The following is a 57,377-nucleotide window of genomic DNA, read 5'->3' as shown; positions in this document are numbered from 1 at the left end:
GAAGGAGTCGAGGATGGGTGATGTGTTCACGAGCAGTTCCTTTCGGGTCTGCTCGAGCCTCGCCGCTTCGCCTCGGTCCAGGATTGGACCAACCTGCTAGGTCGGCAGGATCTCCCAGCGGATCGTGCTGAACGCGGTGGGAGGGCCGCCGAAGGTTCGGCGACACGTCCTCGTGAGATGGGAGCTGTCGGTGAACCCCGCCAGGTGAGCCGCATCGGTGAGCGTCCGGCCCTGTGCGACCGCTGCGGTCGCCCGGAGCAGCCGGAGCCATCTCACGTAGGCCCGGAAGGTGATTCCGAGGTCCTGGGCGAAGAGATGGGACAGCCGGCTCTCCGACAGATGCACGGTCGCGGCGAGGTCGCGAAGCCGGATGGGTCGTGAGTCCAGCTCGGTCTGAAGGTGGCTGCGCGCGGCGGCGACTCCCGGATGAAGCGGGTGCGAGGTGTTTCCGGGAGAGCGCACGCGCCCCTCGACGTACGCGCTGTGCCCCTTGATCAGGATCTGTCCCGCGTGATCCCAGGCACGAGCGTGGGACGGATCGTCGACCAGCTCGATCAGCTCGGCACCCAGAGATGAATCGGGCTCGACGTGCGCCACGACGCCCCAGGCGCCGGCAGCGCTGAACGCGTGCGACTGATCGGCGGAAACGATCGCCGCGTTCGTCCGTCGCTGACGGCCCTGGAGATCCTCGATGACGAACGTCCCCCGGTGGGCGACGGCCACCTGCACGGAGTGGTGAGAATGTCCCGGCAAACTTCCCAGCGGACCCTCGATCTCGAGTACACCGGGACGCAAGCGCCCTGTGCCGGACCACCGTGAGATCAATGGCTGTCGCTCGTCGGACGCGTGCATCGGCTGAAATATACGTGGCACGGGAGCGCTCCGACACGGCCGCGAAACGGCGGCCCTGAATCGTCACCATGGATGGCCATCTGGCGGGTGCGAGGCGGACTGATTCTGGCCGTCAGCGATCGGGTCGATCTGCGGACCATCCCTGCGGGTCCGCCGCCACGCCGGGGCCTTGATCCCGGCGCAAAGCCTGTCCGGAACCGGTCACGCGCCAGGATCGATAAGGATCTTGCCTTCCACCTGCCCGGCGGCGAGCCGATCCAGTGATGCGCCCAGATGTGCGAGTCCTACCGGGGTTTCGGCGAATTCGGTGCCGAGCAGCGGGTCTGCCGCGAGGATGTGCAGTGCGGCGGGGAGGTCGGTGTCGCAGACGTGGGCCAGCGTCGTGTCGAGGGTGATCTCGCGGAAGATCATCGAGTGCATGTCGAGGGCGGGCTTGTCCTTGGGAATGCCGACGGCTTGGACACGGCCGCCGTCGATGACCATCTCGAGTGCCGCCGCCAGCTGGCCGGGCGCCCCGCTTGCCTCGATCACGACGTCGGGTTTGCGGCCGTCGAGTGCGTCAGTGACATCGGCAGCGACGGACTCCGACGGAGTGAGGGTGCGATCGGCGCCCAGACGTTGCGCGCGGTCGAGGCGGCTGCCGGGGAAATCGATGACGGTGATGTCGAACTCGCCGAGGTGCCGCAGACCGGCGAGGACGAACGAGCCGATCGCGCCGGCACCGATGATCACGACGTTGTCGCCCTCGCGCGCACCGGACCGACGAGCCGCATGGATGCCGACAGACAGGGGTTGGGCGAGTCCGGCGTGGTCCAGGGACAACCCGGTGGGCAACGGACGCAGTGTCTTCGTCGGGACCGCGACGAATTCGGCCATCCCGCCGTGGACGTTCAGCCCGAGGGTTCGGTACCTCGTGCACTGGTTGGTTCGGCCTTCGCCACATCGTCGGCACTTACCGCACCAGACACCGGCGCCACTGGCGACCAGGCTGCCCTCGGTGAGGCCGGAACCCGGGTCGGCTTCGACGATCTCGCCGACGAATTCGTGGCCGGGGATGATCGGGCCGAGGTGCCCGCTGTGAGGGTGGCGGCGTTGCACGGGAAAGGTTTTCGGTCCGGCGGTCCACTCGGAGGCGTCGGTCCCGCAGATTCCCGAGCGCAGGACCCGCAGGAGTGTTTCCCCGGTGCCCGGAGCGGGGATGTCGACTTCTTCGAGTCGGATATCGCGGGGGCCGTAGTAGACGGCGGCTTGCATCGTCGATGGCACAGCAGTGTCTTCCTCGTCGAGATGGTGGACAGGGTTCGGATGACGACCGATGGTCTGGGTCGCCATGGGCGACCCAGACCATCGGTGTCACACCTTGACGGGTTCTCCGTCGCGTGGGTCGGTAACCGGTTGGGCGACAACGTCATCGGTGACAGTGCTGCCGCGGGGCAGGAACAACGCCACCACCGCGGCGAGGCCGAAGAAGCCCGCGCACACGATGAGACCACCCTGGAATCCGATGCTCGCCGCCAGTCCGGCCAGAGCGAACGGCGCCAGCGCCGACACACCACGGCCGACGTTGAAGCAGAAGCCGGCACCGGTCGCGCGGGCCCTGGTCGGGAACAGTTCCCCGAGGTAGGAGCCGAACAGGCCGAAGAACGCGGTGAACGCGCCGAACAGCGGTCCCATCCACAGCAGGGCGGTTTCCTGGGTGGTGAGTGCGTAGATCGGCAGTGTCAGCGTGACACCGAGCAAGGTGATGATGATCGTCCGGTGACGGCCGATGTGATCGGCGAGGTAGCCGAACCCGTTGTAGCCGAAGAACATTCCCAGATTCAACATCGTGATGAACAGCGCGACCGAGGTCGTAGCCAGACCACGCTCAGTGGTGAGGTAGGTGGGCAGCCAGGTCATCGAGCCCCAGTAGCCGAACAGCGCGAGAGCCGCCATGAGGGTGCCCAGCAGTGTCCTGCGGCGCAGGGAGGAACCCAGGACATCGCGCACAGAGACGACATCGTTGGCGTTGTCGGCCTTTTGAGCTGCCCAGGTGGCGGATTCGGAGAAGAAGATCGCGACGATCGCGATCGGCAGCACAACCGCGCAGCCCGACACCAGGAACATCAGTCGCCAATCCGGCAGGAACCAGCCCGAGATCGTGGCTGCCATCGCACCACCGGCGGGGAAGGCGCTGATCACGAATGCGGCTGCGCGACCACGGTGCTTTTCGGGCCACGTCTCGACCACGTAGGCCGAGACCACGCTCCAGACAGCGCCGAGCCCGATACCGGCGAGGAACCGCAGCAGCAGGAAGACCTCATAGCTCGGAACCACGTAGATCGCCGCGGTGAAGATGCCGAAGATGCTCAGCGCGGCGAGCAGTGCCTTCTTGCGCCCGAAGTTGTCGGCCACATAGCCGCCGAGGACGCTGCTGACACCGATGCCGACCAGGGTGGCGGTCGCCAGCAGGCCGCCCTGGGTGATCGTGATGCCCAGATCCTTACGGATGGACGGTAGCGCCATGGAAAGTAGGACGATTTCCAAAGCGTCGAACAGGTAGGCGAGGAAACACCCGCCGAGCACGATCCAACGTGTACGTCGCATCGTTGTACCTCCAGTGTGAGCTGCTGGGGGTCGTGCCCGGGCAGCAGTGATCTTCGAATTGCAGGGAACGGGTGTTCGCTGCACGGGTGGAACCGGCACCGAGTCATCGCCTGCCGGTGTGTAATCCGGCGTAAGGCATGGCGGTGCCGTTCGATCCGGACCTCGACGGGTCCGGTCGTGTGTGTGACGGGGCGCTAGCTGCCGTCGTGGGTGGCCAGCACCAGGTCGAACGTGATGCTCGTCCAGCCGTCCGACGGATGCGTCCCGTCAGGAGCGGTGGTGTCGGCGTGGTGGACGGCCTCGACGACGAGGTTCTCCTTCACGCCGAACACCGCGTCGCAGTCGAGGTAGGGGTCGCCCGCGACGAAGATATGGGTGATCAGGGGCCGGAAATCCGGTGCGGTGACCATGTAGTGCAGATGCGCGGGGCGCATCGGGCCGCGGGCGGTGGCGGTCAGCAGGTCGCCGACCGGGCCGTCGTGGGGAATCGGATACGGCGCGGGCAGTACCGACCAGAATCGGTATTCGCCGTTCGCACCCGAGCGCAGCCAGCCGCGACCGGCCGAGCGGTCGTCGGTGTACTGGACGTCGTAGAAGCCGTCGGAGTCGGCTTCCCACACTTCGATGCGCGCCCCCTCGATCGGTTCGCCACCGGTGGTGCGCACCTGGCCCGAGACGTAGCAGGGTAGGCCCTTCGCGCCGCGGGCGATATCGCCCCCGAGCGGAATCTCCGGTGCGGAATCGACGAAGAACGGACCGAACACCGTCGACTCGGTAGCGCCGGGCTCGGCGGGTTCGTTGATGGCGACCGTGAGCATCGACAGGCCGAGCACATCGGAGAGCAGAATGAATTCCTGACGCCGACTGTCGGTGATATGTCCTGCGCGAGTAAGGAATTCGATAGCCGACTCCCACTCGTGTTCGGTGAGCCGAACGTCGCGGGCGAAGGCGTGCAGGTGGCGCACGAGACTGTGCATCACTTCGCGCAGCCGAGGATCGGGGGTGGCGTCGAAGCTGGCCAGCACCTCCTCGGTGACGGCTTGTTCCTTGTCGACGGCGGTAGCCGGGTCGCCGCTCATGCCGTCGGCCCGGTGGGTTCGGATCCCGCCCACGCGCCGTGCAGGATCGCACGGAGTCCGTCCGGAGTGACGGGTGTGGGGTTGTCTGCGGGAGCGATAGCCAGGATGTCGTCGATCACGTCGTCGATGCCGGACTCGTCCATGCCGAGCTCACGTAGCCCCGCCGGTACACCGACCTCACCACCCAGTTCACGCAGTCCGGCGACGATGTCGACTCGCCCGAGCGCACGGCCGATCCGGTCGGTGGCCTCGCTCGCGTTGGGAGCGTTGTAAGCCAGTACGTAGGGCAGCACGATGGCGTGGGTGTGGGCGTGGGGCAGGTCGAACGCCCCGCCGAGGACGTGGCAGATCTTGTGGTGCAGCCCGGATCCGGCGACGGCGAACGCCGATCCGGCCAGGTAGGCGCCGAGCAGTAGTTCACCGCGACTGGCCAGGCCGGTCGGGGTGGACGCGATGGTGGTCAGCCCGTTCACCAAGTGACGGATGCCGTCTTCGGCGACCGCGCTGGACACCGGGCTTCGCCGTGGCGCCCAGAAGGCCTCGACACAGTGCGCCACCGCGTTGAGTCCGCTGGCGACCGAAAGTTCCACCGGCAGAGTAAGAGTCAGCTCCGGGTCGTAGACGACGGTCTTGGGCAACACCCGCCGATCGGTCCCGGTGGTCTTGCGCCCACGCTCGGTCAGACCCCACACCGGGGTGACTTCGGAGCCGGCATAAGTCGTCGGCACAGCGAGCACCGGCAGACCGGTGGTCAGGGCGACGATCTTGGCCGTTCCCGTCGTCGAGCCGCCGCCCACCGACAGCACCACGTCGGCGTCGGCCTCGAGTGCGACCTTACGGGCGAGCTCGGCGACGTCGGCGGGCACATGGGGACGAACCTCGGAGAAGGTCGCGACCACCCGATCGGCGAACGGTGCGCACAGCTGTGTCGCGGTGCCGTTCTCGGCATCGGTGGCGATGAGCAGCACGCGGCGCGCGCCTAGCAGGTCAAGCTCGGTGAGCAACTTGGTGCGCGCGGCACCGGCGCCGAAGACGACCCGGCCCGGCAGACCGTCATAGGTGAACTGGGTCATCAGATCGCTCCCGGGATGACCGTGGGTCCGTAGCCCAGCAGCAGCCACCGATCGCCGTCGCGCACCCAGACCGCGAGCGCGCTGTTGGCGAGTTGTTTGCGCACCCCACCGGCGGTGATGTCGGCGCGCATCTCACCGGAGACCAGTACGGTGTCGCCGACGACGACGATCTTGTGCACCGGGTGCTCGATCCGGTGGTAGACGTAGAAGCCGGTGCGCAGCTTCTCCAGGTAGCTGTCGAGGGTGTCGACCACGGCGTTGGAGTGCGTGTAGAGCAACTCGGGGTGCGCGAACGCGGCGAAGCCTTCGATGTCGCCTGCCACCACCGCGGCGTAGCGAGCGTCTTCGAGCGAGCGGATGGTCGATTCGATCTCAGCCGTGGCGAGAGTATCGGTCATGAGAGGGCTCCGGTCTGTGGTGCGGTGGACAGGGTTTCACGCAACATCACGCCGTTGCGGCGGCGCAGGACGGTGAGGACCTCGGCCATGTCGGCCTGACCCAGCCCGGTGGCCACGGCATCGTCGAGTACGGCGAACGCGGCTTCGGACCCGGGCAGAATCAGCCGGTGACTGTGGGCCAGCGCGAGAGCCAGGCCGAGGTCCTTGCGGATCAGCGATACCGGCGCCGCGACCGGCGTCGACTCCGGCGCGAGGTAGGCCTGCTGCTTGTAGCCGACATACGGGGCGCCCGCCGCGCTGTTGCGCAGGATGTCGTAGAACGTGGCAGGGTCGAGGGCACCGGCTTCGGCGAGCAGAAGTCCTTCTGCGACAGCCTGACTCAGCCCGGCCAGGACCGCGTTGACCGCGAGTTTGGCCGTGGACCCCGAGCCGACCGGTCCGGCGTGGAACTGGGCGGTGGTCATCGCGGCCAGGACCGGTCGTGCCCGCTCGAACTGTTCGGGCGTGGCGCCGACCATCGTGGTGATGGCGGCGGTTTCGGCCATCGACACACTGCCCGACACCGGCGCATCGATCACCGCTAGGTGCGGCAGGTCGGCGAGTTCGCGCACGACCTCAGGGCCGACGGTACCCATCACGATGTGCAGGTGGCCGGGCGCGACAGTGCGCAGACCCTCGATCACCAGGCCCCGCGTGGATTCACCATCGGGCAGCATGCTGATCGTCAACGCGGCGGCGGCCAGCGCGTCGGGGAAGTCGGCGAGACCGACCCCCTCGGGCGCTTGCTCGACATGGGGGTCATAGGCGAGAACGGTGTGCCCTGCCGCGGCCAGGTGGGCGGCCATCGGCCTGCCCATTCGGCCCAGGCCCGCGAATCCGATCAGCACGTCCCCTCCCCCGCTACGCAGACGGTCGCCGCGAATCGGTGAGCGGTGGTGAGAGGCGGAGAAAAGCAGGTCGACCGAAGTCGCGCAATCGGGAAAGACACGAGTCTCCTTCGTCGTCGATGACGGGGAACGGGGCTGAAGCCACCGTGAATGTGTTCAGTATCATTAAACATATAGAGAGTGATGTCAACCACGGAACAACGGTCGCCACATCAAGGAGACTCGCCGCCGATGTTCTAACCACCGAGAACATGCACCTCGGGAGGCAAGTTTCCCGCGAAACAGCACGTCGAGACGGGACTGTCCGAATCCACCACGCGCCGCAGGTAGTGTTCATCCATAGTGAACCCGTAGTGTTCACTGATAGTTGATTTCGTTTCGGCGAGTGGACAGAGGTGCGCTGATGCAGGACAGGATCGGGCCGGCATTGAAGCAGGCGCGTCTGGATCGGGGTTCAAGCCTGCGCGGGTTGGCGGCCGCGGCGGGCATCTCCGCCAGCCAGCTCTCCCAGATCGAGAACAACAAGTCCCAGCCGTCGGTGAGCACCCTCTACGCCCTCGTCAACCATCTCGAGGTCTCCCTCGATGATCTCCTGGGCCTGCGGTACGGCCGCGCCGAGCCCACCGCCGAACCGGCCGGACACTCGGGCACGAGCCGATCCACCGGAGTGGTTCAACGCGCCGCGGACAACCCGGTGCTCGAGATGGCCAACGGGGTCCGGTGGGAAAAGCTCGCGCTCGACCCGGACGCGGGCGTCGACGCCCTGCTGGTCACCTACGAGCCGGGTGCCGCGAGCTCGGTGGACCGAATGCCGATGCGCCACTCCGGAACCGAGTACGCCTACCTGTTCACCGGGGAGCTGACGCTGCTGCTCGATTTCGACAGGTACACCATCGGCGCGGGCGACTCGCTGTGCTTCGATTCCACCCGGCCGCACATGTACGTCAACCAGTCGAGCGAACCCGCGCGCGGCGTGTGGTTCGTCGCGGGCCGCCACGAATCCGGCCCCACCCGGGCATGGGTCGCCGCACAGCTCGGTGAGACCGACACCGAATCGCCCCTGCGCGTGACGAATGCGGTCGACGCACTGGATCTACTCGGTGCCAACATCGTGCGACCACCCGCGGTAAAACCCGGCCGCGAGAGCTAGTCGCGACCGGGTCCCGAGTGGATCAGAGGCGTTCGAATACGGCCGCCAGCCCCTGTCCGCCGCCGATGCACATCGTTTCGAGGCCGTAGCGGCCTTCGCGGCGGGCCAGTTCGTGCAGCAGGGTGGCCAGGATTCTGGCGCCGGTAGCGCCGACCGGGTGACCGAGGGAGATTCCCGAGCCGTTGGGGTTGACGCGCGGGTCGTCGGGTTCGATCTTCCAGGTCCGCAGGACGGCCAGTGTCTGTGCGGCGAAGGCCTCGTTGAGTTCGATCACGTCCAGGTCGTCGAGTGTGAGATCTATTCGTGCGAGCGCTTTTTCGGTCGCGGGTACCGGTCCGATACCCATGGTGGACGGCGGTACGCCCGCGACCGCCCACGACGCCAGTCGAGCGATGGGGCGCAGCCCGAGTGCCTGCGCACGCTGCGGTGTCGTCACGATACAGACGGCCGCGCCGTCGTTCTGGCCGCTGGAATTTCCGGCGGTCACCGTGGACTCGGGATCGATACCGAGACGGATCGGGCGCAGCTTGCCCAGCGTATCGAGGTCGGTATCGGCTCGTGGATGCTCATCGGTGCGCACCTGCAGTGGCTCCCGCTTACGTTGCGGCACAGCGACACTCACCAGCTCCGCCTCGAAGCGACCATCACGCTGCGCGGCGACGGCGCGCTGGTGCGACTGCACGGCGAGCGCGTCCTGGTCCGCGCGGCTGATGGCGAACTGCGCGCGCAGGTTCTCCGCAGTTTCGATCATGCCGCCGGCGACCGGAAAGTTCCTGCCGCCAGCGGTGATTCGCGCACGCGCGAGGCGGTCGTGCAACACCGGCCCGTCGCCACGGATGCCCCAGCGGATGTCGGTGGCGTAGAACTCGGTGCGGCTCATGGATTCCACGCCGCCCGCCAGGACGAGATCGCTGCCGCCCGATTGCACCTGCATGCAGGCTTGCAGCACTGCCTGCAGACCCGACCCGCAGCGCCGGTCCACCTGGATGCCGGGTACGCCGATCCCCAGGCCCGCGTCCAGCGCGGCGATGCGGCCGATCGCGGGCGCCTCGCCGTTGGGCGAGGACTGCCCGAGGATGACGTCGTCGACGGTCGCGGCGTCGAGTCCGGTGCGGGCGATCAGTTCGGTGATCACGGCCGCGGCGAGGTCTTGCGGGGCGATGTCTTTGAACACCCCGCCGAATCGTCCGACCGGGGTTCGCAGTGGTTCGCAGATAACAGCTTCGGGCATAGCTCTTCCTCGTAGGTGTCAGGTGGTGGATCGGATCCGGGTGAGGTCGCGCTCGATCGCGGCACCGGTCTCGAGCAGGGCGGGAACCAGGGAGTCGCGCACCTCGCCGAGCGTGTATCGGGCGGCCTGGGTGGAGATGTTCACCGCGGCGACGACCACACCGTGCTGGTCGCGCACGGGCGCCGCCATCGACCGCAGACCGTGCTCGAGTTCCTGGTCGACGACGCAGTAGCCATCTGCGCGGACTTGGGCCAGCTCGGCGCGCAGTTGTCGTTTCGTGGTGACCGTCATGTCGGTGAGGGGCGTCAAGTCGACCTTCGCCAGGTAGTTCTCCAGCGCGTCGGTGTCGAGGTCGGCGAGCAGGACCCGGCCCATCGAGGTGGCGTAGGCGGGGAAACGGGTCCCGATGTTGATCGACACGGTCATGATCCGGCTGACGGGGACACGGGCCACGTAGACGATGTCGGTGCCGTCCAAAATCGACACCGAGGTCGACTCACGAACCTTCTCGGCCAGCGCCTCGAGGTGCGGGCCCGCCAGATCGGGCAGGCTCAGGCTGGACAAGAAGCTGTACCCGAGCTCGAGCACGCGCGGCGTGAGCCAGAACTGGTTTCCGTCCGAGCGCACATAGCCGAGCTCGACCAGGGTGAGCAGGAAACGCCGGGCGGTGGCCCGGGTCAGATCGGTGGCCTGGGCGACCTCGCTGAGGGTGCGCCGTGGATGCTCCGCATCGAAGGCCCGAATGACGGCGAGGCCGCGCGCGAGGGACTGCACGTAATCCGGCGACGGTTCTGTCATGGCTGCCGTAACTCCTTCTCCCACTGGGCCCGATGGCGTCCACCCCGCGGCGAACGTCGGTGCACCGAGCCGGGCCCGAGGCTACGTCGCGACGGCCCGGCACGAGGCTCGGCATGCACGAAGAACACTTGTTCATGATGCGAACACAAGTCCGTATTGCGAACACGCTACGTCCACAACTCCGGCCTACGCAAGTGTTCGCTATGCGAACGTGAGTGCGTATTGCGAACATCTCGGCTAGCATCGCTGGCGTGATGGACAAAGTCATTGCGACGGCCGCCGAGGCCGTCGCCGATATTCAGGACGGCGCGTCGTTCGCGGTCGGCGGATTCGGCCTGGTCGGCGTGCCGCAGGTACTCATCGACGCCGTACTCGCCCACGGCGCCACCGATCTCGAGGTCGTCAGCAACAACTGCGGCACCGCTGGCGTCGGATTGGGCGTGCTCCTCGAAGCGCGCCGGATCCGCCGCACGACCAGCTCCTACGTCGGATCGAACGCGGAGTTCGCACGTCAGTTCCTCGCCGGCGAGCTCGAAGTGGAACTGACGCCGCAGGGCACCCTGGCCGAGCGGATGCGGGCGGGCGGTGCGGGCATTCCGGCGTTCTATACCCCTGCGGGTGTCGGTACACAGGTCGCCGACGGCGGACTGCCGCTGCGCTACGACGGCGACGGCGGGATCGCGCTGGCCAGTCCCCCGAAGGAGACGCGGGTGTTCGGCGGGGTGCACTATGTGCTCGAACACGCGATCGTCACCGATTTCGCGCTGGTCCACGCCTGGAAGGGCGACCGTCACGGCAACCTCGTCTACCGGCGCAGCGCGCGCAACTTCAATCCGCCCGCTGCCACGGCGGGCCGGATCACCATCGCCCAGGTCGAGCAGTTGGTGGAGCCGGGCGAACTGGATCCGGACGAAGTACACACCCCCGGCATCCATGTGCAGCGCGTGGTGCACGTGGGCGCAGTCGAGGTCGGAATCGAGAACAGGACGGTGCGCGCATGACGTGGACACGCCAGGAGTTGGCGGCCCGGGTGGCCGCCGAGCTCAGTGACGGCCAGTACGTCAACCTCGGTATCGGGATGCCGACGTTGGTGCCGAACTACCTGCCCGAGGATGTCACGGTCGTACTGCATTCGGAGAACGGCGTCCTGGGCGTCGGGCCCTACCCGACCGAGGACGAAGTCGATCCCGAGCTGATCAACGCGGGCAAAGAGACGATCACCGTCCTGCCCGGTGCCTCCTACTTCGACTCGTCGCAGTCCTTCGGGATGATCCGCGGCGGCTGCGTCGACGTCGCCGTGCTGGGCGCGATGCAGGTCAGCGCCCACGGTGACCTGGCGAACTGGATGATTCCGGGCAAGATGGTCAAAGGCATGGGTGGCGCGATGGACCTGGTCCACGGCGCGAAACGGGTGATCGTGATGATGGAACACCGTTCCCGCAGTGGCGAACCCAAGATCGTCGAGCAGTGCACCCTGCCACTGACCGGGTTGGGTTGCGTGCACCGGATCATCACCGAGATGGCCGTGCTCGACATCGGCCCCGACGGGCTGACACTTGTCGAAATGGCGCCGGGCGTCAGCGAATCCGACGTTCGAGCCGCCACCGGAGCAGATCTCACGGTCGCGCTCGCCACCGCCCCTGCCCGATGAGATTCGGTGTGAAGCCCACACGGAAGGGGGGTGCGGGCTTCACACCGACTTGATCCGTTCGCGAAGCGTGACTGTCCTCAGGTCCGTTCGCCATGGAGAGCGAGGGTGTCGTCGATGCAGCGTGCGATGAACACGTCGTCGATCGCCTGTTCTCCGACCAAGAGCCTGAAATACAGTGGTGCGGAAAGGGTTTCGAGCACAGCGCGCGGATTCACCGATGCCGGGAGTTCACCGCGCGCCACCGCGTTCGTGATCACCTGGGAGCTGCGCTCGAAGCGATCGTTCCAGAATTTGCGGCGCGCGGCGTCGACCTCCGGATCGGAGGACAGAGCCACGGTGGTGCCCACCAGCCGCGCCATCCCCGGACGCGAGATCAGGTCGGAAACCTGTCCGGCCAGCACCGCCAGATCCGATCGCAAGTTGCCGGTGTCCGGCGCGGGATTACCGACGGCGGCGAGCTCGGTGACCGCCTCGGCGATCAACGCCGTCCGGGTGCCCCAGCGGCGATAGATCGTCGTCTCGGCGACACCGGCGCGGGCCGCGACGTCACCGATGGTCAACCCCTCGATGCCGTGCTCGGTCACCTGCTCCAGGGTCGCGGTCAGAACAGCGTCGCGCACCCGCGCCGAGCGTCCCCCGGTCCGCTTACGCGGAGCCGGGGGTGTCACCGACTGTTCGTCGGCATCGAGTCCACTCTGATCCATGGTCCAGTTCTACTCGACGGCCGTGCCGTATGCCCAATGCCGATCGATGGGCCCGGTGCGTCCGGCCCCATCCGGATCAGCGCAGGTATGCCTCGATCCAGTTGCCGAATTCGGTCGCGAGATGCCACTGGTGCTCGCTGATGTACAAACCGGGCACCGCCGCGGGAAACGCGACTTTCAGCTGACTGCGGAACCCACCGCCGGGTTCGTCACGGAACTGATGGCAGACCCCGCCGATGAGTTCACCGTCGGCGAGCCTGGCCGCGCCGGCGACCGCGAACGGGTAGGCCGGATCCGCGGCGACCACCACCTTCGCCGGGTCGGTGTACTCGACGAGGAACCGGCTGGCGAGCATGGCTCCACCGGTCACCTCGACGACCTCCTGCCGCCCGTCGGGCATGGTGGCGATGATGTAGTGGTCCGGGCAGGCGTCGGTCCAGAACGCCTGATCGTTGCTCACCCGCGCCCGGTCGAACGTGTCGATGAAGCCCTGCGCGGTGCCACGATCACTGGCGATCTCGACAGTCGACACGGCCCAGCGCCCACCCGAGGCCGCGAGCGTGGCACGGGTGGCGGCCTCGGAGGCGACGAGCTCACCGGCGAGCAGCTCACGCAGTCCGCTGGAGCCGATCAGCACGCGAGCCTGTGCCAGCACCGCTCGGGCGGCGGGGATGTCGTCGACGTCGATCGCGAAGCGGGCGAGCAGTGAGTCGAGTTCACCGGTCAGCAGGCCGACGTAGTCCTTGCGCAGCCGCGCAGCGGCGACCGAGAGCCGCCGCCGTTCCCACTCGACGACCCTGCCCTGCTCGACCAATCGGCCGTCGATGTATGTCCGCAGTCCGGCTGCCGACGGACCAGGGTCGGCGAAAGTGGTTCCCGCACCGGCATAGGCGACCGCCGCGGTGGCGGCCGTCACCCCGGCGGCACGGACGATGAAGCTTCTTCTGGTCAGCATTGACCAATTCCCTTCGATTTAAAGCCAGTTCAACTTGCGATAACACAGCTTCCGTTACCGCCGTCACGTTGTCAACGGTCTGCGCATAATTAACGCCACACGAACTTGCGTTTCCAGGCGCAGGACGGCAGTCTTAATGCAAGTTTCATTAGCTTTAATGAGAGGTAGTCGACATGGACGATCCCATCGAAATCCGAACATTCCTCGGCGCGGAGAACGTCACACGCCAGCAGGTGCGCGCCTGGGAAGCGCGGCGCGCCGAAGCGGTGCTCAAGAGGTTCGCCGCGCGCCTGGGGCACCGCGGAGTAGCCGAACTCCTGCCCGATTTCACGATCGGCAGGGCGCTGGACGCGCCCCTCGACGTCCAGCGCGAGGCCCTCACCGCCATGAAAACCGAGCTGGGTCACGCGGGGATCTACGCCATGCTCAAGCGCGATCTGGCGATCTCGGACCGGATGGCACGAATCGGGGTCGCCACCAGCCGGGGCCGAGCCAAGTACTCGGTCACCCGCCTCGAAGTCCCCCACTACTCCGCGCAGCGATTCGCCGACTGGTTCAACGACCTGACCATCACCGACGCCGAGGTCGACATGGTGGCCGCCACCCCGGACCACTACCTGTTGCGCGGCCTGCCCGACGGCCGTCAGGAAGTCGTCGAAACAACCGGCGGCTCGCCCACGGCTTCGCGGTTCCTCGTCGACTACACCAGAACCGAAGCGCTGACCATCCCCGTCGATCCCGACTACCCCATCCAGGTGGCGGGCCAGGCCCTGCTCGACGACGGCCTGGTCATCGGCGGCGTCCGCCACCAGTTCCGCGACCGCGACGGCACTCTCGAAGCCCTACTGACGGTGCAGTTCCCGGGCAATCTGCCCGACCGGCTCATCCACCAGCACCAGTGGCACCTGGCCGACGAGTTCAGCAACTGGATGATCGCCGCGGCCCCGGTCGCGGCGACCGCCTGACACCGAGGACCGCACAGACCGATGCCCGGCCCACCGATATCGGCGGGCCGGGCATCGAATCAGGTGACCGGGTCGGCCGCCCTCAGCCGGGCTGCACTGCGTGCTGGTCGATGAGATACACGCCAGCCGTAGCGATGTCGAAGTACATCCCGGCCAGACGCAGCAGCCCCGCACGCTCGGCAGCGACAACGGTGGGGTAGGTCCGCAAGTGCTCGAGTTGTTGGGCCACATTGTGTTTGGCCAGCTCATCGACCGTGCTGCCGACCTGCTCGACCGGTCCGGGACCCAACGCGGGAGCGGGAAGGCCCGCGATCATGCGCGCCACACTGGGTTGCGTCTGCTCGATCCAGTGGTTCAGCCCGGGCAGGTGCCCCGGAGCCCCGGTGAGCGCCGCGGTCATCGCGCCGCACGAGGAGTGCCCGCACACGACGATGTCCTCCACGCCGAGGACTTCGACCGCGAATTCGACGGCCGCGGCCACCGAGCTGTCGGCCACCGAGCCGGGACCTGTCACCGCGTCGCTGACCGGGACGAGGTTGCCGATATTGCGCACCACGAACAGGTCGCCCGGCCCACTGGCGGTGATCATGTTCGGCACGATGCGCGAGTCGGCGCAGGTGATGAGCAGCGTCTTGGGTGCCTGCCCGGTGGAGAGCCGGTTCATCAGCGGGCGCACCGAGGCCGCGGTGTGCGTGCGGTAGGTATCGACACCACGTTGCAGTGACGGGTTGACCGTTGTCGGCGCACCCAGGTCCGACCGGAGTTCGGCGAGCTCGGGCGACTGCCAGTCCGGCCAACCCGCCATCCACGGTGCGGGCGATGCCGCGGCGGTCTTGCGGTGCACGGTCGGCGTGCCGTCCCGTCCGGCGCTCAGCCAGGGGTGGCCGATCTCCTGGACTATCACCAGTCCACCGCCTGCCTCGTAGCTCTCCTGCCAGTCGTTGATCGTCTCGAAGACGCAATGGTCGAGATAGTCCGCGACCAGATCCACGTGCACGACAGCTGCCGGCGGAATCGAGTTCAGCACTGCCGACAGCTTCGGCGTGGACAGGAAGCTGAGCGAGCCCTCGATCACGAGGTGCCACCCGTCTTCTCGTTCCTCGGCGTGGATACCCGACCACATGGTGCGGTACAGCATCATCACCGCGGCGACAGCCAGACCGAGGAACACGCCCATCATCAGATCGAGCAACACCACCCCGCCGATCGTCGCCAGGTAGACGGGCAGGTCGCCGTGCCTGTGCGCGGTGCGGACGTGCCCGATGTCGACGAGCTTGATACCAACGTAGACCAGCAGACCCGCCAGCGCTGCCATGGGAATGTTCTGGATCAGACCACCCAGCGCCACGGTGAAGACGAGCACCCAGACCCCGTGCAGCACAGCGGACCAACGGGTGCGCGCGCCGGCCATCACATTGGTCGAGCTACGCACGATTACGCCGGTGACGGGCAGTCCGCCGACCGCGCCGCAGGCGATATTGGAGATGCCCTGCCCGATGAGTTCCCGGTTCAGATCGGCCCGCGGGCCCCGGTGCAGCTTGTCGACAGCGACAGCGGAGAGCAGGTTCTCCACGCTGGCGATGAGCGCCACCGACAGCACCCCGATCAGGAACGCACCGAGCTCGGATCCGGGCAGACGCGGCGCGAACGACAGTGCGGCAAGCGGGTTTCCGGGAATATCGACCCGCCCGACCGGCAGATCGGCCAGGGTCGAGACCAGCGTGACGAGCACGATCGCGACCAGCGGTCCCGGGACCCGGCGCACCGTCGCGGGCAGCTTCGGCCACAGCAGCAGGATGGCGAACGTGAACAACCCGACGACAACTTCCCACAGCGGGGCGGCGACGAGGTCGCCGGGCATCGAGGCCAGGTTCTCGATCGGCGAGCTCTTCGCCTTCGACCCGAGGATCACGTGCACCTGACCGAGGACGATGGTGACGCCGATACCGGCCAGCATGGCGTGCACCACCGCCGGTGAGATCGCCAGCGCGACACGGGCGACACGACTGAGCCCCAGCAGGATCTGCAAGCCACCCGCGATGACAGTGATGGCGCACATCGCCGCCCAGCCCAGATCGGTGATCAATCCCGCCACGACGACGACCATTCCCGCGGCCGGACCACTGACCATCAGCGGTGATCCGCCGAGAAGCCCGCCGAGGACTCCGGCGATCACCGAGGAGATCAGCCCGCTGTAGACCGGGGCACCCGAGGCCAGCGCGATGCCCAGGCACAGCGGCACCGCGACCAGGAAGACGACGATCGACGACGGGAGGTCGAACTTCACCACCTCGCGCCAGCCGGATCTCACAGCATCCGGACTCGAGCGCGTTTCTGTTGCTTGCATGAATAACTTCCTCTCGGTCGACGGCCGACCGCTCGCACCGTCATCCCTATTTGCGCTGAATCCCCTCCACCAAGAAGATCGGAGAAAACCGAACATCTGGATAACGGAACAATAACCCCAACCAGCTTCATTCGGTACGTCAGATATGTAAACAATAGTGTCAGGCTGATTCTTGGGAAATTACTTCATCACAATCCAAAACAAAGGTGCCGACAGTCACAGGGCCCAGCTTCAGCACATTGAATAATGTACTTATGCAGATTCTTCACACGAACAATTACCAGCTCACATGGCTTTTTGGAGTGCCGTTCAGGCGAAGTCAAACAACTAAAGCCCGTTTCCGGGGCTTCTGGAAACGGGCATCGCGTCCGATATCTACGCACACCGAACGCCTGTTTTAGATTTTGCGTCGAGCAGAATCTTTCGATCGCCGCGAGATTATTTCTCGGGCGCGCGCCGGGCGGCGATGACGGTAGTAACCAAGGCCAGAACCGCCACTACAACAATGGCTCCGTCCAGGGTCGTACCCGCAGTCCGCAATCCCCAATGATTCGCGGCGAGCCCTTGTCCGATTACCGGAATCGACGTAGCGAGATAAGCGACGACAAAATAGGCCGAGACCACTTCCGCGCGTCGAGTCTCCGAGACCGCGTCGAGCAGGGCGACGACGCCCTTACTGAACGACAAGCCCTGACCGATGCCGCAGAACGCCGCACCCATGACCATGAGCGCGAACGCCTGAGCGGCCAGCGCGGCGATGAGAACCAGTCCACCCACCGCGAGCAGCGCGCAGCCGATAACGATCGCGACCGGCGTCGACATCCCACGACCGATGATCTGCGCCGAGGCCGAACACAGGAACAGGGTGGCGATCACGAGCGCGGTGATCGCGTGGTTGTCGATGCCGATGACATGGACCAGGAACGACGGGGCGATGGCGCTGAACGATCCCATGACCGCGAAGCCCGCCCCGGCCGCCAGCGCCGCACGGGCGAAGGTGGCGCGCGCTTCGGCGGGCACCACCGGCTTCTGCATTCTCGGTCGGGCCCGGCTGGTCACCTCGACCGGTTCGGCGATGAACCACACGCCCACCGCCGCCGCTGTCAGCAGGATCAAGTCGATGACGAAGGGGCTGCGCAGCGGCGTCGAACCGCACTCCGCGATCAGACCACCGGCCAGGACTCCGAGCCCGAGCCCACCGATGTTCGCCGCAGTGGCCACCGCGGCGGCGCGGTGACGCCACGAAACCGGAGCCGTGTCGATGACGGCAGCGGTGGCAGCACCCGCGTAGATGCCCGCCGAAATACCCGATAGCAGTCGCGCACCCATCAGCTGCCAGACCGGTCCCGCGGTCAGGAACACCACCGCACCGACAGCAGAGAAAGCGATGCCCGCGAGAAGTAGTGGGCGGCGGCCGAATTGATCGGACCAGCGGCCGAACAAGATCAGCGCCGCGACGACCCCCAGTGCGTAGGCCGCGAAGATGGTGGTGGTGGTGAGCACGTCGAACCCCATGTGCTCGGCATAGAGCGCGTACAGCGGGGTTGGCAGCGTGGTGCCCATCATGACGACCATGAAGGCGAAGACCGTGATGACGAAAGCGAGTGGGCCCGCCCGTCGCGTCGTCGCGGTGTCCGCCGCGGATGCAACCATGACCAGCCCTGCCTCTCTGTGCGATCGATCGTTAACGCCATAACCAATTGCGTTAAGACTGCCCTCTGTTCCGAGCAAGCACAAGGGCTCGCATCTCGCGCACCGCTGGCGGGGACAGGGCGAGCCAGAGGCAGTATTGTGAATACGCGAGTATCCATAATATGCGTGAGCAGGGGCGCAGCACCGCACGGAACACATGGCACAGGGACCGACAGCATGGCGACCGAATGGAGAAGTGGTGGCGAGAATCACGCCGGCAGCCCGCAGCTACGCGGGCCTGACGGCCGACGAGCGGCGGACCGAGCGGCGGCACCGCCTTCGGCACACAGCCGTCGAAGCCTTCGCCACCGGACCCGGCTATCGCGACGTCCGACTGGCCGAACTCTGCCGAACCGCGGGGTTGTCGACCCGGCAGTTCTACCAGGAGTACAACACCCTCGAAGACCTGCTGAGTGAACTGTTCCTACACGTGAACGACACCGCTGAACAGCGCGTCCTCGACGCGTCCCGACAGACAGTGGGTCGACCGCTGCGCGAGCGGGCGGCGGCGATAATCGTTGCCTACCTCTCGTACTTCACCGCCGATCGCCGCTGGGCCCGGGTCGCGTTCGTCGAAATAGTGGGAGTCAGCGAGCCGATGGATCTGCAACGCCTGCAGGTCCGTTCGCGCTGGCTGGACCAGCTGTGCGACACGTTCGACAGTTTCGCCTCCGACGGTGAGATCGCCCCGGACGACTTCCGGCTCAGCGCCACCACGTTCGCGGGCGCGGTCAACGGATTGATGCACGACTGGGCGATCGGCTGGATCGATGCCACCCCGGAGCAGCTCGCCGACAGCCTGCAGCGCATCCTCTTCGGAATTCTGGGCGCACCGGGCCCGAAGCAATCGCAGGTGGACCCGCCCAGCGCCGAGCAGACATCGGTTCGCCGCAGACCACGCAACCGCAGGGAGATCATTCTGCGCACGGCCGCGACCGCGTTCGCCGAGCGCGGCTTCCACCGCACCTCGATGACCGACATCGCCTCGGCCACCGGCGTCACCCACGCCGCGGTCTATCGACACTTCCGCACGAAGCAGGAGCTCCTCGGTTCCTGCCTGCGTGAAAGTCTCGACCTGATCATCTCCCGGATCGATACCGCTCGCGAGAATCCGGGCGATGCCGGTGCGGCACTGCACGAGCTGGTCCGGGTCACGCTGGAGATCCGCGGTGTCGCCCGGCTGTGGCAACTCGAGTTCCGGAGCCTGAGGCCGGTCGACCGCAGCGGCATCCTGTCGCGCGCGGTTCGCCTGACCCAGCGCATCAGAGAGACCGTCGGTCAGCGTCGGCCAGGCCTGGCCCCGAGCGATCTGGAAGCGCTGAGCTGGATCGTTCTGTCCGTGGTGACCAGCCCGTCCAACCATCGCATCCAGCTGCCGACGGATCGATTCGTCGCGACACTCGACGCGGTCCTCGGTGCCGCGGTCGACGTCGATCTTCCCGCCGGCGACGCGCGGACACGGATCATCGAGTCCGGCGACACCGGACCGGACACGCGATCCGAGCCCGACTCCCGGCCGGAGCGAATGATCATCGCCGCGGCACAGCTGTTCGAGGAACGTGGTTTCGGCGCGGTGAGCATCGAGGACATCGGTGCCGCGGTCGGGGTCAGCGGGGCCGCGCTCTATCACCATTTCGCCGGCAAGACCCAACTGCTCAACGAGATCATCGACCGCAACAACGAATGGGTCGAGATCTACGCCCAGCGTGCGCTCGCCGAGGGTACGACGCCGCGGGCATCGCTGCGGCTCCTGCTGCGGTACTACGTGGAATTCGCCATGGATCGCACCGATCTCGTCGGTACGGCGGTCAGCGAGATCGGGCACCTCCCCGACGACGCCGCGGCCAGGTACCGCCGCATCCACCGTGAAGGCAATATCGGCTGGGCACGACTGCTGCAGTCGATTCGCCCTGAACTGGCGATGCCGACCGCCCGGGTGTTGATCCACACGATCACGACCGTGGTCACCGACTCGGTGCGCAATCCCCGGCTCACGCGGCGTGCCGACCTCGCTGACCTGCTGTGCGCTATCGGTGAGCGAATCGCCATGGCCGATGTGCCCTCCTCGCCGATACCGCAGCCGGTCTGATAGTGACTTACCGGCACTGAAAGTGTGAACTCCCAGACCAGTTGGTGATACATAATGTCCAGCAACCTTATCGCAGAGTTACATAGGTTGCGTGGATCGGATTGCTGCGCGATCATGGCTCCGGCAGCGCGCCGCGCGCCGCGTTTCAGCACCCGCTCGAACGAGGCGGGTCCCGTCGAGAGGGATGACCCGGTGGGCCACTACAAGAGCAACGTTCGTGACCTGGAATTCAATCTGTTCGAGGTGTACGGGCTCGCTACCGCCCTCGACGCGGGCGCCTTCGGCGACCTGGACAGCGACACCGTCCAGATGATGCTGTCCGAGGCGGCCAGGCTGGCGGAGGGGCCGCTCGCGGACCCGTTTGCCGAAACCGACCGCAATCCACCGGTTTTCACGCCTGCCACCAACTCGGTTCGACTACCGGAACCGTTCAAGAAGGCAGTGCGCGCCTGGCACGAGGCAGGCTGGTGGCGGGTGGCCAAGAGCGAGGCGATCGGGGGCGTGCCCGCACCTTCCATGCTCGCTTGGGCGATCAGCGAGCTGATCCTGGGCGCCCAGCCCGCGGCCTACATGTACCTCGCGGGGCCGACGATGGCGCAGATCCTCACTGGGATCGGGACGCAACAGCAGCAGCGCTGGGCAAGGCACATCGTCGAACGCAACTGGGGCGCGACGATGGTGCTGACCGAACCGGATGCGGGCTCCGACGTCGGCGCGGGCCGCACCACGGCAAGCGAGCAGGAAGACGGATCGTGGCACATCCGGGGCGTGAAGCGATTCATCACTTCCGCCGACTCCGACGACCTGTTCGAAAACATCGTCCATCTGGTCCTGGCGCGCCCGGAAGGAGCCGGGCCGGGAACCAAGGAGCTGAGCCTGTTCATCGTCCCGAAGTTCCACTTCGATGACGACAGCGGCGAGCCCGGCGAGCGCAACGGCGTTTTCGTCACCAACGTCGAACACAAGATGGGCTTGAAGGCCTCGGCCACCTGCGAGCTGACCTTCGGCGGGCACGAGGTACCCGCGGTGGGCTACCTCGTCGGCGACATCCACGACGGCATCGCTCAGATGTTCAAGGTGATCGAGGAAGCCCGAATGATGGTCGGCACCAAGGCTATCGCCACCCTCTCCACCGGCTATCTCAACGCACTCGACTACGCGAAAACCCGGGTCCAAGGCTCGGATCTGGCCCGATCCTTGGACAGGAACGCCCCGAAAGTCACCATCATCAATCACGCCGATGTCCGCCGGTCGCTGATGATGCAGAAGGCCTACACCGAAGGCCTGCGCTCCATCTACCTCTACACAGCGGGCCATCAGGACCAGGTCCTCGCCCGCCAGATCTCCGGCGCCGACGAGAACCTCGCCGAACGCGTCAACGATCTGCTCCTGCCGGTCGTCAAAGGCGTCGGCTCCGAACGTGCCTACCAGTACCTGACCGAGTCCCTGCAAACCTTCGGCGGATCCGGGTTCCTCCAGGACTACCCGATCGAGCAGTACATCCGCGACGCCAAGATCGACTCGCTCTACGAGGGCACCACCGCGATCCAGGCGCAGGACTTCTTCTTCCGCAAGATCGCGCGCGATCGCGGGGTGGCGCTGGCGCACCTGCTCGACCAGGTCCGATCCACCGCCGGGTCCGATGCCGATGGCGGGCGCCTCAAGACCGAGAAGATTCTGCTCGCCCACGCGCTCGAGGACATTCAAGAAGTCGCGGGCGACCTGACCAAACACCTGTTCGCCGGGCGCGCGGAGCCGACCGAGCTCTACCGGATCGGTCTGAATGCCGTCCGCTTTCTGCTGGCCGTCGGCGATCTGCTCGTGGCATGGCGGCTGATCGTCGCCGCCGATATCGCGCTCGCGGCGCTGGGCACCGAGGACGGCCTCGACGAGGCCGAGTTCTACCAGGGCAAGGTCGCCGTCGCCTCGTTCTTCGCCACCACGGTCCTGCCCCACCTGACCGCCGAACGCGCGGTCGTCTCCAGCACCGACCTCGCCGTGATGCGTCTCGACGAATCGGGGTTCTGAATACCAACGCTGTCGGCCGAGTGCACCCGTTCTTCTCGGCCGACAGGCGACGATGAGTGCGAACACGCAGCGGCACAACAAGGTCATGACGCGCAGGATCGCGCGCAGAAACCAGCTTCTCGACATCGCACGAGAGGCGTTCGTGGCCAAGGGATACCACGGTGTCACCATGGCCCTGCTCGCTCGCCGGGCCGACGTGACCAAACCTGTGCTCTACGACTACTTCTCCAGCAAACTCGACCTCTACCTGACAGTCGTCCAGTGCATGCTCGACGACTTGGTCGCCACGGTGGACCGAGCACTCGGCTCTGCCGAGACCGATCGGAAGGTCGTCGACAGCACGGTCGCGGTCTTCTTCGACCTGATCGATCACGAGGGCATTTCTAGCCTCACGCTCGTTTTCGGTGGCGGCGTGCCCAGTGAGCCGTCGGTCGAACTGCGAGTCCGCGCAGCACTGTCGAGCTGTGCGGGCGCCATCGCAGAACGACTGTGCCCGCACGACAGCGAGCAGGCACGGGCGCGAATGCTGGCCTTCGGCTTGGTCGGCGCCAGTCTGACCGCTGCCTCGGATTGGCATCGGGCCGGAATGCTCGTACCCAAGCACCACGCGGTGGAAGCGATCAGCACCTTGTGCTGGCACGGACTACACGGCCTCGACATCCGTTCATCATGAAACTAGTTGGTGCACAACATCTTTCGTATGTTTCATATCACCACATTGCCGAGCGGGACACCCTTGCGCCGGGTCCGCCCGGCTTCCAATGTTGATCACAGGGGGGCCAGTGGTGGAGGTGCAATAGTGGATGAGGAGAAACGTCGGCGGCCCGGCGGACGATCCGCGCGAGTACGGGAATCCGTCATCGACGCGACACTGAAAGTTCTGGCCGACAAGGGGTTGACCGCTTTCGCGGTCGCGGAGGTCGTCGCCCTGTCCCAGGTCCATGAGACAACCATCTACCGACGCTGGGGCTCACGCGAGGACCTCATCGTCGATGCCTTGTCGAGCGCGGCAGGCTTGTCTGTCCAGATCCCCGACACCGGCTCGATTCGCTCCGACCTCGACGAGCTGCTGAACATCGTCAGCGAATGTCTCGGCACACCGACGGGACGGTTACTGAACCAAGCCTTGTCCTTCGGCGGCGACGACCCGCGATGGACAAGGCTGCGAGACGCCCTGTGGGATGCCACGCTGCGACCGATCTACCCGATCACCGAACGCGCGGTCCGCAGGGGCGAGCTGCCGGTCGGCATCGAACCACGAATGTTGCTCGAAACCTTGCTCGCCCCTTTACAGTTGCGGGCCTTGGTACTGAGTGATCCCCTCGATCCGCAGCTGCGAATTCGCTTCATCGACATGATCCTCCACGGCGCCGCGAGTGCGGTCGCCGCGGAGGACGATCCGGACGGATGACCGCAACGATGATCGAAGCGGCAGTCGCGGTGGATCAGTTCGTGAGCGCGATGTATTTGGAGTCGAGGTATTCGTCGATGCCTTCGATGCCGCCTTCGTGTCCGAGGCCGGAGGCTTTGACGCCGCCGAACGGAGCCGCGACATCGGACAGGACTCCCCGATTGACCGCGACCATGCCGGTCTCCAACGCATCGGTGACGCGTAGGGCGCGGCCGAGGTCACGGGTGTAAAGGTAGGCGGCCAAGCCGTACTCGCTGGCATTGGCTCGGTCGATCGCTTCGGCTTCGTCGCCGAAACCGGTGACGACCGCGACCGGACCGAAGATCTCCTGGTCGAGAATGTGCGCGCGGACGGGGATCTGGTCAAGGACCGTGGGCGGGTAGAAGAAACCTGGACCAGGCAGCGGTTTGCCGCCGGTTCGTATCCGGGCACCGGCCGCGACCGCTTCGTCGACGAGCCCTGCGACCCTGTCGAGCTGGGCGGCACTGACCAGCGGCCCGACTGCGACGCCCGCCCGATGCCCGGCACCGACGGTCAACGCGGCCATGCGGTCGGTCAGCCGGGCGGTGAATTCCTCGAGCACAGCGTCGGCGACCAGGAAACGGTTGGCGGCCGTGCAGGCTTGTCCGCCGTTGCGCATCTTGGCGGCCATCGCACCGTCGACCGCGGCGTCGAGGTCGGCATCGTCGAAGACCAGGAAGGGAGCATTGCCGCCCAGTTCCATCGAGGTGCGCAACACCCCGGAAGCCGCACGGGCGAGCAGAATTCGCCCGACCCGCGTGGAACCGGTGAAGGTCAGCTTCCGCAGGCGGCGGTCGGCGAACAGCGGCGTCGATATCGATGCGGCATCGGAGGTCGGCAGCACCGAGAGGACACCGGCGGGCAGGCCTGCTTCGGCGAAGATCCGTGCCAGCGCCAGCATGGTCAACGGTGTCTCGGCCGCAGGCTTCACGATCACAGTGCAGCCCGCGGCCAGTGCCGGACCGATCTTGCGGGTTCCCATGGCCAATGGGAAGTTCCACGGGGTAATCGCCAGCACCGGCCCTACCGGGGCTTTGGTGACCAGGATCCGGCCGTTGCCTGCCGGTGCGTGCGTGTATCGGCCCTGAACGCGCACCGCTTCCTCACTGAACCAGCGCAAGAACTCCGCGCCGTAGGCGACCTCCGCGCGACTGTCCGGCAGGGCACGTCCCATCTCGGCGGTCATGAGCAACGCGAGATCTTCGGCGCGCTCGGTGACAAACTCCCATGCCCTGCGCAGGATCTGGGAGCGTTCGCGGGGTGCGGTGGCGGCCCAGGGGCGCTGGACTCGATCGGCCGACTCGATGGCCAGCATCGCGTCGATGGCGCGGGCGTCGGCGACGGTGGTCAGGGTGTCGCCGGTGGCCGGGTCGAGGACCGGGTACCGGTAGCCGTCGGTGGCATCGACCGCTGCTCCGTCGAGCCACAGGCCCTGCGGGGTGTCGGCGATCACTGCTGTTGCGTCGATCATCGTTGTGCTCCTTCGGGTTCACCGGTCGGGGCGAACCCTCGGTCGACCTCCTCATGGGCGATGGCAGCCAGGAAAACGCAGGCTTGATCCAGCACGGCCCGACCGGTTGCGACCACCCCCGCCGACGTGAACAGGCCGTGCGCGTGCCGGGGCAGATGGATGTGGGTGATCGGCGCTCCGCACGCGGCCAAGGTCGCGGCGTAGTCGATGCCTTCATCGCAGAGCGGATCGTTGCCGACCGTGGACAAGAAGGTGGGGATCGGGTGTGGGTGCAGGCCGGGGTTGAGGTCCGGTGCGTCCCGTGGTGTCGCGATGCCGCCGAGATAGAGGTCGGTGAACCAGTGCATGGTCGCCGCGGTGAGCGGAAACCCGTGCTGGACGCGGTGATAGGAGGCGGTGTCCATGGCGAGGCTGAGTACCGGGTACAGCAACATCTGGGCGCGAACACGGGGACACTCCGCGGCGATCGCCGCGGCGAGCTGACCACCGGCACTGTCACCGCCGACGATCACCCGTTCGACATCGAGACCGTGCTCGATTCCGTGTTCCATCAGCCACCGGGTCGCGGTGCGCATGTCCTCGACGGCGGCGGGATACGGGTGTTCGGGGGCCAAACGGTAGTCGACCGAAACCACCGCCACGTCGGCATGGGCGGCGAGATAACGGCACAGGGTGTCGTGGGTGTCCGGGCTGCCCATCACCCAGCCGCCACCGTGGGCGAACAGCAGGACCGGGCGCGCGGAGCCGACCGGGTAGTTGCTGTACAACCTGATCGGAAGGTCTTGCTCCGCACCGATGTTCATGTCCTCGACGCGAGCCAGCTCGACCCGGAGCAGCCCGTTGCTCGCGCAGCCCGCGGTATAGGATGCGCGCGCGGCATCGACACCGAGGGTGTCGAACGATGCGCTGCCGTTGTCGCGGAAAGCGCGAATGAGAGCTCGTTGGTCGGCGGCCACGTCGTCGAGGCCGCGATCGGGTGATTCAGTGCTCACGAACGCACCGCTTCGGGTCGCGTCCGCGCCGTCACCAATCGCCGGTAGTCCTCGACGGTGCCGCACCAGTTGTTGATGACCTTGCCGTCGCTGTTCTTGTACCACGACGAGCATTCGGAGGTGAACGCCGAATCCTCGAGCTGCACCTGCAGCCACGCGTTGTACCCGCGGATCGCGTACTCCTCGACATCGATGTTCAGTTCGCTGTAGGCACACAGCCGTTCGACGGATTCGGCGATGAATTCGTGCTGCACTTCGAGCATCGCCACGACCGAGTTGTGATTGAGGTTGGTGTTGGGCCCGGAGACGAGGAACATGTTCGGGAAGCCGTCGACGAGCATGCCCAGATACGCCTCAGGGGTACTGCCCCATCGCTCGTGCAGCGATCGGCCGCCGCGGCCGATGATCGCGGTGTCGCCTTGGAAAGACTGGCTGGCGAATCCGGTGCCGAAGACGACCACATCCAGTGGGTAGAACTCGCCGTTGCCGACGAGCACGCCGTCCGGGGTGAAGCGCAAGATGTTCGCGGTCTCCACGGTGACATTCGGCTGGGTCAGGGCCGGGTAGTAGTCGTCGCTGCGCAGGATGCGCTTGCATCCGAAGTCGTAGCCGGGAGTCAGTACGGCACGCAGATCGGGGTCGGCGACCTGACTTTCCAGATGGCGGCGGGCATCGTCGGCACCGTCGCGTTGGTCGTCTGTTCCGCGCCTGGTTCGATCGAAGCCCGCCTCACGTTCGTTGTGAATGCGCTCGCGCAGCGCGTGAAAGGTTTCCGGGTCGTTCTGGTGCGTATCGCGTTCGGCGCTGGTGAACACCTGCTGGTTGCGGGGCAGGATGTAGTTCGCCGAACGCTGGAAGACCACGAGCTGCCGTGCCGACGCGGCGATCTCGGGAACGTACTGGACCGCGCTCGCCGCCGCCCCGATGCTCGCGACTCGCTTGCCCGTCAGGTCGGCGGTGTGGTCCCAGCGCGCGGAGTGGAACATGGTGCCGCGGAACGAATCCTGGCCCGTGAAGGTGGGGATGTGCGGTGTGCCGAGCTGCCCCCACGCGGGAATCAGTGCGCGCGTGTGGAACTCGTTGCCGTTCTGGTCGGTCACCACCCAGTGCGACCTCGACTCGTCCCACTGCGCCCGCACGACTCTGGTGCCGAGACGGATGTGGTCGGTGAGTGCGAAGTGCTGCGCGAGATGGTGCAGATAGCTCAGCAACTCGTCGCGGCCCGCGTACATCCGCGACACCGTGAGGTGCGGGAGGTAGCTGTAGCAGTAGATGACCGACTGGGTGTCGCACGCGGCGCCGGGATAGGTGTTGTCGCGCCAGACACCGCCGATCTCGTCGCCTGCTTCCAGCAGGCAGAAGTTCCGGATGCCGCGGCGTGTCAGTCGGGCGGCGGCGCCGAGGCCACCGAAACCGGCGCCGATGATGAGCGCGTCGTAGAGGTGTTCGGTCATATGTCGTCTCCGAAGGTGATGATCTGGCGGATCTCGTTGCCGCCTGCCAGGCGGTCCATGGCGGTGTTGATGTCGTCGAGGGCGATGCGCGAGGAGATCAGCCTGTCGACGGGCAGGCGACCTTCTCGCCACAGCCGCTCGTAGCGAGGGATGTCGCGGGCGGGATCGGCGGAACCGAGGTAGCTGCCGACCAGGGATTGCGCACGGCTGGTGAGACGCAACGGCGAGAGGGTGATCTGCGCCTGCGGATCGGGCAGTCCGACCGTGACCGTGGTCCCGCCGACCGCGGTGCACGCGATCGCTGTCTCGAGTGCGCGTGGATGGCCTGCCGCCTCGACGACGATGTCGGCCTCGACTCCGTTGTCGATGGCCTGGGCAGGCGTGAACACGTCGTCCGCGCCGAGCGCTCGGGCGGAGTCGAGTTTGTCGTCGAGGGTGTCGATGCCGATGACACGGCAATCCCGTTGCGCGAGCGCGACCAGCAGCGCGGCCATTCCCACTCCACCCAGACCGACGACGGCGATCGTGTTCCCCGGTACCGGCGCACGCACATTGAGCACGGCACCGCCACCTGTCAGCACCGCGCATCCCAGCACGGCCGCGACCTCGGCGGGAACGTCGTCGCCCACCGGCACCACCGAGCGCCGGTCGACGACGACGTGGGTGGCGAACGCCGACACCCCGAGGTGATGGTGCACAGTCGAGCCGTCGCGGGTCAGGCGGCGACCACCGTCGAGCATGATGCCTTCCGCGTTCGCCGCGGAGCCCGCCGGGCACGGCACACGCCCCGCCGTGTCACAGGCCGCACAGTCGCGGCACCGCGGCAGAAACGTCATCACGACCCGGGTTCCCGGCTCGATGTCCTCGACTCGGGCGCCGACCCGGAGTACCGATCCCGCGGCTTCGTGACCGAGCAGCATCGGCAGCGGCCGTGGCCTGCTTCCGGTGAGCACCGACAGATCCGAGTGACAGACCCCGGCGGCCTCCACCCGGACCAGGACTTCGTTGTCCCGCGGGTCGGCCAGGTCGAGCTCGCACACTCGCAGCGGTCTGGACTGGCTGAACGGAGTGTCGGCTCCCGCTTGTTCGAGGACCGCACCACGGATTTTCACAGCTTCACTCCGTCGTCTTCGGCCGAGAACGTGCCGTGGGGCAGAGCAGTCGCCGGGCTGTAGCGCTCGGGCAGCGCGATGACGGCGACGGCCGCGAGCAGGAACAGCCCACCGCAGAGCGCGAAGCCGATGGCGAAACCGGTGGTGCCCGCCAGGTAGCCGAGCAGCAGCGGGGCCAGCGCCGAGATACCGCGGCCGACGTTGAAGCAGAAGCCCGCACCGGTCGCGCGGAGCTCGGTGGGATACAGCTCGCCGAGATAGCTGCCGAGAATGCCGGTGAACACGGCGAAGAAGGCGTAGGCGGGCCCGAGCACCAGCAGTGTCGTCTCGTTGGCGACCACCACGTAGAGAGGAAGCACCAGGCCGGTCCCGAGCAGCGAGGCGATGAGCGCGCGCTTTCGGCCGACCTTGTCGGCGATGAACCCGAAGACGTTGTACCCCAAGAACATTCCCAGGTTCAGCACACTGATGAACACCGCGACTGTGGTGGCGGGGACCTGACGGTCTTCAGCCAGGAAGGTGGGCAGCCAGGCGCTGGCTCCCCAGAAGCCCAGCAATGCCAGCGAACACACGGTGGTGCCCAGGACCGTGGAGCGAATCAGCGTGCGGCCGAAGATCTCCCGGGTGTTCGCTGTCGGCGCTTCGCCCGCCGCGCGGCGAGCGCTGACGTTGTCGAGCCATTCGCGCGATTCGGGGAAGAACCGCCAGATCAGCACAATCGGCACGATCACGCCGACCCCGGAGACGAAGAACATCGCCCGCCAGTTCGAGGCATAGGTGCCCGCGATCAGCGCCGCGAGCATGCCACCCACCGGGAACGCGCTCATCACGAACGCGACGGCGCGGCCCCGTTCCCGCTCGGGCCACGACTCGACCACATAGGTCGACACGATCGCCCACACACCGCCCAACCCGAAACCGGCGACCAACCGCGACACCATGATCCAGCCGAAGCTCGGCATCACCGCCACCGATGCCGTGCACAGACCGAACAGCACCAGGCTGCCCAACAGGGCCGCCTTCCGGCCGTGCTTATCGGCGATCCGGCCGACCGTGACCGAACTGGCGCCGATGCCGAGCAAGGTCGACGTGGCCAAGAGGCCACCCTGCACGACACTGATACCGAGGTCTGCGCGCATCGACGGCAGAGCCAGCGACAGAATGACGATTTCCAGCGCGTCGAACAGATAAGCGGTGAACGATCCGATCAAGATGATCCACCGAACGGGAATATTCATCTAACGACCCCATTGTCAATAAATGTGTGAGGGACTGGGTTTCAGTTCGACGAACTGAATGCGGAGCCGAACCAATCGGCGGCCTTCGCGGCGGCGACATTGGTGTCGCGCTGGTCGGAGTACAAACTCATGTGACTGACCGAGGGCAAGATCTCGAGACGTTTCGCCGGGCTGGCGATGTCGTTGAATGCCGCGATCTCGCGGTCCCACATCGTGATGTTGTCGCCCTCGGCGACGATCATCATCACCTTCTTGTCGAGAATGCGCGGCAGGAAGGGAAACACCGAGTAGTTCAGCAGCAACTCGGTGGACTCGAGCGTGCTCCAGTGCTCATGACGCTCGGCTTCCCCGGACTCCCTCAGCTTGTTGAACACCTCACCGATTCGCGGGAAGGGCCAGGTGGACAGCTCTTTCCATGGCTCCAGCGAACTCATGCGCAGGGTCGCCCCTTCCCCGCCGCCGGCGCGAATCCTGCGGTCGGCCAGGATCGCCGCCTCCAGTTCCGCGAACGCGACTTCACCGTGCGCACGGCGCATGTTGTCATAGCCTTCGACCACCGGAACCACGCTCACCGCGGCCTTCACGCGGCTGTCGGTGGCGGCCAGCACCAAGGCGTGCCCGCCGCTGTAGGAGATGCCGAACACCCCGAGCTGTTGCGCATCGACATCGTCTCGAGTTTCGACATAGCTCAGTGCGTTCTTGTAATCGGCGATCTGTTCCCATGGATCGATGTGCTGGCGTCGCGCACCGCCGCTCTCACCGAATCCCCGATAGTCGAATCCGAGGAATTGCACCTGCTGCTCGGCCACGATTCGCGCGACATGTGGAAGGACGATTTCCTTGACGTAGCACCAGCCACCGCCGGCAACCACCGTGGGCAAGGGACCCTCCACACCGTCGGGCCGGAACAGGGTGCCGACCAAGGTCTCGCCATCACTCTGAAATAGGACGCGCTCTTCCATGAGCTGTTCCTCCGCTGCATCGAGAAAGAATTGAATTCGGCGAGTGCCGTGAAAGAAGGCTATGTGCGCCGCGTCACCTCGCAGTGTCTCGATTTCGAGATCGCACCGACCGATTCCTTCGACAGCGCGACTTCGTGTCGCAGATCTGAGACACTCCTCGCCGGCGTTCGGGGTTACCATCAGAGCAAGTGTGTTGCCGGTCACACAAGGTGGTGATGCGAATTACCCGTGCTGAGCAGCGACGATGAGGAGAGCTATGAATGATCAATCGCTGATTGCCGCGGCGCGGGAAGCATTTCTGCACGAGGGAGTGGAATCTGCCGATGTCCGCCCGGCCACGCTGCGTGCGTGGAAGCGCGCCAAGCTCGGCGGCGTCCGCCCCGACACCGAACCGGCCGTGGTCTTCGCTTCCGCGATGAACCCCGACAGCGCACTGCTGCGCGCGGTCCGACCCGTGGTTCACGACATCATGGCCCAGCTGGGCACCGCCGAATTCGCGATGATGGTGACCGACCGTGATGCCTACATCGCCGACCGGTGGGTCTCCAGCACCTCGATGGGCACCTTGCTCGATGGCATGGGGGTACTGAAGGGTGCGCGGTTCGACGAGGCCAGCGTCGGATCGACCGGGCTCGGAACCGTGCTGGAGGAACGCGCGATCTCCATCGTCGACGGCGCCGAACACTTCAACCGATGCTTCGACCCCGTTGTCGCTGTCGGAGTGCCGGTGATCCGGCCCGGCAGCGGAAGCATCGAAGGCGTTCTCGACCTCGTCTGTCCCACCGGCGCCCCCCACGAGGTCCTCGCCGCACTCGTCGAGCGCGCCGCCCGCGATGCCGGGGATCGCCTGCTCAGCGGATACGCCGCCGACGACCGCGCCCTACTCGACGCCTTCCTGCACGCCGATCGCCGGGGATCACGTCGACCCGTGATCGCCCTCAACGATCGCATCATCATGGCGAACACCCTCGCGTCGGCGCTGGTCGATTCCCGCTACTCCCACGACCAGCTGTGGGAGTCGGTCCAGCGAACCATCGCCCTCGGTGGGCAACCACTGCGCTTGACCGCGAGTGACGGCTCCCCCCTCGATGTCGGGCTGCGACTGGTTCACCACTCCGGCGATGTCGCGGGAGCCCTGCTGCAGCTGTCGACCATGCCGGCGAAACCCACTCGGTCCTCGCCCACCTCGGACTCTGTCTCCGCCCTCGTCGACGCGATACTCGACGAACTCCCCGGCCGCAGCTGGCTGTGGCAATCAGCCGTCCATTCGGCAGCGCGAGCAGGCACCACCGAGGGCCGCCTGCTCCTCTACGGTTCGCCGGGTGTAGGAAAGACCGCCCTTGCCGGCGCGGTGACCGGCAACCGTGTCGCGACAGCGGGAAAAGCGAGCGAGGGCAGGCTGCTCGGCGATCTCACTCATCGCGGCTCCGATGAATTGGCAACGCTGGGTGCCGAACTGGACGCCGACGATCACGGCTTCGCCGTGGCAACCCTCACCGCCGAGCGTGCCGAGGACATCGACCCTCGCCTGCTGACGATGTTCGAATATGTCGTGGAGGTTCCCGACCTGTCCCGCCGCCCCGAAGACGTCACCGATCTCGCCGAAACCCTCGTCCGTCGCTTCAGCGCGGGCACCGTCGGACTCGCCGTGCCAACCATTCGTGAACTCTGCCAACGTGATTGGCGCGGCAATGTCGCCCAGCTCAGCCGCACCCTGCGCGCCGCACTCGATCACACCACCGGTCCACGCCTACAACCCGCCGACCTGCCCACCACCACGACGCACACCTCCCCCCACAAACGCCTGAGCCATCTGGAACAAGCGGAACGCGAAGCGATCGCCGGCGCGCTTCGGCGAGCCAACGGAAACAGACTCAAAACCGCTGAGGCGCTGGGCATCTCACGCGCAACCCTGTACCGAAAGCTAGCTGCGCTGGGATTGGGCTGAGGTCGCGAAGAACTCATCACCCGCACCGCATCCGATCACGAACGGCGCCTCCGGAATTCCGGGGGCGCCGCTCGGGCACTTCACACCGCGTCAGCGGATCAGGCTTCGCGCACCGCCGTGACGATCGCGACGACCGCCGCGGACAACGCCCCGATCACCACCGCGCCGAGGACGACGACGGCGGCGGCGACCGTGAACTGATCCCAGCCCACCATGAGCGCGGCCACGCCGAGGACCACGAGGATCGCGTCGACGCCAACGGCGGCCAGGACAGCGTCGTCGCGGTCCAGTAGCCGGGGAGTCAGCGCAACGGTGGCCAGGCCGAGCAGGACGGACACGAGGCCGACCACGACGAAGACGGGGACGGCCATTCCGGTGCCGACATCGGTCCCCAGGATCAGCGCGGCGAACGCGACGAGGCCGTACAGGACGCGGATCGCGCCCACACCGCGCAGCGTCCACGAGGACACATCGACGGGGGCGCCTCCGGTGGAGGTCTTGGTCGCGTACGCCATGCGCACAGTTGCCACCTGGCTGGTCATATCCCGCTCCTTCGACATTTTCACACCTTCGTGCAATTGCACGTACCTGTGAAACTACGTCCGTTGCACACCGATGTGCAAGAACTCGTGAAGGGACTCACACCCACCCGGGTTCGTGCCGGAAAGCACACCTTGAATCCGTTCGGGGACAGCATGTCTCGACGAGCGATCGCCCGACGAGCGCACCTGCGATCAGCGCTGCGCGGCCTCAGCGGCGGACCGGGCGATCTCCGCGGCACCGGAACGGTCGACGCCGACCGCGATCAGGCAAGCCACGGCAGCGTCGCGCGCGGCTTCGGCACCGACCCATTCGCCATCGCTGTGCGCGTTCAGCAGTTCGAGCACCAGCGCCGTGAGTACCCTGGCCAACGCCGCGGGCGGAAGATGACCAGCGAAGGTTCCGTCAGCTTGACCAGCCGCTATCAACGTGATCAGCCGGGCGCGGACGGGCGCGAGCCGGTCGGCCATCCGGGCCCTCGACCCGGCTTCGTCCAAGCGCAGCAGCAACTGGAACTCGTCGCCGACCGCCCACAGCGCGACCGTCATATCCGCGGTCGCCCGGGCGGGCGGTTGCGCGGTGTCGATACCGTCGAGTGCGCGACCGACCTGTTCGAAGGCCTCGTCGAGCATGCCGTCGATCAGCGCTTCCCTGGTGGGAAAATGACCATAGAGGGTGCGACGGACCATCCCCGCGGCAACGGCGATGTCTTCCATACTCGCCAGGGGATTTCGCAGCAACTCGTCCCCGGCCACAGCGACGATGCGTCGCCGGTTGGCCAGTGCGCGCGGCCCGAGGCCGACGGTGGTCGAGTGCGTCGTCGCAGTCACGTCCGTCCTTTCACCCACCACCATCCCACACCTGCGCAAAGGTGTGCAAAAGGTCGTTTGCGCTCACCGGTCTGATGACGACGGCTCGCCGTCGACGGTGGACACTCGGTGAAGCCCAGCAGAACCCAGCGAGTCGCGGTCACCGCTGATCTATGAGATGCATGCGTGCCGTGGCGATCTCGAAGTACATGCCGGCCAGGCGCAGTCGACCGGCGCGTTCGGCCGCGACGACGGCGGGATAGGTACGCAGGTGCTCGATCTGCTGGACCACGTTGTACTTGGACAGCTCGTCAACGATGCTGCCCGAATCCTCGGCGGGAGTCGGGTCGAGCACAGGAGCCGGTCGACCGCCGCTCATCCGAACCACGCTAGGTCGCGCCTGCTCGATCCAGTCGCTCGACTCCGCGATGTCCACGCCCACTCCGCGCAGTGCCGAGGACATCGCACCACACACGGAATGCCCACACACCACGATGTCGTCGACTCCGAGCTCCTCGACCGCGAAGTCGACCGCGGCCGCCACCGTGGTGTCGATGAGCAGACCGGAGCGCGCCCGCGCACCGCGCGCAGGGACGATATTGCCGCTACTGCGCACCACGATCATCTCCCCCGGCCCAGTTGCCCCGATCATCTTCGGCACGATCCGCGAGTCCGCACACGTGATGAGCAAGGTCCTGGGTGACCGTTCGGCCGAGGTCACGACACCGCACCGGTCCACGGTGGACAAGCCGACACTCAACCACGGGCGGCCGATCTCGTGGACAACCGCGAATCCGCCGGCCTTTTCGAAATTTTCCTGCCAGTCGTTGATGGTCGCGACGAGCGAGTCGCTGAGATCGGGCACGGCCACATCCACATGAACCGCGACCCGCGGCGGAATCGAGGCCAGCACCGACGACAGCTTCGACCGCGACGGAAGGCGCCCGTGAATCATCAGGTGCCACCCATCGTCACGTTCCTCGACACGCATACCCGAACGCAGGGCGCAATACAGCATCACTGTCACCGCGACCGCACAAGCGAGGAACACAACCATCCTGGTCTCCTTTCCGGCGGCGAAGCGGTCTACCTCTCGTCTCCCGTTCCGCAAGGGCCGCAGTCCCGGGTTCCACGCTCACAATCCCTGCAACTGCCTGCGACTAATCGTCACTAATGCAAGAATAACTAGCATTAGCGAGTTAAAGCAAGTAAATGTTGCGTTAATGGGTGCTAAGGCGCGGTTCATCCGAACGCCGAGATCCTCGAGCACCGCCGCCGACCCGGCAGAATGCCGGGCCCAGATCGTGGATGCCCAAGAAGCCCGACATCGCGGGCGACGGCGGTCGCCGCCGGATCCTCGGCGCACCAGAGGAAGTAGCCGACACGATCCCTTTGCCTCCGGCTTGGAGATCTTCGTCGACGAGGTCGTCCCGATCCTGCGCCGGCGCGGTCCGTTCCGGCACGAATACGCCGAATCGACTCTGCGCGCACGGTTCGGCTCGACACCGGAACGAGCGCGAACAACGGCGTGAAGACTGGCCTCGACGAAACACTGCCAGAACGCGAGGACCTGGGGCCTGCGAGGTCAGGCCCGTCGAATCAGGACGGTGTGGCCGGTGTCGCGGCGGCGACGATTTCCTGCAGGGCGGCGATATGGCCGGCGAAGGCGTCCCGTCCACGCTCGGTCAGGTGCGCGCGGACTTTGCGGCGGCTGCCGTCCAGCCGGCGTTCGGTGGTGACATAACCGGCCGACTCGAGGGTCGCGAGCTGCTTGGACAGGGCCGAATCCGACAACCCCAGGCGATCTTTGAGGAAGGCGAACTCCGCCCAGTCGGCGGCTGCGAGCGTCGCGACCAGCGAGAGCCTGGTGCTGGGATGGATGAGTTCGTCGAAACGGGCCTGCGTCACGCGCGGAACCAATGCCGCAGGACGCGAAGGATTTCCGGACCACCGAAGCCGATGATCGCGGCAACCAGCACTCCGGCCCAGATTCCGGGGTTGCGGTCACCGTCCGCGTTCAGGGCCATCGCCACGCCGATGGTGAGGCCGACGAGCGCGAACAGCATGCCCACAACCACGATCGGGGTGCGGCGTCCGGCCACGGCCGCGCTCACATGCACCTGGTCGGTCCGCCGACGCCCGCCGAGCAACCGCGAGGCGACGAACGAGTGCCCCGCACCGAAGATCAGCGTCGCGGCGATGATCAGCCATGATGGCCCGAGGTCACCGATCACACCGAGCACGACCCACCCGGCGGCCATTGCCCACCAGTACCCGCGTGGCAGCCCGACCTCCTCGGCCACTCGACGGCGCGCGTGCTCGACCGCCGCAAGCGCGGCTCGTGCCTGGTCCGGAGCGATGTTCTCCATGGTGGTCTCACTTTCCTAGCTGGAAAGTCAAGGATCTACTTTCCCACTAGGAAAGTCAAGAGGCCGGCGCTTCCTCCGATATCGACACTCGTCGCACAACGGTGAGTCGACATCGGTTGCCGCCGAGTCGAAGCACGGGCCACACCTGGTACGCCGAACTGGACTCACCGGTCTGGTATGAGGCACCTGTCGGTAAAGTAGAGGCGTGGTGGATCTGCCGGCGGCACGTGGACGTATCGACAAACGGCGTGCGATTCTGGAGGCGGCGTTCTCGGTGTTCTCCTGCCGGGGGTACGACCAGTCGAGCGTGCAGGACATCGCGGACGAGGCCGGGGTCTCGAAGCAGACGGTGTACAACCACTTCGAGGACAAGCAGCGCGTGTTCGACGAGGCAATGGCGGCGACGGCCGAATCCGTCCTGGCCGACAACCTCGCCGCGATAGAGCGCTTACGCACGCCGGTGGCCGATCTGCGGGCGAGCCTGCACGAGGTGACGCGCGAGATCCTCGAGGTGAACTGCGAGCATCGTTCGCGCGCCCTGCGATGGCTGACCTACGCCCAGGTCGCCCGCTTTCCGCATCTGATCGAGGTCGTGCAGAACCGAACTTCCGATCGGCTCGGCCCCGCCCTGGCCGACCGGCTGGCACGGCTGGTGCTGTCAGGTCAGCTGCGTCCGTGCGACCCCGATCAAGCGGCCGAACAGCTGCTGGCCATGCTCAGCGCTCCCGCCGAGGCACGCTCCCGCATGGGAACGCGCGACGTGCCCGCGGCCGACATTCGCTTCGTCGCCGAGGGCGCCGTCGATACCTTCCTTCGCGCCTACGCTCCCCCGGCCGATCCGGGCAGCGTGGGCGCGTGAGCTGACCGCACGGCGATGGGTTCGGGCAGGCTCGGCGGTGGTGATCCGGCGGCCACCAATCCCGCGACCGGTGTGACAAGCCGTCGTGCGATGAGCCATCTTCCGTCGACGAACGCGAAATCGTCCTCGACATGGCCGATCGTGGTCCAGTCGGCCGGGCGTAGATCGCCGCGGTCGGCATACTGCTGATACCAGTGCCACACCGTCGCACGGGCTTTGAGCCGCGGGGTATCACCGCGCCATTCCACGACGGTCTGGCCGAGGACGTGCGCCACTCGCTGCGAGCGCGGCGCGACCCTGTCGACCATGTACCGGGTGAACTCGTCGCGGCCGCTGAAGCTGTGTGGCGCCGGGAGCCGGTATTCGATCTGTGCGTCGGGCGCCAGGCATTCGGGTGCGATGAGTTCGTAGCTGCGGCTGTCGACGAGTTCGAAGAACCGGAAGAAGGTGCGGTTGATCTCCCCCTCCGCTTCCAGCCGCTCGAGGCGCTGCGCGATCGAGGTCATCGCGCATCCGATGGCGTCGGGGTGAGCGTCAGCGAACCGGTGATCGTCTGCGGATTGGTCAGCAACGCCAGGATGGGGCACTGCGCCTCCACGATCCGGAACAGTTCGTCGATCCGGTCGGCGGGCTCGGGGGAGGTGACGAACACCTGGTAGCCGATGTCGTGCGGCTCGACCGGCGCGTTCTCGAAACCCGGTGTGCCTCGGCGTGGTTCGATCTCGGCCGTCACCTCGACCCGCAGTTCGTCGAGCACGATCTCGTGGCGCGCGGCGGTGATCTCGAAGATATGGGTCAGGCAGCTCGACAGCACTCCCAGCTGGATCTCGGGCGATCCCGGACCCAGGTCGTACCCGGCGAACTCGGGTGGTGAGTCGCTGATGATCTGGTGATCGCGAATCCTGATGCGGCGCACGCCACTGCGCCCCTCCGCGACGGTGTGGGCACGGATCACGATCGGCTCGACCGGCGGTGTCTGCTCGGCTTTCGCCTCCAGCGCCAGCAGCGCCGCACGCTTGTGGATGAGGAACTCGCGCAGGCCGGGCAGAGGTTCGGTGAGCGCCGGAAACCCGGGCGAATCCCCGTTCCCGGTCGCGACTACCGGATTCTGCTGGCTGTTCGTCGTCGTCACTGATGCTTCTCCTCGGTCTCGGTGGTGGAAACGGCCGCGGGGGCGCGGTCGCCGGCGGGTACGTGTGGTGTCGCGCGACGGCTCCATTCGCCGTCGAGCGCGTGGGCGATCCGGTTGACCGACAGCACGGTCGCGACGACGACCAGACCCGGCAGGGTCGACAGCCACCACGCGTTGGCCAGGTAGTTGCGGCCGCCGGCGATCAAGGTGCCCCACTCCGGCGCCGGGGGCGCGGCGCCGAAACCGAGAAAGCTCAGCGACGCGACCGCGAGTACCGCGGTGCCCAGTTCGAGCGTCGCGAGCACGAGTACCGGGCCGCGCGCGTTCGGCAGCACGTGCCGCACCATCACCACATACCAGCGTGTTCCGGACGCGCGCGCGGCATCGACATAGTCGGCCTCGCTGACCCGCAGCACCTCGGCCCGCATCACCCTCGCGAAACCGGCCACCCCCGCGACGCCGACGGCGACGGCGATCTCGACGGTCCCGCGCCCGAGCGCGGTCACCAGGGCCAACGACAGGAACAGCGCCGGAATCGACAGCACCACGTCGACGAGCCGCATCGAGACGCTCTCCACCCACCCGCGCACGAATCCGGCGAGCAACCCGATCGCCGCGCCGACGACCAGGGCCACCCCCACCGCGATGAGCGTCGCCTGCAACGACAGCGCGGTGCCGTGGATCACGCGCGTGTAGTGGTCGCGGCCCAGTTCGTCGGTGCCGAACCAGTGTTGGGTGCTCGGTGGCGCGAACCGCTGCGCGGGCGTCGCGCGCAGCGGATCGCGAGAGGCGAACAGTTCCGGGACGAAGGCTGCGAGCACAACGGACCCCACCACCAGGATCGACAGAATCAGACCCGGCCGGCGGAGCAGGAACCGCGCGGTCCCGGCGAGGTCGAATCGGCTCGGAGCGGAGGGTTTTTCGGTGGGCGGCTCGGTAGTCGAAGGGGCAGGGACCACTGCGATGATCGTCGAGGCTGTCACGCCGCACTCCTCTCTCTGCTCGGGACGATCCGCGGATCGAGCAGCGGATAGATCAGGTCGACGAGCAGGTTCACCGAGACGAAGACCACTGCGCTGAAGACGACGACACCCTGCACCACCGGAACGTCCTGCAAGGTGACCGCGTCGACGACGATCCGGCCCAATCCGTTGCGGGAGAACACGATCTCGATCAGCACGGCGTTGGCCAGCAGGCCGCCGACGAGCAATCCCACGACGGTGAGCGCGGGCAACGACGCGTTCTGCAGCGCGTGCCGCAGCCGGATCCTGGTCGGACCCACGCCCTTGGCCCGGGCGGTCTGCACATAGGGCTCGTCGAGTGTCTTCGACAGGCTCTTTGCCAGCACCTGTGCCAGCAGAGCCGCGGTCGGCACGGCCAGGGTGATCGTCGGCAGCACCAGGCCACGCCATCCGTCGTTGCCGAACGCCGGGAATACCGGCACCCGGAACGACAGCACCTGGATCAGCATCAACCCGATCCAGAACGTCGGGATCGAGATGGCCAGCGAGGGCAGCGACAGCAGCAACTGCTGGAGCCAGCGGCTCACCCGGTAGGTGGCCAGGGTGGCCACCGTCGTGCCGAGGACGATCGCCAGCACCAGGGCCGGGACGGTCAGCTGCACAGTCTGCGGTAGCGCCTCGGCGATGAGCGCGCCCACCGGCTCACCGCTGGCGAACGACGCGCCGAAGTCGCCGCGCAGCGCATCCGCGAGATGATGCGCGTACTGGGTGAACAGCGGCTCGTCGAAGCCGTACTCGGCGCGCCGACGGTCCAGTTCCGCGGGATCGACCGTCGTCGCCGCGCCCGACGCGCCCGCCACGGCATCCACGGAGTCTCCCGGCAGAGCGAACAGGAGCAGGAACGACACGGTGTAGGCCGCCCACAGCACCACAACCGCCTGTGCGACTCGACGGAATACGAACTGCCACATGACTGTTCAGCTCTTCCACGTGTCGTGCAGGTGGACGTCACCCGCACCGGCGAACCGCAGATCGTGGACGGCGGTGCGGACGCCGAGCACCGACTGCTGGTCGACGATCGGCACCACATAAGCGTTGGCGACGATCAGTTCCTGGATTCGCGCGACGATCCGGTTGCGGGCCACCGGATCCAGCGTGGCAGCCTGCTGGTCGAGCAACCCTTCCAGCTCGGTCGCCGGGACGCGGTAGGCGTTGCGCAGTTTGGTGGAGTAGAGCGTGCGCAGGGCATCCGGATCGGCGCGGCTGTAGTTGCCGCCCCAGAACAGATCGAAATCACCGGAGCGGATCAGCTCCGGGAACTGCGCGACCTGCAACTGATGCAGGACCAGTTCGACACCGATGTCCTTGAGCTGCTGCTGGATCAGTTCCAGCGCGGGCTGGAAGGTGGCCGCGGTGGTGAACCAGACGGTCTTCAGGCTCAGCCGCGCACCGTCCTTCTCCCGGATGCCCCCGCCCCCGGGGACCCAGCCCGCCTCGTCCAACAGCCGCTTCGCCCGGGCGATGTCGACCGCCAGTACCGCACCGAGGTCGACGTAGCCGGGGGTGTTCTTCGCCAGCACACTCGTCGCCGGGTTGGTACCACGGGAGAACACCGTTTCGACGATCTGCTTGCGGTCGACGGCGATCTGGATCGCTTGGCGCACACGGGCATCACCGAACAGCGGCTTGCTGTTGTTGAAACCCAGGTTGTAGCCGACGCCGGGAATCGTGTACGCCTGCACCGTGACATCGGCCCCGGCCAGCGCCGACTCCTCGGCCTGGGCAACGCGCCCGATCGCGTCGACCTGACCGGAGATCAGGCTGCCGGTGCGCACACCGGCCTCGGGAATCACCGGGAACACCAAGGTGTCGAGGTATGCCTCGCCCGGTTTCGTCCACCGCGCCGAGCCCCAGTCGTAGCCCTGCCGCTTGGTCAGGGTGACCGACCGGTTCCTGAGGTATTCGGTGAGGACGAACGGACCCGACCCGATCACGCCGCCGCTGCATCGCTCGGCCGCGGGCCGGCTCGAGGTCGAGGGCGCGACCACACCGAGCGACGATGTCGTGGTTGCCTGCAGGAATTGCGCATTGGGCTGTGCGAAGCTCACCGCGGCGGTCCGATCGTCGACGACCGTGGTGCCCACGTAGCCTTCGAGATAGGACGTCGCCTGGATCGCGAGAGCACCGAGTCCGGGTATCGCGTCGAAGCTGGCCTTCACCGCCGCGGCGTCGACGGGGGTGCCGTCGCTGAATGTCGCGTTCGGTCGCAGCCGGAAGGTGAAGGTGCGCGCGTCGTCGCTGACCTGCCAGGACTCCGCCAGCCACGGAACCAGTTCCCCGGTCGAGAAATCCTGGTCCAGGAGCGAATCCACTGTCTGCCGCAGCGAATACATCGTGTCGCTGCTGCCCGCTTGGTGCGGGTCGACGCATCCGGAATCAGTCCCGATCGCGAAGTTCAGCGTGCCGCCGGTGCGCGGCGGCTGCGTGTTCTCACCCGATCCGGCACTACACGCGGTGAGCAGCATCGACGCGATCAACGGCACAGACAGGGACCGCCACAGCGTCCGGGATCGAAGTCGCGAAGTGGGGACGAGTTTGTTCACCGGCAGGTCTTCCTCATCGAGCCGCGGCGCCGGGCCTGCCCGGCGCGACCATACATATCGACCAGCGTGCACAATCTGATGGATCTGCTGGTCTACTCGAGTAGCCTGACAGGAGCAGTAACGGTGGTCAAAGGTTGCGATCCGCGTGCGTCGATCACTACCGCGGCACGCATTCTGGCCGCGGGGCATCACGGGTGAGGATCCATACGAGCTCAACGGTTCCCGAGGCGGACAGGCCGAACCAGGGTCGGCCCGAAGATGTCACCAGGTATCCGGCAAGGGCACCAATGACCGCCTGTCCGCGGCCGAAACAACAAGGGCCGGTCCGCAAGTCATGCGAAACAGCCGATCACCGGCCTACAGCCGCGGGCAGTACGTCCCCTTCGACAGATCGAAGTACCGTCGCGGCGGTCACACGGTCAGGAGTCCGAACCCGGCGAGGATGTGGGGCAGCCGAGATCGGTTGTCCCACAACGCCAGTGCCTCACCTGAACGGGGCCATCCACGGGACCGCGTTGTGCGCAAAGCTCTGTTTGATCGGTACCAGGTGGGCATGATCATCCAAAGCCATAATCGTGATCCCCACCAGGCCCGCTTCATCGCCCTTGGACGCGACCGAGGAGCCGCACTTCGGACAGAACCCGCGCCAGATCTGCGGGAAGGTCTCGAACCAGGCCGGTTCGCCGCCTCGACCAGTCCACGCGAATCCTTCCTCCGGGAAGGACACCCACGACATCACCGGAGCCCCTGAAAGCCGCTGACAGTGCTCACACGAGCAAAGATGAGGAAAGTCCGGATCGCCGGTCGCGGAGAACCGGATATTCCCGCAGAGGCAGCCGCCGTTCACATCGCTCCTTCTCACTGAAACCATGGCATGTCGTTGCATGCTGCGCGTCGTTGATCAAGGGCACCCGACGCTCGACACAGCCTTCGCCGACGCAACGCTAGTGGGGCTCGGCGGTTGCCGGCTGATGGTCGGCGAGAAACTGGTCGAATGTTCTGGGGCCGCGACCGGTGAGGTCGGAGACCGCGGACGTGATGTGCGCCGCGGTGCCCTCGGCGATTCCGGCCTGGAGTTCGGCGACGTCTTCGGCGAATTGCGTGGGAAGACCCTGGGCAGTGAGTCGTGCGGCCAATTGCGCTGGTGGCAGATCGACGTAGGAAATAGTCCGACCGTAGGCAGCGGATAGCCTGGCGGCGATGTCGGTATGACTGAGCGCTTCTGGTCCGGTCAGTACGAAACGTTGTGCTGAATCGCGATATTCGGTCAGCAGGGCCGCCGCGCACGCGGCGATATCGCGGCAATCGATGTAGGGCACCCGCCCATCTCCGTACGCGCCGATGATGTCACCCTCGGCAGTGAAAGTGCCTGCACCGGTGCGGAAATTCTGCATGAATCCACTCGGTTGAAGTATCGACCAGTCGAGCCCGGAAGCTTCGAGGTGCTGCTCGATCGACCAGTGCGCACCGCTGGCGAGTTTCCCGGATCGGCTCGCACCCTGGACCGAAACCTTGACCACCGTGCGGACCCCCGCACGTGCGGCGGCATCGATCGCGGCGACCTGTTGTGCGACCATCGGCTGACGCCCCGATGTCGGCTCGGCGCCCGCGGAGAGCAGAAACAGTCGATCAATGCCCGACATCGCGGCCTGCAGCGAGTCCGGTCGGTCGAAATCGGCGACCACGTACTCGCCACCGAGTTCTCGGCCACGGGCGGGGTTTCGGACCAGCGCCTTGAACGGTGCCTGCCGCTGTCGGAGCAGGCGGACCAGGTGTCGTCCGATGGAGCCCGTCGCGCCGGTTACAAGGATCATCACTGTCTCCCGTTAAAATGAGGGTGCCTCGATCTATAAGTCGAGGGTACCTCGAGTTAGGAGCAAGGCCGTGGCGAAGACCCCGCCGACCGCTGGTCGCCGACCCCGGGCCGACGCGCGTCGCAATTACGATCGGCTGCTCGCCGAGGCCGACACAGTCTTCGCCGAGTTCGGCGCCGAAGCCCCGTTGGACAAAATCGCCCGTCGGGCCGGAGTATCGATCGGCACGCTCTACGCGCACTTCCCCCACCGCGGGGCACTGATCGGCGCACTGCTGGACCAGCGAAACACCGCCCTGCTCGACCACGGCGAGGCGCTGACGCAAGCCGGCAACAGCGCGGAAGCGCTCGTCACGTGGATCCGGGCAGTCCTGGACCACGCCTCGACCTACCAGGGACTGGCCCAGATTCTCAGTGCGGGAGCCGATGACGCGGCATCGGCGTTGCACGCGGCATGCCTGCGGATGACCGAGATCGGCGATCGCCTGGTCGCGAATGCCCGCCTGGCGGGAGCCCTGCGCGCCGACGTGACCGGGGATGATGTGTTCGCGCTGATCAACGCCCTCGCTTGGTCTCGCGAGCATACGTCGCGGCGACAGGCCGACCGTCTGCTGGATCTCGCCCTCGACGGCGCACTCCTGCCCACTGTCGCGAACCCTCGCTGACTGCCACCGACAACGAGCCGAGCTACTGCTCGCCCTAGCCGACGACCTGCTCACCGGCGCGACGGATTGTGACAGCCATTGGCGATCTCGAACAGCGGCCGGGCGTCCTTCTCCAGGTCGAGCACGCTGTCCGGCAATGTAATTGCCGAACGGGAGAACGGTGACGACAGCTCTCGTCGGTCACATACGACGCTCGTTGTCATCACCCGTTTCGAATCGAGAACCGGAGAAGGGGCTGGCAGCGTCGGAATAGACTGGCGGCGTGTATGTCCCGTGCTCGGTGTTCCGGCGGAGCCCACTGGAGCGAGCCGATCAACACCTGTCGTGGAACCGAGACGATCAGGCATTCTTCGCTGCCGGCGCGTGCCACATCCTCACCTACGCATTTCTGGAGATCCATACCAGCACGTTCCGGCCGGTCGGACTGTGGCCGAGCGGCGCTGACAACCCGAGCCACGTGTATGCATCGGACGGCACATGGGCTTTCGATCATTGCGGATGGACACCAGAGCAGGAACTGCTTCGCGCCTCTCGCGCCGCCGAACCCGACACCGGGTACCAGCCGAATCCGATATCTATGAGCCTCGACGAACTATGCGCAAGGCACTGGCATCGCACCCGGGCCGAGTTCGCTCACGACCCATGGCCTCGTGCACATGCCTACATTGCACGAGTCGGCCATCCAGTACCTCGAGCGGTGCAAGCGGGTCGAACACCACCGCCTTCCCGCACCGCACTGAACTCATTGCTCACAGCAAACCCGTCGGCTCCGCCATAGCCGGGCCCGACGGCAACTGGGTGATCGACCCGTCGCCGGAGGAGAACGCCTCGGGCCAACGCCCGATGGGTCGATACATGCTGAGCCTCGGGGCCGGTAGCCTAAGAAGTAAGCGTCTCCACTTCGAATCGCGCCGCTCGCAAGGCGATACACAGGGCCGGCGGGCGCTGCGTCGTCCTTGGGTACGCCCCTCTAGCCCCGCACCGCCGCAGACAGCTCCGCACAGAGCGCATCCAGTCCGGAGGCAGGGATTTGAGGCGCGTCCGGAGAATCGACGTTGTGCCACGGTACATCTCGTGCAGTACCGACAGGTCGGGTGAAAATGTGCTGGTGAAGGTGAACACCGGCCGCGCTCAGTCCCGCGACGAACGTGAAGACGTGGGTGGGTTCGAGAACCTGGCGCAGGGCGCCGATCGACGAGCGGACAGCGCGAGCGAACGCGACCGTCTCAGCGTCATCCAGCAGATCGAGGCTCGCAACGTGACGACGAGGCTCGACGAACAGATAGCCCGGCCGGACCCACTCGCCATGGGCAGGCCGGTGGGTCACCACCACGAAGTCATCAATGTGGATCACCGGGCTCACCAGTGGTCCGGTCCCGTTGTGTTTGTCGCAGATCACGCACCCCCACATGCCGGCGACAATACCGCCGCTCCGGTCGCTGATACGCATGCACGTTGAACTCTCGACTCAGCGCAGGCGCTCATCGTGCAGTCGTCCTGACCGTCAAGACACATCGGCCACGAGTCGACTCCGAGTTCTTCGGCAAACTCCCGAAAGACCTCAGCCGTCCGGGCAACTCGAAACGAGCCGGATTCCGCCTCGGCTAGCCGACCACGACATGCATGCCCGGGCCTCGATAGGGCGGAGCCCGGCATCGCCGCCTACCGTCGGCCTATCGCGACCGGCCCGAGCTCGCCAGTACCGCCCGGCGCACCATGTCACGCTCGACACCGACGACCGTCACGCCAAGCCGCAGCGCGCACAGCCTCGGCCAGCGCCTCGCCCGGCGCGGGGTCACCGCCGCGGAGCCCGGATGAGCCTCTGACAGGCCGGGGTGGGTGTGCGTGGTCATCGGCGTTCCTGTCTCGCCGTTAGTCCAGTGCGATGCCGAGTTCGGCAGCGAGGGTTCTGATCATGTGCTGGACGCCGATTTCGTTGCGGCCGATGATCATGTGATCGTGCTGGCCTCGGCGAACTCCTTCGCCGCATTGGGGCAGCATGGCGAAGTCCTCGTCGCGGACCGCGGCATGGACTTGGGCGTAGATGTCGTCATAGACGGCGCGTTGCTCGTCGGTGGTGGCGGGAATCTTGGCCATCCAGCTGTGGCGGACGGTACAGCGGGTCGGGGCGCCGGCGGGCAGCATGTCGAGGATCTCGACACCGACAGGGCTGTTGGCCAGCACAAGGTTCGGGTAGATCCAATAGATGACGCCCATGTTCATCAGCGGGTCCCAGGATCCGCTCGGATCGGCTTCGAGCGCGGTGATCCAGTTGAACGGGAATCCCATACGGTGATGGCGGCCGAAGGCGTCGTGGGTGGAGGTGTTGGCCACAGTGTTCTGGCCGATCACGCTCTGGCCGTGCACGAAGGGAAAGTGGTAGCTCTCGGCGAAAGCCTCGAGCGCGCCCTTCCAGCTGACTTCGGACGTGAATTCCCGCTCGTCGTGGTAGCCGTAGGAAGCGTAGTTCAGCTGCGCCAGTTCAGGTCCCATCGCGCCGAGGTGGGCGTCGATGTCGATCGAGCCCTCGGCAGAGAGCACTGCCCAGATGAACCCGTGGCGTTCCTGGCTGGGTAGCTCGACCAATCCGTAGCCGGCGCGGTCCATGCCGGTGAAGCCCTCTTTGCCGGGCACCCCGGCCAGTTCGCCGGTGTTGCGGTAGGTCCAGGCGTGATAGGGGCAGGTGAAGCGGGTGGCGTTGCCCGAGCCGCATGCCGGTTGCGCGCCGCGGTGGCGGCAGTAGTTCAGGAACACATGCGCGGTGCCATCACGGTCGCGGGTGACCAACAGTGAATCTTCGAGCACGGTGCGCACCACGTAGTCGTTCGGTGCGGGGATGCGCGCCGAGGGCACGATCATCAGCGGTGTGCGGCGCAAGATCTGGGTCTGCTCGACCTCGGCGATCTTCGGGTCGCTGTAGTAGTGCAGCGGCACTCGCAGCGGAGCGGGCGCCATATCGGTGGTGTGGTCGAGCACCAACCCCAAGGCGCGGCGGGTCAGGTCCTCGGTCAGCCCGGCTGCGCCGGGTTCGATCTGAGTGGTCATGAGTTGACCATACATATCTAGCCAACTGTATGGTCTATTTCGACGGAACGGGACGCTCGTCGACCTCGGCGCAGACGATAGGGTCGGCAGAACACGATCACCGGCCCGGAAGGAATCGATGCGCACGCACGGCTGGTCGGGGACCACTCCGGCCGATGACACCGAAGCCATCGCGCGCATCATCGGCGCCGCCCGTGTGGCCATCGAACGCAGCGGCGGGGATTTCACCATGGCCGAGATCGCCCGCGACCTCGGCGTCACCCGTCAAACCGTGTACCGGTATTTCGCCAATGCCGACGCGTTGCTGACCACCACGGCGCTGACGGAAACGGGTCGATTTCTCGATGTCCTCGCCGAGCATCTGGACCATCTCACCGATCCCGCCGAGGCCGTGGTCGAAGGGATCGCATACACCCTCGAACGCCTCTCCACCGACCGGTATCTCGGCTTGCTGTTGACCCCTGGCCGCGCGGGCGCATTGTCCCCGGGTGTCACCTCCGATACCGCGTTGACCTTCGGCCGCTCCATTCTCGAACGCTTCGCTGTCGATTGGGGCCGCGCGGGGATCGATGACGCTCGTCTCGATGAACTCGTGGAGCACATGCTGCGGATCGTGCAGTCCTTTGTCATCGACCCCGGTCGACCGCCGCGGCAAGGTTCGCAACTGCGCGCCTACCTCACGACCTGGGTCGCCCCCGCACTCCGCGCCCACCAACGCTGAGCCCACAACGAACGGCAAGTTTCCTACGCCCGCTGTATCGGCCGCGCCAGGACGTCAGCCGGTCGTCTCGCCACAAGCGCACGACCCGTCGCACCGCGACCCGTGCATAGCGGACGTCGCTCAGGGAGTGGCGACCTCAGTGCCTATTGTTTCCAGGTTGCGGTGGTGTCCCACCACTCGTGCCGGCCGCCGATTAGACCCACTTATCAGTGGTTGGAAATCGGCTACTGGACACAGCGATCGACCACCTCGAAAAATGTGCCGAACGGGCGCGTATCACGTCCGAGTGCCGCAGGAACTGACCCGCGCGCACCGGCCACCTTTCACGGGCGGCGAGGTCGGGCAGCTGACACGCGCAGCTTCTACCGTCGCGAGCAATGCGCTCGGCCATCTGGCGCACTCACGCGCGGTTGTCGCCGAATCGTCAGCCGAGATATGGCGCGCTTCGTCCCGCGAGGTAATGGGTCAGCCTGAGCCGCTGCGTGTGGTGCATGTCGAGGCTGTCCAGTTCGGAGGGGGCGACGAACCGCAGCTCTGTGGACTCATCGGAGATCGCAAGGTCACCGCCGATGATACGAGCCAGGAAGCACACGTTGAACTGGCGCCGGACCTCACCGTCGCTGTAGACGATCACGTGGCGCGGATCGGTGTAAGTTCCGACGAGACCGGTGATTTCGATGTCGAGTCCGGTTTCTTCCTTGACCTCTCGGACCGCGCAGCCAGGCAGACTGTCGGTCATCTCCATGCCGCCACCGGGCAACGCCCACAGACCACTGTCGGTGCGGCGTTGCAGCAGGACGCGGCCGACGTCGTCGCATACCACTGCGGACGCCGCGACCACAAGGCTGTTCGGCTCCGGTGCGGCTGGGTCGTCATAGTATTCGGTACGCGCCATCGGCTCAGCCTTTCACCGGTCGGCCGGTTCGCCAGACCGCGTTGAAACTTTCGGTGTAGGTGTCGAACAGGCCACCGTCGACGGTACGGCGCAGATGCCAGACGGGTGCACCGTATGCGTTCACACCCCACACGTGGGCATTGACATACATTTCGTCATCGGCGCGGAAGATGCTGTTGTAGAGGGTCGTTGCGTGGGTCCGCAGCTCGATGCCTGGCGTTGCTTCCAACGCCCGGTAATGCATCAAGGCCAGACGACAGCGCGATTCGATGCCGTGCCCGAATCTCTCTTCCATGCCACGTTGTTGGACGTTGACGCTGTCGGCGTCACCTACCGCAATCCGTATCGCGCAACCCGCTTCGGCGCGCTCGGTCAACAGATCGTTGAGCCGCGGATACGCCTCATGGAGGAAGACCGCCGCATAGACCAGGATGTCGATGTGGTCTCGCGCCGGCGCGAGCAGGTTGACGAACATCGACGCCGACACATCTGCTCTCCGGTCGTAGAGGGCAACGAGTTCGGTGCTCACAGCACGCGCCGTGCGAGCCTGCCGCAGGGCAGGCCACAGGGCGTGGACGTCCTCGCCCAAACACTCGGCGGCCTGGATCGCTGTGCGCCGCCGAGGAACTCGACCGAGGTTCACCCAGCGTTCAACCGATTTCGGATCCACACTCGTCGCCTCAGCCAGCCTCGCGTGTGTCCATCCGCGCGCGGCTATCGCGGCGCGCAACCGCTCATTCGACATAGGGACGTTGTACACCCAGTAGGACGTCCCAAAGTGGGAAACATAGGAGGTTTCGTCGTCCCGCCGATCAGCGGACGCTGAATTCAGCCGCGCCGCCGGGTGACCCTCAACCCCCGGCGGCGGGGGCACACCAACCCTTGAGAGAGAGGGCCACCATGTGGGGGCAGACAACGGCCGTGCCGAAACAGCCGACGGTGTGGGACATCATCGCCCGCCTGGTGCAAGAGGCCGAACAACAAGGCAGGCCCTCGCCGGTGCTCGATCACTCCGCACCAGCCGGACCGCTGACAGACGATCAAGCCCACACGGTGATGCAAAACCATCGGACGTGTGAACGGTGGCAATGCGCGCGGAAGGCCGCGGCGTGGGAAGTGCTCGTCACGGCGGGTCGTATCGTTCCGCGACCGGCGAACGGGTCGATGTGACCGATGATCGCACAGCACAGGAGTTGGCAGCCCTGGACGCGGATGTTGTCGCAGCCTTGGCCTCGGCCGAGCTCGTCGACATAATTGGGCCGGTCATCCTCGCAAATGGCATGTGGGCGAACCGGTATCACGGCTGGTGGCGGGTGACCTCAGATCGCGAGGGTAAGGAACCGATAGGCCGATACCTGGCCGCCACCATAGACGAGTGCCGCCAGTGGGCCGCCACGGTTGGCCCGCACCCCGTGGGCAACGGGATGTTCGCGACCTTCCGGAAAGGGTTCTGGTGGCTGACCCGCGACCGCGACGGCGTTGACCCTGTGGGACGCCGTGCGGGGTTCTCGTTGGAGGAGTGTCGCCGCTGGGCGGAAGAGCTCACGCCGGAGTAGCACTTGATTGTCGGATGAGCTGGTCGGAGCAGGACCAGGACGACTACACGATGCAGATCGCACCGCTGGCCGCCGAGCGGGAGACTGAGCAGGCCGAGCTGCGGGCGAATCTGCGCGCCGAGTACTCCGGCGGTGAGTGGACTCAAGACTGAGCTGGCACGCGCCGCCGTTTGTTGATTCGAATGGGTTGTTCATTGATCTCCTGTGCGACGACGCAGACCGGCATCTCCATCGTCCGGCCGGTCTGAAAAGGTCGCCATGCACCGTGCTCCCCCAATCCGAGTAACGCACATCGAAGAGGTCCGCGCTGCGGTGTCAACTCCCCTCGATCCAGTGGTCCGTTCCCTCCTCCGGAGGAGGCGATCCCCTGAAGCTCGGCGCGCGGTCAGTCGTTGGATAAAAGCCGCGACAGCCACGTCGACCGACCACATCGACCGCCTCTCCGGCGACCCCGATTGAGCGGCCCCGCGAGACGACTGGACGGTCGTTCAGGTTAAAAACGTGGGGTTTCTGTGGGATTTGGCCAAACCACGTCAAATCTCGGGACACAAGAAAACCCCCTCCGACCCAGGTCAGAGGGGGTTTCCACTGTCGGGCTGACAGGATTTGAACCTGCGACCACCTGACCCCCAGTCAGGTGCGCTACCAAGCTGCGCCACAGCCCGTTCTTGCCCCCGTCTCCGGGTGCTCGAAAAGATTACCTCTGTGAACGCCGAAACGTTGTGACGCAAACCCAGGTTCCACGCCTGATCACTATTCGTAAGCGTTCGACGGAGCGGGCCGAGTGGGCACCAATGTAATACGCGCATCGGTAGCAATACCGACCTGCCCGAGCGTCAAAGGGTTCATGCAGTTCCGCTGCGGGTAGTTGAAGATCGGGTCCAAAGTCGGATCTGTATGACCGACGACTGACTTGTAGTACGGCCCGAACGGCTGCCCACCGGACACGCTCACGCCGAAACAGTCGACCTCCAGAATATAGGTCCCATCGCCTCCGCAATGGGCACTCGCTCCGCCCCACGATCGGTCCAGTGTGCAGCCCTGCGGCTCCGCCATCGCAGGCCCTGATGAGATCATGGCCGTGGCACTCGCTATCAGCACCGACGTACCGAACACGCGCCACTTCATGTTTGACATTCAGGTCTCTCCAACGATGGACGGGGCAAGTGAGTAAGTCGGGTCATCATACGATCGCAGCAACGGCCCCACGGCACACCGACACGGCACCCGCCACGACCGAGCTGACGGAAGCATCGACTGCCGAACCCACAAACCACCAACACGGCCAGCCGTCTCCACTCCCGGGTCGGCAAGCGTCAGATAGTTGGCTGATCAGGCACGAAATCGACGGCGCCCATTCCGAATCGACGCGCGTGCCGTTCGCGGCAACTCGAACCACGCGATCTCGCCCAAGAGCTGATGCTCATGCTGGCCGCTTGCCGGCCCACCACCTCCAAGATCCGCGTGCGCTGACGGCACACCGCACCTGTTTGTCCATCGACAGATGAACGCCCATGGCCTGCGGGCAGTTTGCGGCAACAGCCACGCAGGAAACACGGTGCACGGGCGGAGGCGTGACCGCCGCGAGAATGTGCCGAACGGGCGCACGTCACGTCCGAGGGCCACACGAACCGACCCGCGCGCACAAGCCATGAACGCTCTGGCAAGGTCGGGCTCCTGATACGCGCAGACTTCTATGGGATCCCTACGAACTCGGCGCGGTTGTGGGCTCCGGCGCAAGACGCCGACACTCCTCCGGATCGATAAAAAGGTGCCCCTACCAGCCGATTAGTACCTTCACCAAGAGGTGAGGTAATCTTTTCGAGCACCCGGAGACGGGGGCAAGAACGGGCTGTGGCGCAGCTTGGTAGCGCACCTGACTGGGGGTCAGGTGGTCGCAGGTTCAAATCCTGTCAGCCCGACAGTGAAAACCCCCTCTGACCTGGGTCGGAGGGGGTTTTCTTGTGTCCCGAGATTTGACGTGGTTGGGCCGAATCCCACAGAAACCCCAGTGACATGACAGACTGACGGCAGGCGGCGTCGAGTTCTTCGGCGCTCGACCGGTATCGGCTGCGGTGAAGATCGACCCGCATCGCCTTGGTCAGCGCGCGTTCCGCGACGAAACACATCAGTTTCCCCTCCTCTGGTTCGCCTCCGTCACTGGCCGTGTTGAGCCCACCGAGCCGTGCCCTGCCGACTGCCAGACACCCCCGAGCCTTCGATCAGCAAGAGAATGGAGCGAAAGTCCATGGTTACCAACATAATTACTACCGGCGCCGAGCGAACGATCATCGAGAACACACTCGATCGCAACCGTGAAGCGCTCATCGCGACCGCACGCGGGTTGTCCGACGCCGACGCTCGGCGACGGCTTGTCGCGTCGCTGACGACACCGATTTCCTTGATCAAACATGCCGCCGCCGCGGAGCGGATCTGGTTCCAGCGGTTCTGGGCGGGGCTCGACGAAGCCGAATGCGACGGGTACTCGAAACGCGACGAGGGCACGTTCGCCGTGGCCGACGACGAGTCGCTGGCCGATGTCATCGCGGAGTTCGAGCGTGCGAGCAGCCGATCACGGGCGATCGCCGCCCGGTTCGACCTGGACGACACCAAGCACAATCCCCGTGAGGGGACTGTCAGCATGCGGTGGACTCTGCTCGCCATGATCGAGGAATTCGCCCGCCACGCAGGTCACGGCGACATCTTGCGCGAGCAGATCGATCAGACCGCGACACTCTGAGAACAGCAAATATCGCTCGCCAGGCTAACTATTGGTTACTTTGCTGAGTGTGCGGACAACTCCAGACGACTCCAGGTTGCTCGATTCACCCGCCGATTCGGTCGCCTCCGCGACGACGGTCGGGCAGTCCTATCGAACCGGCGACTGCTATGTCGTCGGGCGCGAGAAGATCCGGGAGTTCGCCCGTGCGGTTCAAGATGATCATCCCGCTCACCGCTGCGAGCAAGCGGCTGAAGACCACGGTTACGGTGGCCTGGTCGCGCCGTTGACCTTCGTCTCGATCCCCGCGTTTCTTGCCCAGATCGAGATGTTCGATCGTGTGGCCGAAGGTTATGACCTGAGCCAGATCATGCAGACCGACCACGGCCTCATCGTCAACAGGCCGATCCTCGCGGGCGATTCGTTGCGCTTCGAGGTCGGACTCGAATCGCGCCGTAAGGCGTTCGGGGGCGACATCTTCGGCTTCAAGTGTGCGGTCACCGACCAGTACGGCAAGGAAGTCGTCACCACCCGCACGTCCTTCGTCGGCCGGCGGGAGGTGAATTTCGCCGCCGCGCGAATATGCGACCGACTGCTGATGCAGAACTTCCGTCATGGCTCGTCGATTCCGCGACAACACCACACAGCCGAGCGTGGCGAGCCACCGCGCCCGGCACCGACCGCGGACCCGGGCCGGAATATGGTGCCGTTCAGCACCGTCGCTGTCGGCGACGAGCTCCCGCCCAGGATCGTGGCTGTGACGCTGGGCGACCTGGTCAACTACGCGGGCGTGGCCGGCGACCCGAACCCCATCCACTGGAGCAAGGAGGCGGCGGCGTCGGTGAATCTGGAATCGCCTGTCGCACAGGGCATGCTGATGATCGGGATCGGCGCAGGATACGTGACCTCGTGGGCGGGCGGTCCCGGCGTGGTGACCGAATACGCGGTGCGATTGACCAGCCCGGTCTACGTCTGCGACAGCGGAGCGATCGTCGAATACACCGGCAGAGTGAAGGCGGTCGACGCAGACCGCAAGACCGCGACGATCGCGGTCACCGCCACACAGGACGGAAGGAAGATCTTCGGACGAGCGGTTGCGGTGATCCAGTGCGCGGACCGCTAGGTCAATCGTCGAGGCAAATGGCGAGCAATCGGTCACTGACGCGGAGACGCTCGGCCATCGCGACGAGGATGTCCATGGCCTCACTCGACAAGCCGACAGCACGCAGCAGCAGGGCGCGCGGTTCCTCGAGTTCGAGGGCTCGGATGAGTGTGTGATCGTCGACGCCGTGATGCGGGGTGAGGAAGAAGTAATCGGGCGTGACCTGGAAGTACTCGGCCAGCGCCGAAACAGTTTTCGCCGAGGGATTCTCGCGATTCCCGGACCGTAGCTGGGACAGATACGGTGCGGAAATGCTGTGGCCGGCCGCCTGGAGCATGCGCGCCACTTGACGGTTTGTGCACTGACGCACGTCCGGACCCGAGGGGTTGTCGAAGAGTTCGTTGAGGCGGGCGGCGAAATGCGTCACAGCGGTTCCTCGGCATCAAGTTGGTCAGAAGACCATCATGAGACGCGGACTGTGTTCCCGGCAATAGTCCTAGCAAACTTGCGGCGCTCGTCACAAAATCTCCACCACCGGGCTGTTCGGCGTAACGACCGCCGATTCGTGTCGGCCGACGCGGAAGACCAGGTCATCGACCGTATTGATCGCCAGCAGCCCGCGCCGATGACCTGTTCTATGCAATACTGCATAGCATGCGTCTGACCAGCCCGGAATCCGATGACAACACCGCCGAGACCGCGCAGTGGCGCAAGACGGCCTGCATTCTCTGTGAATGCAACTGCGGTCTCGAGATCCAGACAGATGGCCGCAACCTGGTGAAGATTCGTGGCGACAAACAACATCCGGGGTCGGCGGGCTACACGTGTGAGAAGCCGCTGCGCCTCGACAAGTACCAGGCGGGCGCGCACCGCATCGACACTCCGTTGCGGCGCACCGCCGACGGTACGTACGAGCCGATCGATTGGGATACCGCGCTCGACGAGATCGCCGCCAAGCTCGCCGGGGTTCGTGACGCGCACGGTGGCGAGTCGATCTTCTTCTACGGCGGGGGCGGGCAGGGCAATCACCTCGGTGGCGCCTACGGCCGGGCGCTGTATCACGCAGTCGGTGGCCGGTATATGTCGAATGCGTTGGCGCAGGAGAAGACCGGCGAATCCTGGGTCGATTCCCAGCTCTACGGCAATCACACCACCGGCGATTTCGAGCACACCGAAGTCGCGATCTTCGTCGGCAAGAACCCCTGGCAGTCCCACGGCATCGCGCAGGCGCGGCCGGTGCTGCGCGAGATCGCGCGGGATCCGAACCGGACGATGATCGTCATCGACCCGCGCGTCAGCGAGACCGCGGCGCTGGCCGACTATCACCTGCAGGTCAAGCCGGGCACCGACGCCTGGTGCGTGTCGGCGATCGCGGCGACGCTGGTGCAGGAGAACCTGCACAACGAGGGGTGGCTGGCCGAACACACGACCGGTGCCGAACCGGTGTTGCGAGCGTTGCGGGCGGTCGACATCAGCGCGAACGCGCACCGCTGCGGTCTCGACGAGACGCTGATCCGCACCGTCGCGCGCCGGATCGCCGCCGCGAAGAGCGTCGCCACCTATGAGGACCTCGGCGTGCAGCAGTCCCCCAACAGCACCCTGGTCGCCTACCTGAACAAGATGCTGTGGATCCTGACCGGCAACTTCGCCAAACCCGGCGGGGTCCATATTCATTCATGGATGTTCCCGCTCGCCGGCCGTTGGCACGCCATCCCGAGGCAGGCCGGGGCGGGTAGGGCACAGCGCGTGCGGCGCGGCGTCGCGACCGTGGCGATGCGCTACGGTGCCACGCCCGCGCGCCGGTTGATCGCCGCGACCGCTGGGCGTGGCGCGATCTCGCGGAATGTGGCCGGGCTGACGGCGAGCACCACGCTCGACGTGTTCTTCGACGCTGTGGCGGTGCCGATCGCCCGCACGATCGCGGACAAGCTGAGCATGGCCGACAGCCCTACGCGCACACCGGTTTCCGGGGCCCGGATTCTCAACGGCCTGATCCCGTGCAACTCCATCGCCGACGAGATCCTCACCGACCACCCCGACCGGCTGCGGGCTATGTGGATCGATTCGTCGAATCCCGCGCACTCGCTGGCGGATTCGGCGCGATTCGTGGCGGCGATGCGGTCGCTGGAGCTGTCGGTGGTCGTCGATGTGGCGATGACCGAGACCGCTCGCCAGGCCGACTATGTGCTGCCCGCGGCGAGCCAGTTCGAGAAGTATGAGGCGTCGCTGTTCACGCTGCACTTCCCGCACAACAGCTTTCAGGTGCGCGCGCCATTGATGGCGCCGTTGCCGGGCACCCGTCCCGAACCCGAGATCTACGGTGCGGTGATCGACCGTCTCGGCGTGGTCGAGCCCCGGCTGCTGGCGGAGCTGGCCGCGGCGGCACGGGTGAGCCGGGAGGCGTTCGCGCTCGCACTCTTCTCCACGCTGAAGGCGCGCCCCGAACTGGCCGGGCTGACACCGTATCTGCTGTACCGGACCTTGGGCGCGAGC

54 protein-coding genes and 2 tRNA genes (2 of these 56 running past the window's edge) are annotated in these 57,377 nt (G+C 66.1%); 18 read left to right on the top strand and 38 right to left on the bottom strand.

All coding sequences use genetic code 11. The features are described from left to right. The 8 genes from ACWDXS_RS31310 to ACWDXS_RS31275 form a co-directional block, all read right to left on the bottom strand. Positions 1-30: the start of an alpha/beta hydrolase gene (locus tag ACWDXS_RS31310; protein ID WP_449971290.1), read on the bottom strand. 885 nt of this gene lie to the left of the window's left edge; the window shows 30 of its 915 coding nt (coding positions 1-30); its start codon is at positions 28-30; the stop codon falls past the left edge of the window. A 66-nt stretch (positions 31-96) separates the two neighbouring features. Beyond that, complete coding sequence (locus ACWDXS_RS31305; RefSeq protein WP_449971287.1) at positions 97-852, bottom strand: helix-turn-helix transcriptional regulator; 756 nt, start codon at positions 850-852, stop codon at positions 97-99. A gap of 201 nt (positions 853-1,053) precedes the next feature. Further along, entirely contained in the window at positions 1,054-2,184 is a 1,131-nt protein-coding gene (locus ACWDXS_RS31300) for a zinc-dependent alcohol dehydrogenase (RefSeq protein WP_449971284.1), read from the bottom strand. A 21-nt stretch (positions 2,185-2,205) separates the two neighbouring features. After that, entirely contained in the window at positions 2,206-3,438 is a 1,233-nt protein-coding gene (locus ACWDXS_RS31295) for an MFS transporter (RefSeq protein WP_449971281.1), read from the bottom strand. A gap of 194 nt (positions 3,439-3,632) precedes the next feature. Then, positions 3,633-4,550: an intradiol ring-cleavage dioxygenase gene (locus tag ACWDXS_RS31290; RefSeq protein WP_449971278.1), complete on the bottom strand. Its 918-nt coding sequence runs from the start codon at positions 4,548-4,550 to the stop codon at positions 3,633-3,635. Then, positions 4,514-5,590, bottom strand: coding sequence for a maleylacetate reductase (locus ACWDXS_RS31285; protein WP_449971274.1), 1,077 nt, complete (start codon positions 5,588-5,590; stop codon positions 4,514-4,516). Before ACWDXS_RS31285 ends, ACWDXS_RS31290 begins: the two co-directional genes overlap by 37 nt. Beyond that, a complete protein-coding gene (locus ACWDXS_RS31280) occupies positions 5,590-5,988 on the bottom strand; it encodes a nuclear transport factor 2 family protein (RefSeq protein ID WP_378992821.1) in 399 nt (132 codons plus the stop codon). The genes ACWDXS_RS31285 and ACWDXS_RS31280 overlap by 1 nt, the downstream gene beginning before the upstream one ends. After that, a complete protein-coding gene (locus ACWDXS_RS31275) occupies positions 5,985-6,875 on the bottom strand; it encodes an NAD(P)-dependent oxidoreductase (protein ID WP_378992819.1) in 891 nt (296 codons plus the stop codon). The genes ACWDXS_RS31280 and ACWDXS_RS31275 overlap by 4 nt, the downstream gene beginning before the upstream one ends. Positions 6,876-7,278: 403 nt before the next feature. On the opposite strand from ACWDXS_RS31275, the gene ACWDXS_RS31270 reads away from it, so the two are divergent. After that, complete coding sequence (locus ACWDXS_RS31270; protein ID WP_378992817.1) at positions 7,279-8,025, top strand: helix-turn-helix domain-containing protein; 747 nt, start codon at positions 7,279-7,281, stop codon at positions 8,023-8,025. Positions 8,026-8,047: 22 nt separating this feature from the next. On the opposite strand, the gene ACWDXS_RS31265 is transcribed toward ACWDXS_RS31270, so the two are convergent. Together ACWDXS_RS31265 and ACWDXS_RS31260 are read right to left on the bottom strand one after the other, a co-directional pair. After that, on the bottom strand, positions 8,048-9,256 hold the full coding sequence (locus ACWDXS_RS31265) for an acetyl-CoA C-acetyltransferase (RefSeq protein ID WP_449971269.1): 1,209 nt from the start codon (positions 9,254-9,256) through the stop codon (positions 8,048-8,050). Between the two features lie 18 nt (positions 9,257-9,274). Continuing rightward, positions 9,275-10,054, bottom strand: a complete 780-nt coding sequence (locus ACWDXS_RS31260; RefSeq protein WP_378992813.1) for an IclR family transcriptional regulator — start codon at positions 10,052-10,054, stop codon at positions 9,275-9,277. A 254-nt stretch (positions 10,055-10,308) separates the two neighbouring features. On the opposite strand from ACWDXS_RS31260, the gene ACWDXS_RS31255 reads away from it, so the two are divergent. Both ACWDXS_RS31255 and ACWDXS_RS31250 read left to right on the top strand, forming a co-directional pair. Then, the gene (locus ACWDXS_RS31255) at positions 10,309-11,055 is read left to right on the top strand and encodes a CoA transferase subunit A (protein ID WP_378992811.1); all 747 of its coding nucleotides are present in this window, start codon (positions 10,309-10,311) and stop codon (positions 11,053-11,055) included. Next, positions 11,052-11,705, top strand: coding sequence for a CoA transferase subunit B (locus ACWDXS_RS31250; RefSeq protein WP_378992809.1), 654 nt, complete (start codon positions 11,052-11,054; stop codon positions 11,703-11,705). The genes ACWDXS_RS31255 and ACWDXS_RS31250 overlap by 4 nt, the downstream gene beginning before the upstream one ends. A gap of 77 nt (positions 11,706-11,782) precedes the next feature. On the opposite strand, the gene ACWDXS_RS31245 is transcribed toward ACWDXS_RS31250, so the two are convergent. Further along, on the bottom strand, positions 11,783-12,409 hold the full coding sequence (locus ACWDXS_RS31245) for a TetR/AcrR family transcriptional regulator (RefSeq protein WP_378992807.1): 627 nt from the start codon (positions 12,407-12,409) through the stop codon (positions 11,783-11,785). A 76-nt stretch (positions 12,410-12,485) separates the two neighbouring features. After that, positions 12,486-13,364, bottom strand: coding sequence for a hypothetical protein (locus ACWDXS_RS31240; RefSeq protein WP_378992806.1), 879 nt, complete (start codon positions 13,362-13,364; stop codon positions 12,486-12,488). A gap of 173 nt (positions 13,365-13,537) precedes the next feature. Here ACWDXS_RS31240 and ACWDXS_RS31235 point away from each other — a divergent pair, with 173 nt between their 5' ends. Then, positions 13,538-14,329 carry a hypothetical protein gene (locus ACWDXS_RS31235; protein WP_387446623.1) on the top strand — a complete coding sequence of 264 codons (792 nt, stop codon included), beginning with the start codon at positions 13,538-13,540 and terminating at the stop codon, positions 14,327-14,329. 82 nt (positions 14,330-14,411) lie between these two features. Here the strand turns inward: ACWDXS_RS31235 and ACWDXS_RS31230 are convergent, their stop codons facing one another. Next, entirely contained in the window at positions 14,412-16,676 is a 2,265-nt protein-coding gene (locus ACWDXS_RS31230; protein ID WP_449971263.1) for a SulP family inorganic anion transporter, read from the bottom strand. A gap of 438 nt (positions 16,677-17,114) precedes the next feature. Then, a complete protein-coding gene (locus tag ACWDXS_RS31225) occupies positions 17,115-18,329 on the bottom strand; it encodes an MFS transporter (protein WP_449971260.1) in 1,215 nt (404 codons plus the stop codon). Between the two features lie 238 nt (positions 18,330-18,567). Here ACWDXS_RS31225 and ACWDXS_RS31220 point away from each other — a divergent pair, with 238 nt between their 5' ends. The 4 genes from ACWDXS_RS31220 to ACWDXS_RS31205 all read left to right on the top strand — a co-directional run bounded on the left by ACWDXS_RS31220 (position 18,568) and on the right by ACWDXS_RS31205 (position 23,896). Beyond that, the gene (locus ACWDXS_RS31220; RefSeq protein ID WP_449971257.1) at positions 18,568-20,457 is read left to right on the top strand and encodes a TetR/AcrR family transcriptional regulator; all 1,890 of its coding nucleotides are present in this window, start codon (positions 18,568-18,570) and stop codon (positions 20,455-20,457) included. A gap of 192 nt (positions 20,458-20,649) precedes the next feature. Beyond that, the gene (locus tag ACWDXS_RS31215) at positions 20,650-22,485 is read left to right on the top strand and encodes an acyl-CoA dehydrogenase (RefSeq protein WP_449971316.1); all 1,836 of its coding nucleotides are present in this window, start codon (positions 20,650-20,652) and stop codon (positions 22,483-22,485) included. Positions 22,486-22,537: 52 nt separating this feature from the next. After that, positions 22,538-23,158, top strand: coding sequence for a TetR/AcrR family transcriptional regulator (locus ACWDXS_RS31210; protein WP_387446617.1), 621 nt, complete (start codon positions 22,538-22,540; stop codon positions 23,156-23,158). A 9-nt stretch (positions 23,159-23,167) separates the two neighbouring features. Beyond that, positions 23,168-23,896: a TetR/AcrR family transcriptional regulator gene (locus ACWDXS_RS31205; protein ID WP_387447010.1), complete on the top strand. Its 729-nt coding sequence runs from the start codon at positions 23,168-23,170 to the stop codon at positions 23,894-23,896. 34 nt (positions 23,897-23,930) lie between these two features. On the opposite strand, the gene ACWDXS_RS31200 is transcribed toward ACWDXS_RS31205, so the two are convergent. From ACWDXS_RS31200 to ACWDXS_RS31175, 6 genes are read right to left on the bottom strand one after another with little or no spacing between them, the layout of a single operon-like run. Continuing rightward, complete coding sequence (locus ACWDXS_RS31200) at positions 23,931-25,388, bottom strand: NAD-dependent succinate-semialdehyde dehydrogenase (RefSeq protein ID WP_387446616.1); 1,458 nt, start codon at positions 25,386-25,388, stop codon at positions 23,931-23,933. After that, positions 25,385-26,380 (bottom strand): alpha/beta hydrolase, encoded by a 996-nt coding sequence (locus tag ACWDXS_RS31195; protein WP_387446615.1) that lies wholly within the window; start codon positions 26,378-26,380, stop codon positions 25,385-25,387. The genes ACWDXS_RS31200 and ACWDXS_RS31195 overlap by 4 nt, the downstream gene beginning before the upstream one ends. Further along, positions 26,377-27,834: a flavin-containing monooxygenase gene (locus ACWDXS_RS31190; RefSeq protein ID WP_449971252.1), complete on the bottom strand. Its 1,458-nt coding sequence runs from the start codon at positions 27,832-27,834 to the stop codon at positions 26,377-26,379. The genes ACWDXS_RS31195 and ACWDXS_RS31190 overlap by 4 nt, the downstream gene beginning before the upstream one ends. After that, entirely contained in the window at positions 27,831-28,946 is a 1,116-nt protein-coding gene (locus tag ACWDXS_RS31185; RefSeq protein WP_449971249.1) for an alcohol dehydrogenase catalytic domain-containing protein, read from the bottom strand. Before ACWDXS_RS31185 ends, ACWDXS_RS31190 begins: the two co-directional genes overlap by 4 nt. Further along, on the bottom strand, positions 28,943-30,184 hold the full coding sequence (locus ACWDXS_RS31180) for an MFS transporter (protein ID WP_449971246.1): 1,242 nt from the start codon (positions 30,182-30,184) through the stop codon (positions 28,943-28,945). Before ACWDXS_RS31180 ends, ACWDXS_RS31185 begins: the two co-directional genes overlap by 4 nt. A 41-nt stretch (positions 30,185-30,225) precedes the next feature. Continuing rightward, on the bottom strand, positions 30,226-31,350 hold the full coding sequence (locus tag ACWDXS_RS31175; RefSeq protein ID WP_449971243.1) for an alpha/beta hydrolase: 1,125 nt from the start codon (positions 31,348-31,350) through the stop codon (positions 30,226-30,228). 52 nt (positions 31,351-31,402) lie between these two features. Here ACWDXS_RS31175 and ACWDXS_RS31170 point away from each other — a divergent pair, with 52 nt between their 5' ends. After that, a complete protein-coding gene (locus tag ACWDXS_RS31170) occupies positions 31,403-33,094 on the top strand; it encodes a sigma-54-dependent Fis family transcriptional regulator (protein ID WP_378992790.1) in 1,692 nt (563 codons plus the stop codon). 98 nt (positions 33,095-33,192) lie between these two features. Here the strand turns inward: ACWDXS_RS31170 and ACWDXS_RS31165 are convergent, their stop codons facing one another. From ACWDXS_RS31165 to ACWDXS_RS31145, 5 genes are all read right to left on the bottom strand, one after another. Continuing rightward, entirely contained in the window at positions 33,193-33,636 is a 444-nt protein-coding gene (locus tag ACWDXS_RS31165; RefSeq protein ID WP_449971240.1) for a hypothetical protein, read from the bottom strand. 192 nt (positions 33,637-33,828) lie between these two features. Then, positions 33,829-34,464, bottom strand: coding sequence for a TetR/AcrR family transcriptional regulator (locus ACWDXS_RS31160; protein WP_449971237.1), 636 nt, complete (start codon positions 34,462-34,464; stop codon positions 33,829-33,831). A 139-nt stretch (positions 34,465-34,603) separates the two neighbouring features. Continuing rightward, positions 34,604-35,500: a carbonic anhydrase gene (locus tag ACWDXS_RS31155; protein WP_449971234.1), complete on the bottom strand. Its 897-nt coding sequence runs from the start codon at positions 35,498-35,500 to the stop codon at positions 34,604-34,606. 542 nt (positions 35,501-36,042) lie between these two features. Further along, positions 36,043-36,351, bottom strand: a complete 309-nt coding sequence (locus tag ACWDXS_RS31150) for a transcriptional regulator (protein ID WP_378992783.1) — start codon at positions 36,349-36,351, stop codon at positions 36,043-36,045. Next, the gene (locus ACWDXS_RS31145; protein WP_378992781.1) at positions 36,348-36,812 is read right to left on the bottom strand and encodes a hypothetical protein; all 465 of its coding nucleotides are present in this window, start codon (positions 36,810-36,812) and stop codon (positions 36,348-36,350) included. The genes ACWDXS_RS31150 and ACWDXS_RS31145 overlap by 4 nt, the downstream gene beginning before the upstream one ends. A gap of 205 nt (positions 36,813-37,017) precedes the next feature. On the opposite strand from ACWDXS_RS31145, the gene ACWDXS_RS31140 reads away from it, so the two are divergent. Beyond that, positions 37,018-37,671, top strand: a complete 654-nt coding sequence (locus ACWDXS_RS31140) for a TetR/AcrR family transcriptional regulator (RefSeq protein WP_449971231.1) — start codon at positions 37,018-37,020, stop codon at positions 37,669-37,671. Here the strand turns inward: ACWDXS_RS31140 and ACWDXS_RS31135 are convergent. The 7 genes from ACWDXS_RS31135 to ACWDXS_RS31105 form a co-directional block, all read right to left on the bottom strand. Continuing rightward, the gene (locus ACWDXS_RS31135; RefSeq protein WP_449971228.1) at positions 37,632-38,177 is read right to left on the bottom strand and encodes a nuclear transport factor 2 family protein; all 546 of its coding nucleotides are present in this window, start codon (positions 38,175-38,177) and stop codon (positions 37,632-37,634) included. The genes ACWDXS_RS31140 and ACWDXS_RS31135 overlap by 40 nt on opposite strands. Continuing rightward, a complete protein-coding gene (locus tag ACWDXS_RS31130) occupies positions 38,174-38,803 on the bottom strand; it encodes an OsmC family protein (RefSeq protein WP_449971224.1) in 630 nt (209 codons plus the stop codon). The genes ACWDXS_RS31135 and ACWDXS_RS31130 overlap by 4 nt, the downstream gene beginning before the upstream one ends. Next, a complete protein-coding gene (locus ACWDXS_RS31125) occupies positions 38,800-39,786 on the bottom strand; it encodes an ABC transporter permease (RefSeq protein WP_449971221.1) in 987 nt (328 codons plus the stop codon). The genes ACWDXS_RS31130 and ACWDXS_RS31125 overlap by 4 nt, the downstream gene beginning before the upstream one ends. Further along, a complete protein-coding gene (locus ACWDXS_RS31120) occupies positions 39,783-40,736 on the bottom strand; it encodes an ABC transporter permease (protein WP_387446601.1) in 954 nt (317 codons plus the stop codon). Before ACWDXS_RS31120 ends, ACWDXS_RS31125 begins: the two co-directional genes overlap by 4 nt. A gap of 6 nt (positions 40,737-40,742) precedes the next feature. Next, positions 40,743-42,368, bottom strand: coding sequence for an ABC transporter substrate-binding protein (locus ACWDXS_RS31115; protein WP_449971218.1), 1,626 nt, complete (start codon positions 42,366-42,368; stop codon positions 40,743-40,745). Positions 42,369-42,852: 484 nt separating this feature from the next. Then, positions 42,853-43,254 carry a GFA family protein gene (locus tag ACWDXS_RS31110; RefSeq protein WP_449971215.1) on the bottom strand — a complete coding sequence of 134 codons (402 nt, stop codon included), beginning with the start codon at positions 43,252-43,254 and terminating at the stop codon, positions 42,853-42,855. Between the two features lie 58 nt (positions 43,255-43,312). Further along, positions 43,313-44,182, bottom strand: a complete 870-nt coding sequence (locus tag ACWDXS_RS31105; RefSeq protein WP_449971212.1) for an SDR family oxidoreductase — start codon at positions 44,180-44,182, stop codon at positions 43,313-43,315. A 70-nt stretch (positions 44,183-44,252) separates the two neighbouring features. Here ACWDXS_RS31105 and ACWDXS_RS31100 point away from each other — a divergent pair, with 70 nt between their 5' ends. Beyond that, the gene (locus ACWDXS_RS31100) at positions 44,253-44,846 is read left to right on the top strand and encodes a TetR/AcrR family transcriptional regulator (protein WP_449971209.1); all 594 of its coding nucleotides are present in this window, start codon (positions 44,253-44,255) and stop codon (positions 44,844-44,846) included. A 970-nt stretch (positions 44,847-45,816) separates the two neighbouring features. Here ACWDXS_RS31100 and ACWDXS_RS31095 read toward each other — a convergent pair. Next, on the bottom strand, positions 45,817-46,296 hold the full coding sequence (locus ACWDXS_RS31095; RefSeq protein WP_387446597.1) for an HIT family protein: 480 nt from the start codon (positions 46,294-46,296) through the stop codon (positions 45,817-45,819). Positions 46,297-46,718: 422 nt separating this feature from the next. After that, complete coding sequence (locus tag ACWDXS_RS31090) at positions 46,719-47,891, bottom strand: aromatic ring-hydroxylating oxygenase subunit alpha (RefSeq protein WP_378992761.1); 1,173 nt, start codon at positions 47,889-47,891, stop codon at positions 46,719-46,721. A gap of 118 nt (positions 47,892-48,009) precedes the next feature. On the opposite strand from ACWDXS_RS31090, the gene ACWDXS_RS31085 reads away from it, so the two are divergent. After that, positions 48,010-48,612 (top strand): TetR/AcrR family transcriptional regulator, encoded by a 603-nt coding sequence (locus tag ACWDXS_RS31085; protein WP_449971204.1) that lies wholly within the window; start codon positions 48,010-48,012, stop codon positions 48,610-48,612. Positions 48,613-49,036: 424 nt separating this feature from the next. Here ACWDXS_RS31085 and ACWDXS_RS31080 read toward each other — a convergent pair whose 3' ends face one another. Both ACWDXS_RS31080 and ACWDXS_RS31075 read right to left on the bottom strand, forming a co-directional pair. Continuing rightward, positions 49,037-49,507, bottom strand: coding sequence for an NUDIX hydrolase (locus ACWDXS_RS31080; protein WP_379316710.1), 471 nt, complete (start codon positions 49,505-49,507; stop codon positions 49,037-49,039). A 4-nt stretch (positions 49,508-49,511) separates the two neighbouring features. After that, entirely contained in the window at positions 49,512-50,177 is a 666-nt protein-coding gene (locus tag ACWDXS_RS31075) for an XRE family transcriptional regulator (RefSeq protein ID WP_449971200.1), read from the bottom strand. Between the two features lie 496 nt (positions 50,178-50,673). Between ACWDXS_RS31075 and ACWDXS_RS31070 the strand changes: the two genes are divergently transcribed. Together ACWDXS_RS31070 and ACWDXS_RS31065 are read left to right on the top strand one after the other, a co-directional pair. Beyond that, entirely contained in the window at positions 50,674-51,063 is a 390-nt protein-coding gene (locus tag ACWDXS_RS31070) for a hypothetical protein (RefSeq protein ID WP_449971197.1), read from the top strand. A 14-nt stretch (positions 51,064-51,077) separates the two neighbouring features. Then, a complete protein-coding gene (locus ACWDXS_RS31065) occupies positions 51,078-51,215 on the top strand; it encodes a hypothetical protein (RefSeq protein WP_449971194.1) in 138 nt (45 codons plus the stop codon). A 439-nt stretch (positions 51,216-51,654) separates the two neighbouring features. Here the strand turns inward: ACWDXS_RS31065 and ACWDXS_RS31060 are convergent. Further along, positions 51,655-51,728 (bottom strand) — tRNA-Pro (locus ACWDXS_RS31060). A gap of 1,183 nt (positions 51,729-52,911) precedes the next feature. On the opposite strand from ACWDXS_RS31060, the gene ACWDXS_RS31055 reads away from it, so the two are divergent. From ACWDXS_RS31055 to ACWDXS_RS31045, 3 genes are all read left to right on the top strand, one after another. Beyond that, a tRNA-Pro gene (locus tag ACWDXS_RS31055) sits at positions 52,912-52,985 on the top strand. Positions 52,986-53,311: 326 nt separating this feature from the next. Beyond that, positions 53,312-53,803 carry a DinB family protein gene (locus tag ACWDXS_RS31050; protein WP_387446594.1) on the top strand — a complete coding sequence of 164 codons (492 nt, stop codon included), beginning with the start codon at positions 53,312-53,314 and terminating at the stop codon, positions 53,801-53,803. A 49-nt stretch (positions 53,804-53,852) separates the two neighbouring features. Continuing rightward, a complete protein-coding gene (locus ACWDXS_RS31045) occupies positions 53,853-54,905 on the top strand; it encodes a fused (3R)-hydroxyacyl-ACP dehydratase subunits HadA/HadB (protein WP_449971191.1) in 1,053 nt (350 codons plus the stop codon). Between the two features lies 1 nt (position 54,906). On the opposite strand, the gene ACWDXS_RS31040 is transcribed toward ACWDXS_RS31045, so the two are convergent. After that, entirely contained in the window at positions 54,907-55,311 is a 405-nt protein-coding gene (locus tag ACWDXS_RS31040) for a helix-turn-helix domain-containing protein (protein ID WP_378992752.1), read from the bottom strand. A gap of 227 nt (positions 55,312-55,538) precedes the next feature. Between ACWDXS_RS31040 and ACWDXS_RS31035 the strand changes: the two genes are divergently transcribed. Beyond that, positions 55,539-57,377, top strand: the 5' portion of a protein-coding gene (locus ACWDXS_RS31035) for a molybdopterin-dependent oxidoreductase (RefSeq protein WP_449971187.1). 693 nt of this gene lie beyond the right edge of the window; the window shows 1,839 of its 2,532 coding nt (coding positions 1-1,839); it begins with the start codon at positions 55,539-55,541; the stop codon falls past the right edge of the window.

It is taken from the genome of Nocardia sp. NPDC003183, from assembly GCF_053590715.1.
Note: the sequence above shows the minus strand (reverse complement) of the source record. Positions and strands in the feature narration are given on the sequence as shown.

Bases quoted from the DNA above. Each gene is read 5' to 3' on its own strand.
- ACWDXS_RS31305 (WP_449971287.1), bottom strand. From the start codon at position 852: ATGCACGCGTCCGACGAGCGACAGCCATTGATCTCACGGTGGTCCGGC.
- ACWDXS_RS31300 (WP_449971284.1), bottom strand. From the start codon at position 2,184: ATGGCGACCCAGACCATCGGTCGTCATCCGAACCCTGTCCACCATCTC.
- ACWDXS_RS31295 (WP_449971281.1), bottom strand. From the start codon at position 3,438: ATGCGACGTACACGTTGGATCGTGCTCGGCGGGTGTTTCCTCGCCTAC.
- ACWDXS_RS31285 (WP_449971274.1), bottom strand. From the start codon at position 5,590: ATGACCCAGTTCACCTATGACGGTCTGCCGGGCCGGGTCGTCTTCGGC.
- ACWDXS_RS31280 (WP_378992821.1), bottom strand. From the start codon at position 5,988: ATGACCGATACTCTCGCCACGGCTGAGATCGAATCGACCATCCGCTCG.
- ACWDXS_RS31270 (WP_378992817.1), top strand. From the start codon at position 7,279: ATGCAGGACAGGATCGGGCCGGCATTGAAGCAGGCGCGTCTGGATCGG.
- ACWDXS_RS31265 (WP_449971269.1), bottom strand. From the start codon at position 9,256: ATGCCCGAAGCTGTTATCTGCGAACCACTGCGAACCCCGGTCGGACGA.
- ACWDXS_RS31260 (WP_378992813.1), bottom strand. From the start codon at position 10,054: ATGACAGAACCGTCGCCGGATTACGTGCAGTCCCTCGCGCGCGGCCTC.
- ACWDXS_RS31255 (WP_378992811.1), top strand. From the start codon at position 10,309: ATGGACAAAGTCATTGCGACGGCCGCCGAGGCCGTCGCCGATATTCAG.
- ACWDXS_RS31250 (WP_378992809.1), top strand. From the start codon at position 11,052: ATGACGTGGACACGCCAGGAGTTGGCGGCCCGGGTGGCCGCCGAGCTC.
- ACWDXS_RS31245 (WP_378992807.1), bottom strand. From the start codon at position 12,409: ATGGATCAGAGTGGACTCGATGCCGACGAACAGTCGGTGACACCCCCG.
- ACWDXS_RS31240 (WP_378992806.1), bottom strand. From the start codon at position 13,364: ATGCTGACCAGAAGAAGCTTCATCGTCCGTGCCGCCGGGGTGACGGCC.
- ACWDXS_RS31235 (WP_387446623.1), top strand. From the start codon at position 13,538: ATGGACGATCCCATCGAAATCCGAACATTCCTCGGCGCGGAGAACGTC.
- ACWDXS_RS31230 (WP_449971263.1), bottom strand. From the start codon at position 16,676: ATGCAAGCAACAGAAACGCGCTCGAGTCCGGATGCTGTGAGATCCGGC.
- ACWDXS_RS31225 (WP_449971260.1), bottom strand. From the start codon at position 18,329: ATGGTTGCATCCGCGGCGGACACCGCGACGACGCGACGGGCGGGCCCA.
- ACWDXS_RS31210 (WP_387446617.1), top strand. From the start codon at position 22,538: ATGAGTGCGAACACGCAGCGGCACAACAAGGTCATGACGCGCAGGATC.
- ACWDXS_RS31200 (WP_387446616.1), bottom strand. From the start codon at position 25,388: ATGATCGACGCAACAGCAGTGATCGCCGACACCCCGCAGGGCCTGTGG.
- ACWDXS_RS31190 (WP_449971252.1), bottom strand. From the start codon at position 27,834: ATGACCGAACACCTCTACGACGCGCTCATCATCGGCGCCGGTTTCGGT.
- ACWDXS_RS31180 (WP_449971246.1), bottom strand. From the start codon at position 30,184: ATGAATATTCCCGTTCGGTGGATCATCTTGATCGGATCGTTCACCGCT.
- ACWDXS_RS31170 (WP_378992790.1), top strand. From the start codon at position 31,403: ATGAATGATCAATCGCTGATTGCCGCGGCGCGGGAAGCATTTCTGCAC.
- ACWDXS_RS31165 (WP_449971240.1), bottom strand. From the start codon at position 33,636: ATGACCAGCCAGGTGGCAACTGTGCGCATGGCGTACGCGACCAAGACC.
- ACWDXS_RS31155 (WP_449971234.1), bottom strand. From the start codon at position 35,500: ATGGTTGTGTTCCTCGCTTGTGCGGTCGCGGTGACAGTGATGCTGTAT.
- ACWDXS_RS31145 (WP_378992781.1), bottom strand. From the start codon at position 36,812: ATGGAGAACATCGCTCCGGACCAGGCACGAGCCGCGCTTGCGGCGGTC.
- ACWDXS_RS31135 (WP_449971228.1), bottom strand. From the start codon at position 38,177: ATGACCTCGATCGCGCAGCGCCTCGAGCGGCTGGAAGCGGAGGGGGAG.
- ACWDXS_RS31120 (WP_387446601.1), bottom strand. From the start codon at position 40,736: ATGTGGCAGTTCGTATTCCGTCGAGTCGCACAGGCGGTTGTGGTGCTG.
- ACWDXS_RS31110 (WP_449971215.1), bottom strand. From the start codon at position 43,254: ATGCAACGACATGCCATGGTTTCAGTGAGAAGGAGCGATGTGAACGGC.
- ACWDXS_RS31105 (WP_449971212.1), bottom strand. From the start codon at position 44,182: ATGATCCTTGTAACCGGCGCGACGGGCTCCATCGGACGACACCTGGTC.
- ACWDXS_RS31095 (WP_387446597.1), bottom strand. From the start codon at position 46,296: ATGCGTATCAGCGACCGGAGCGGCGGTATTGTCGCCGGCATGTGGGGG.
- ACWDXS_RS31090 (WP_378992761.1), bottom strand. From the start codon at position 47,891: ATGACCACTCAGATCGAACCCGGCGCAGCCGGGCTGACCGAGGACCTG.
- ACWDXS_RS31085 (WP_449971204.1), top strand. From the start codon at position 48,010: ATGCGCACGCACGGCTGGTCGGGGACCACTCCGGCCGATGACACCGAA.
- ACWDXS_RS31080 (WP_379316710.1), bottom strand. From the start codon at position 49,507: ATGGCGCGTACCGAATACTATGACGACCCAGCCGCACCGGAGCCGAAC.
- ACWDXS_RS31065 (WP_449971194.1), top strand. From the start codon at position 51,078: ATGAGCTGGTCGGAGCAGGACCAGGACGACTACACGATGCAGATCGCA.
- ACWDXS_RS31050 (WP_387446594.1), top strand. From the start codon at position 53,312: ATGGTTACCAACATAATTACTACCGGCGCCGAGCGAACGATCATCGAG.